Below are 55483 nucleotides of genomic sequence, written 5' to 3' on the forward strand. Positions count from 1 at the left end.
AGCGGCTTCGCTCGTGCTCCGACCCGCTCACCGGGACGACAGCCATAGTTAGCGATGCCCGAGAGGGGGCGCAAGGATGTGACGTACTACCCCACTACGGAGAAATGTCCGAAATGACCGAGTGGGGGGCTCCCTGCGGGCCACCACGCGACCCCCTCCCCTACTAGCACCCCTAGTATGTGACCTGGCTCCTATGGGCCGCCTCACAGACCCGGCCCCCACCGCGTTACCCACGTCACGCCTCCAGCCCGGCCCGAAGGCCAAGATGATGCCCTCGGAAGGTGACTCTCCTGCTTGCGGGTTCCAGAGCGACACTCCGGTGATCTGCTGGCCGTCCTCAGTCCGGTACGCGTAGGCGCGGCGCAGACCCTGCGGGTAGGGAGAGCGGCGCCAGGGCCTCTCCACCTCCTCCCAGGCGCCTGGCTGAAGGCGGCGCGTCGCTACCCGGACAAGGCCTCCAATACAGGTCCGGTTTGCCAGCCACTCTCAGGCCACCGCAGGTCTGAAGCATCGCTTCCGCCTGCGTGGGCGATCGCGGCGCGCAGGCGGAAGATCCCTGGCGCGGTTCCTGGTCCGCGCGGGCCTGGGGTCGTCAGTTCTGTGAGCGATCACGAAATGAGTGGTCGCTCACAGGCTTCCGGTCGTGGGGTGCCAGACGGACCATGGAAGGGAGCCCGGACTGCGGTCGGGTGCGCCGTCCGTCTCCTGTCGGGGGTGATGGCGATGAAGGGTTTGATCCGGATCGGGAGTGTGCGGGGAGTGGCGGTGCGGGCGCACTGGAGCGTGCCGTTGATCATGCTGCTCTTCGCGTACGGTCTGGCCGGCCGGACCCTGCCTGCGTACGCGCCGGGCTGGGCGCCGGTGGTGTACGCGGTCGCCGGAGTGGTCGGTGCTCTGCTGTTGCTGGCGAGTCTGGTCGTGCATGAGGCGGCGCATGCGCTGACGGCCCGCCGAGCCGGGATACCGGTGCGGGACGTGACGCTGTGGGCGCTCGGTGGAATGACCCGGATGGACCGGCCGACGACGGCGCGGGCGGCGTTCGCAGTCGCCGTCAGCGGTCCGTTGGCCAGCCTGATGCTCGGCGGGGCCACCATCGCAGGCGCGGTGGGGGTACATGCGGTGCTGGGCTGGCGGTTGCCGGTTGCCATGCTGGGCTGGCTGGGTGGCATGAACGTGCTGCTGGGCGTCTTCAACCTGTTGCCGGCCACCCCGCTGGACGGGGGCCGGGTGCTCCAGGCCGTGTTGTGGTGGCGTACGCGGGACCGGGAGCGGGCCCAGCTGGCGGCGGGGCGCAGCGGACAGGTCATCGGCGTAATACTGGCCGTGCTGGGCTGGTTGGCGTTCGCGCGGGGGGCGGCGGGCGGACTGTGGCTGATGGTCATCGGCGTGTTCGTGGCGTTCACCGCCGCGGCCGAACGGCGGTGGGCCCAGTTGTCCATGGCCGTGCGCGGCCTGCGGGTGACTCAGGCGATGACCAGCCCGGTGGTCACCGGTCCCGAGTGGCTGACCGTGGACCGCTTCCTTGCCGATGTGGCGGCTCAGACGCGACATTCGGTGTTGGCGCTGGTGGACTTCGAGGGCCGCCCCAGCGGGGTCGTGCAGCTACGCAAGCTGGCTGCGGTGCCGTCCGGGCGGCAGCAGGCGTTGCGGGTAGGGGACCTGGCGACCCCGCTGTCCAAGTGCACGCTCGCCGCATCGGACGAGTTGCTGACCGCCGTGCTGGAGCGCCTCGGCTCCGGCGCCGGACTGCCCATCCTCGTCATGGACGGCGGCCGCCTCGGCGGTATCGTCACCGCGCACGACATTCGACGGCTCTACCAGCGGAATCCGGCGGGGCAGGGCGGAGCGGCACCTCCCGGCGGCGGTGGCGGCAGCCGCCCTGGCATCGATCCGTAGCCGTCACGCCCCCGGAGAAGCCGGTCGCGGCGCGATGCGGTCGTGTCATTGCGTCCCTGTTGTGGACCGATGCGCCCACGGGCGTGATCTGCTGGGTCCACGCCCGACGGGACCCGATGGCGCCGCACACCGTGCTCAACCACGCCCCCGCCGCCCTCGCCCACTGCCCGCAGCTCGAGGCATTCGTCGGCGCTCCGCCAGGTCCCCTGGGTCCGGGCTGCCTGCTTCGCACCCACCGCGACGCCTGACGGCGGCCAGTAGAACGAACTGATGACTGACTGCTGACAGGGGCCCTGCTAGTACGTGGCACAAGGGCGGTGAGGGGGCAGGACAACAGTGGGTGCGGCGACGTTCAGGCAGTCGGTATGCCGGTCAGGTCTCGATCACGGCATCGCAGTCGGGGCAGACCACCGATGCGTATTCCGCGGGGTACCAGGGCGCTCCAGGGTGCTCGGAGGGCTTCCGGCTCGTCTCCATCGCGAAGGTGTCCCTGCCGCACAGGGTCCTCGGTCCCGTCGGGATGGGTGCCCCTGGGGTGGCGGGCGCTGCGTGCACCTTGCGGATGTGCCGGTCCTCACCGCTCGGTGTATCCGGGGAGGAGTGCGTGGCCACCGGCTGGTCGAGCTCGTAGACGACGACGATCTCGCTCATACCTACACGGTAGGCGGTCGCGAGGCCGAACCGCGAGCAGCCTCGGGCCGGGTGACTGCGATCGACAGGCTCGGGGCTCGTGCTTGGGCCGCCCTCGGCGGCTGTCCGGGTCCGTCGGCCGGTTCGAGCCTGGCGACCTCGAACTCCCCCCGGATCTCGTCGGCCGGCCACAACGCGCCCAGGAACGCGGCGCAGGGCCTGATTCCCCAGGCTTCAGTCCGGCACCTACTGCAATCGTCATTGACGTGTCGTCTTGATCTTGCAGTTGGGGTCGTCGCCGCGGGCGCTTGAAGGGTTGTCAGGAGGGCCGGTGGGGAGCCGTGGAAAGTGTGGCGGGTCAGCGGCAGGGCCGCCGTCTCGGCGTCACCGACACCGACGCCGACGCCGGTGGGGTAGGTGTTGGTGTCGAGGTACGCGCCGACCTCGCCCAGGTGGCACGCTTCCTCGGACGCGACCGGGCCAGCCGGTTCAGCAAGTCATTCGCCACGGTCCTCGCCGGCGAGGACATCAAGGTCGTGAAGATCCCTCCGCGGTGCCCTCAAGCGTATGCGTATGCGGACAGGTTCGTGCGCACCGTCCGCTCCGAGGTCACCGACCGGATGCTCCTCTTCAGCCAGCGCCGCCTACACACCGTGCTGAACGAGTACGCCCAGCACTACAACGGACGAAGACCGCACCGCGGACGCCAACTCAACCGCCCGGGCCCGACCACCCCATCGCCGGCCTCTCTCACGAGCGGATCAAGCGCCGGACGATCCTCGGAGGCCTCATCAACGAGTACGAAGGAGCGGCGGAGAGATGCAGGTCATCGCCAGCGGTCGAGTTCTGGAACCCACAGGGCTCGTAGCACCGTCCGTCGCAGGGGACGTTGGCGCGGGGCCGGCGAGGCGTCATCCATTCGGCCCCGTACTGATTGCCGTAGGACGGAGTTCGCGGTGGGCTGTCAATGCGCCTGGCGATAGTCGCGGGCGCCAAGAGGGCGGAGCGCCCGCTGCCGAAAGGGCAGGGCCAGCCCTCGTCGACCCACACGAGATTTGGAGATCCCCATGCCCTACCGCAAGGGACAGCACGTGGAGTACAGGGACCATCAGGACGAGCTTCAGCGGGGCGAGATCCGCAGCGCCGAGGGCAGCGGGTCACAGGCGCGCTATGCCGTCCAGAACGAGGCGACCCTGCGCGAAGACAAGGTCAGCGAGAACCAGATCGAGCGGGAGCTGTAGAAACACACCGCCGACGCAGCCCGCCGTTGCACCGAACCAAAGCGCAACGGCGGGCTCCTGGATTCCTGCGACAGCGGCGGTAGCCGGCATTCCGGGCGGCAGACATGGACGGGGCCAGGTAATCGATGTCACTGAATTCCGCCGCCAGTGTTGTCAGCTGTGGTGAACCCGAAACGCGCCCCAGCTCCATCGTGTTGCCGGTCGCGGTCGCCACACCGGCTCATCTCAGACAGCTACCTGCCTCGGGTGCAAGCTGGGGTCGCGCAGATCTTCCGTTGCCCGCGCGGTGAGGGCCGGCGACGGGGACACGGTCTGCAGGGGAACCGTCGACCCTTCCGGATGGTCCAGTGCGCTCGTCCCGCTATGCGTGGCACACCCCGCCGCCAGTGCGAGCGCGGCAAGTGTGGATCCGATGACGGTCCGGGTACGACGGGCGTGTGCGGAAAAGCTGAACCCCCATGCACTGCACATGTGGAAGACGGGCGGCTGTGAGCTGCCATCATGCATCCGAAAACCAGGCGAAATCGGTCACGACCCGAAGGAGCAGGGTGGGCATCACCATGATGAGCGAGCCCGTTCCGCAGCACCCCGGGCCACCGGGCCCCGAGGACCTGGTCCACGAACGCGAGGGCCTCCTCGTGCGGCGTCGTCATGCCCATCGCGTTCTCCGTCATCATGACCGGTCGGCAACGGCTGTCAGCAGCAAGGTGTGGGTCTTCGTGGTCAGTCCGCCGCGGGACCAGCTGGGGGCATGGTTGTCCGGTTCACCGGACGGGGCCATCTTTTGCGGGCTCCGGCCGCGTGCCGGTCGGCGCGCACGATCGTGGAGTCGTACCAGGACTGCCCAGTCGAGGTCCTCGTTCGGTGTCGGCCTGAGCGACCAACACAGTGAGGACCCGCGCTCCCACGTGCCGTCAACGTTCACATCCGCAGCCGGTTGCAGACGCCTCGCCAGTTGTCGTACGGCTCCGGCAGGTGGACCCATTGCGTCCCGGTCCGGAACTTGACGCGATCGCGTCGATCGCCTCTCGGTGATCTCGGTATCGGCCACCCAGTTCGGCCCCCGGTCCGGGAGTATCGGCGCGATCCGCGCCCACTGCGCGTCAGTCAACAACATAACCCGGACCAACAATCGGGTGATCTGAACGCAAACGTCTAGGCGGGGTCGCCGATGGCCTCACGCAGGCGGGCGTTGGCCATGCGCATGTGCTCCGCCATCGCGCGGTCCGCCGCCTCGGGGTCGCGGTCCCGGATCGCCTGGAGAACGCCGTCGTGCTCGCACAGGGTGCCGCTGACCGTGCCCTCAATGTCGCTGACCCGCTGCATCCATACCTCGAGCAGGGCGCGGATGCTGTGCAGGATGTCGCTCAGGACCGTGTTGCGCGCGATGGTCGCGCACTCGAGGTGGAAGGCGATGTCGGCGTCGATGAACGCCTTGACGTCGCCGCCCGCCTCCTGCATGTGCCGTAGGTGCTCCTCCAGGCGGGCCACGTCCTCGTCGGTGGCGCGCTCCGCGGCGAGCCGTGCCGAGACGCCCTCCATGTAGGTGCGGACCTCGACCAGGTCCTGCGTGCGGCGCTGGCCCAGCATCAGGCCCCAGTTGATCGCGCGCGGGAGGAATTCCGAGGTGCCCTCGCGTACGTACGATCCCGAACCGGGCCGGATCTCGATGATGCCGAGCACGTCGAGCGCGGACAGTGCGCCCCGGACGCTGGAACGCGCCACCCCGAGGGCCTCGGCGAGCTGACGCTCGGCGGGCAGCCGCGTCCCGGGCTTGATGTTGCCCGCGGAGAGGTGGTCGAGCAGGCGCTTGGCGACCTCGCTCACCGAAGACTCGCGCACGACGGGGCGCAGGAGTTGGGCGAGGTCGGGCGGGGAGCCGGCGGTGTTGGAGGGCTGACTGGTCACGGTCACCAGTAGACCAGATGGATCGGTCACGCCTGTCCGTCGGTGGCACGCGCCACCCCTTCCCGCCTGCTTTGTCAAGGGTGCAAGGGCGGGGAGGAAGTGCGATGCTCGCCACATTGGTAAATTGGTGACCAATTTCAGCATGGGGCATACCGTGAATCGCAGATCGGCCCGACGGGGGTGGACAGCGAGCTGCTGCACCCCTCGCGCCGAGAGTGACCCAAGTCCGGACAGAGCTGTCCGGCGAGCCGAGGAGTCGCCATGCTTGCCAGCACCGCGCCGCCCGTTACGGAGACGAGATCAGTCGTCGAAGCGTCGGCGATCAGGAAGATCTCGATCCGTCTCGTCCCCTTCGTGGCCCTGATGTTCTTCGTGAACTATCTGGACCGGACGGCGGTGTCGTTCGCCGAACCCAATGGCATGGGCCAGGACCTGGCCCTGACCGCCGCCCAGTTCGGCTTCGCTTCAGGGATCTTCTTCCTCGGCTACATCGTGCTCGAGGTCCCCAGCAATATGGCCCTGCACCGCTTCGGTGCCCGCCGCTGGCTGGCCCGGATCATGGTCAGCTGGGGCATCGTCTCGCTGCTCTTCACCTGGGTGGACAGCAGCGGCCAGCTCTACACGCTGCGCTTCCTGCTGGGTGTCGCGGAGGCCGGGTTCTTCCCCGGCGCGATCCTCTTCCTGAGCCAGTGGGTGCCCAGCCGCCACCGCACCAAGATCTTGGGTCTCTTCTATCTCGCCCAGCCGCTGACCACGGTGTTCGGCGCCCCGCTCGCGGGCTGGCTGATCGGCCACCACGGCCTCTTCGGCCTCGAGGGCTGGCGCGTGATGTTCCTGTTCGTGTCGATCCCGGCGATCCTGCTGGGCGTCGTCGCCTGGTTCTATCTGATCGACCGCCCGGCCGACGCGAAATGGCTGACGACCGACGAGCGGGACTGGCTGACCAAGGAGCTGGCCGCCGAGAACGCTGAGAAGTCCGGCCATGAGGGCCAGCATGCCAAGGGCGACCTGAAGGCTGCCTTCACCAACGGCCGCGTCTGGATCCTCGCCGTCGTCTACTTCGGTTTCGTCTACGGCCTGTACGCGCTCGCGTTCTTCCTGCCGACGATCATCAACGGCTTCCAGGAGCAGTACGACACCACGTTCAGCGTGATGGACAAGGCCTGGATCACCGCGATCCCGTATCTGCCGGCCGCCATCGTCCTCTTCTTCTGGACCCGGCACGCCACGCGCCACGGCACCCGGACCTGGCACGTCGCGGGGCCCGCGGTGGTCGGCGGCCTCTCGATCCCTCTGGCCCTCTACATGGGCTCACCCGCGGCCACCGTCGCCGTCATCACGGTCACCGCCTGCGCCATCTTCGCGGCACTCCCGGTGTTCTGGGCGGTGCCCTCGCGCTTCCTGACCGGGGCGGCCGCCGCGGCGGGTATCGCACTGATCAACACGGCGGGCAACGTCGCCGGGTTCGCGTCCAGCTACATCACCGGCTGGCTCAAGGACTGGACCGGCAGCTACTACCTGCCGCTCTACCTCGTCGGCATCTTCATGCTGCTGTCCGCCGCCCTGATGATCTGGCTCGCCTCCCGCACCTCCTCGTCCCCGTCCGCTCCTTCAGCACCCGCGGAGAGCCAGCGATGACCCGCCTGTACAACGATCCCGCCGCCTTCGCCGACGAAGCGCTCGAAGGGTTCGCCGCCGCCCATCACCGCTGGGTGCGGCCGGTGCACGGAGGCGTGGTGCGGGCCACCGCGAAGACTGCGGGGCAGGTGGCCGTCGTCATCGGCGGCGGCTCGGGCCACTACCCGGCCTTCTCCGGCCTGGTCGGCCAGGGCCTCGCGCACGGTGCGGCCGTCGGCAATGTCTTCGCCTCGCCGTCCGCCCAGCAGATACACACCGTTGCCCGGACAGCGCACGCCGGCGGCGGAGTCCTTCTCCTGTACGGAAACTACGCGGGCGACGTTCTTCACTTCGGGCAGGCCGCGGAGCGACTGAACGCCGAGGGCATAGCCACTCGTACCTTCGCCGTCACCGACGACCTGTCCAGCGCCGCGCCCGACGAGGCCCACCGGCGCCGCGGCATCGCGGGTGACCTGCCCGTCTTCAAGGCCGCGGCGGCCGCTGCCGAACAGGGCCTGCCGCTCGACGAGGTGGCCCGCGTCGCCGCGTACGCCAACGCCCGCACCCGCTCCTTCGGCATCGCCTTCTCCGGCTGCACGCTGCCCGGCGCCGACCACCCGCTGTTCACGGTCCCCGAGGACCGGATGGCCGTCGGCCTCGGTATCCACGGCGAACCCGGCATCGGCGAAGCGGCCGTGCCCACCGCCGACGAGGCCGCCGAACTCCTCGTCTCCACCCTCCTGAAGGAACTCCCGGACGGTGTCACCGGGCCGCACGGGCAGCGCGCCGCCGTCATCCTCAACGGGCTCGGCTCGGTCAAGTACGAGGAACTCTTCGTCGTCTACCGGCGCGTGGCCCAGCTCCTCGCAGACACGGGCGTGCACATCGTCGACCCCGAGGTCGGCGAACTCGTCACCAGCTTCGACATGGCGGGCATCTCCCTCACCCTGACCTGGCTCGACGACACCCTCGAAGCACTGTGGACCGCGCCCGCCGACGCCCCCGCCTACCGCAAGGGAAGCGTGCCCGAGGCGGCCGCCGCCCAAGAGGAGGCTCCGTCCGAGACCGGGGGCGGCCCGGAGCCGTACGTGGCGAGCGACGAGTCGCGGAGTGCCGCCGCCACCGCGCTCGAAGCGCTCGGCCGCATCAAGGAGACCGTCGACGCGCACGCCGACGAGCTGGGCCGCATCGACGCCGTCGCGGGTGACGGCGACCACGGCATCGGCATGCAGCGGGGATCCGCCGCGGCCTTCGAAGCCGCCCTGCGTGCCCAGGAGTTGGGTGCGGGCGCCCAGTCGCTGTTGACCGCCGCCGGTGACGCCTGGGCCGACCGCGCGGGCGGCACCTCCGGAGCTCTGTGGGGCATCATCCTGCGCGCGATCGCCGACGCGCTCGGCGATACCGAACGGCCGTCGCCGGCGGCCGTCGCCCACGGAGTCCGGCAGGCGTCCGACGGCGTCCGTAGGGCCGGCGGCGCCGAGGTCGGCGACAAAACCATGGTCGACGTCCTCGTCCCGTTCGCCGAGACACTCGGTCAACAGGTAGATGCAACCGTCGAGTTGACCGCCGCCTGGGCCACGGCCGCGGACATCGCCGAGCAGGCCGCCCGCGACACTGCCCGGCTCGTCCCGCGCATGGGCCGCGCCCGGCCGCACGCCGAGAAGTCCCTCGGCACCCCCGACGCGGGTGCCCACTCCCTCGCGCTCATCGTCCGCGCCGTCCACGGCGCGCTGACCACCTGCCAGTAACTCCCTTTAAGGAAAAGCAACATGAGCGAGAAGCTGCGGATCGTCGTCGGCTGCGACGACGCCGGATACCAGTACAAGGAGGCCCTCAAGACTGACTTCCAGGCGAGCGATCTGGTCGCCTCCGTCACCGACGTGGGTGTGGACGCCGACGGGCACACCGCCTACCCGGAGATCGCCATCGCCGCCGCCGAGATGGTGGCGCGCGGTGACGCCGACCGGGCGCTGCTCGTGTGCGGTACCGGGCTGGGTGTGGCCATCGCGGCGAACAAGGTCAAGGGGATCCGGGCGGTCACCGCCCACGACTCCTTCTCCGTCGAGCGCGCGATCCTCTCGAACAACGCACAGGTGCTGACCTTCGGGCAGCGAGTAGTCGGTCTGGAGCTGGCCCGCAGGCTGGCGACCGAGTGGCTGACCTACCGCTTCGACGACTCCTCGCCGTCCGCCGCGAAGGTGCAGCTGATGAGCGACTACGAGGCCGCGTAATGAATTCCCCCGTCCTGCTCGGGGTGAGCCTGAAGATGTACCTCGGCCACCACGAGACCCTCAACTGGTCCCGTAAAATAGTCCAGTTGGCCGACCGGCACCCCGCCGTCACCAGCGGCGCCGCCCGCCTGTTCGTGCTCCCCGCCTTCCCGGCGATCGTGCCCGTGGCCGGGATCCTCGCGCGCAGCGGCGTCGACATCGGCGCGCAGGACATCGCCACGGAGGACGTCGGCGCCTACACCGGCGAGGTCTCCGGGCCGTACCTGAAGGAGATCGGCTGCCGCTATGCCGAGGTCGGCCACGCCGAACGCCGCCGCCTCTACGGAGAGGGAGACACCGTCGTCGCCGCGAAGACCGCGGCCGCCCTGCGCAACGGACTCACCCCGGTCCTGTGCGTCGGCGAACTCGACCCGGTCGATCCGGAAGAGGCCGCTCGCCGTACCGTCGCTGAGGCCGCGCGATTGCTGTACGGCATGGGGGGCAAGGTGGTCCTCGCCTACGAACCCCAGTGGGCCATCGGCGCGCCGGAGCCCGCCTCGCCCGAGCACATCAACACCGTATGCACGGCACTGGGAGAATGGCTGAAAGCCCGTCCCCAGCAGGCCGGTTCGACCGTCATCTACGGTGGCAGCGCGGGACCCGGACTCCTCACCCGCCTCGGCGACTCCGCCGGGGGTCTCTTCCTCGGCCGCTTCGCGCACGACCCCGCAGCCGTCGGACGCATCCTCGACGAAGTCGAGGCGATGAACTCCACATCGGCGGTGGCCTGATGGCGTACGGCATCAGTACCTACGCGTACTTCTGGCGGATCTCCCGGCGTGCCCCGAAGCCGCTGTCCCTCCTCGACATGCTGGCCGACACCAAGGAGCTGGGCGGCGAGGTCTTCCAGATCTGCGATTACCCACCCATCGAGACGTACGACGCCGTCCGCCTCGCCGAGGTCCGAGACGCGGCACGTGACCTGGGCCTGCGCCTGGAACTCGGCACCAGGGGTGTGCGTCCCGACCACCTCGCCAAGTACGTGGACATGGCGGCGCATCTCGACGTCACGCTGGTCCGGTCGATGATGAACACCGTCGACCACCAGCCGACCGTCGACGAGGCCATCTCCCTGCTCCGGCAGGCATTGCCCGCCTACGCGGACGCCGGAGTGACTCTCGGCCTGGAAACGTACGAGCAGGTCTCCACCGACGACCTCCTCGCCGTCGTCCAGGGCGTCGACAACGAGCGCCTCGGTGTCGTTCTCGATCCCGGCAACAGCGTCGCCCGCCTGGAGCGCCCGACCGACGTCGTCGAGGCGACCGCCCCGCACGTGGTGAACATCCACGTCAAGGACTTCGCCTTCAACCGTCGCGACGGCTGGGTCGGCTTCACCTACGCCGGATGCCCGCTGGGCACCGGCCTCCTCGACTACGACGCCATGATCGCCGCAGTCCGGCCGCATGAGCGCGGCATCAACCAGATCGTGGAGCACTGGCTCCCGTGGCACGACGAGGGCTTCGCCGCCACCGCCGAACTGGAACGCCGGTGGACGCAACACAGCATCACCACTCTTCTGAACAACACCCTCCTGAGGAGCAAATGACCATGGCCACTGACAACAAGACCGTCGCCGTCATCGGAGCCGGCGGCAAGATGGGCCAGCGCGTCTCCAACAACCTGGTGGAGAGCGACTTCCGGGTGCTCTTCAGCGAGGCTTCCGAGAAGGGGCAGGAGCTGATCCGCTCCCTCGGCCGCGACCTCACCGACTCCGATGCAGCCGCCAAGGAAGCCGACGTCGTCATCCTGGCTGTGCCGGACGTCGTCCTCGGCACCGTCTCCGAGCAGCTGGTGCCCCTGATGAAGCCGGGCACCGTCGTCCTCACCCTCGACCCGGCCGCCGCATACGCGGGCCTGCTGTTCGCCCGTGACGACGTGCACTACGCCTGCGCGCACCCCTGCCACCCGTCCGTCTTCCTGGAGCGCACCACCAAGGAGGAGTGGGCAGACACCTTCGGCGGGATCGCGGCGCCGCAGGAGGTCGTGGCCGCGTACGAGGGTGGCGACGCCGAGAAGCAGGCGCTCGCCGACGCCGTCATCCGCGTCATGTACGCCCCCGTCGTCGACGTCCACTGGGTGACGATCAAGCAGCTTGCCGTCCTGGAGCCGACCCTCGTCGAGACCATCGCCTGCATGGTCGGCGCGCTGCTCACCGAGGCGCTGCACGAGACGGTGCACACCGTCGGCGTCCCTGAGAAGGCTGCCCGCGCGATGCTGCTCGGGCACACCCAGGTCGCCCTTGCGAACACGCTCAAGGGCTCGAACCCGTTCTCCGACGCCTGCCTCATCGCCATGGACTACGGCCGCGAGTCGATCGTCCGTGACGACTGGAAGAAGGTCTTCGACGACGCGGAGCTCGACAAGGTCATCACCCGCATGCTCAAGATCAAGGAGATCAAGCGCTGACGGCAGAGGGAACTGCCCCTTCTGCACTGCGCCGGCTCTGGCTGGTTCGTCGCCCCGGCCGGGCAAAAGGTTCGCCCGGCCCGACCGAAGAAAAGGCGTTGGACAGAACTCCTCGGCGTCGATGCGGTGGGAGCGTTCAACCCGCCTGGTCAAGCGCGGAGTTCGGGGCTTGACGTAGGTGTGGGCGATGCCCTTGTCGAGGACGTGCCAGTGGCATGCGGGCTGGAACTCGGCGCCGTTGTCGGTCTGGACGACCTCGACCTGGAACGGCAGGCGCTGGATGACGTAGTCGAGGAACTCGGTCGCGGGCGGCCCCCCGGACTCGGTTGACCATGGCGGGCGGTGTCGGCTCTCGGAGCCAGGAACTTCCCCGCCGAGCATCACTCCGCAACGTCGACAACCCCCAGGTCCGGAGGTGTGCACACCGTCCCGTACAGTCGGGGTGCTGCGACTCCTCGGAAGGAAGGCACCTTGAGCGACGACGCGCCGAGCGGCGTCCTGGCCAAGGCCCTCACCGTGCTGCAGGCCTTCACCGTCGAGGACACCACCCTGGGCTTCGCCGAGCTGCAGCGGCGTACCGACTTCGCCAAAAGCACGCTGCACCGGGTCCTCGGTGATCTGGTGGCCGCCCGACTCCTCGACCGCGTCCAGGGGCGCTACCGGCTGTCCGGGCTCGTCTTCGAGCTGGGCATGCGCGCATCCGTCGAGCGCGGGCTGCTCGAAGTGGCCACGCCCTTCCTGGAGGACCTCTTCGTGCGCACCCACGAACTCGTCCATCTGGGCACACGCGAGGGCACCGAGGTCGTCTACGTCGCCAAAATGGGCGGCCACCAGCAGGCCGACTCGCCCTCACGGCTCGGCGGGCGCATGCCGCTGCACGCGACGGCGATCGGCAAGGTGCTGCTGGCGCACGCTCCGGCCGAGGTGCGCGAGGCCGCGCTGCGCGGGCCGCTTGAGCGCAAGGCGCCGCGGACCATCACCAACGCTGACGTCCTGACACGGCAGTTGTCCGAGACGATCACCAAGGGCGTGGCCTTCGAGTACGAGGAGTCGGCGGTCGGCATCGTCTGTGTCGCGGCCGGGATCTTCGGCCCGTCGGACGAGATCATGGCGGCGGTCAGCGTCACGGGTCCGGTGCACCGGTTTCAGCCCGCCCGGCACGCCACCAGCGTGCGCGCGGCTGCGGCGGGCATCTCGGCGACGCTCGGCCGCCGCGCGGAGCTGCGCAGCCATTGAACCGGGCCTAGTTCCGTGAGGCGGAACCAAATGCTGGGCGTGCGACGACCGGCCTGTCCATGCTGAGGGCATGAACGAGATCTCCCCCGGCGACACGTCCCCCGGCAGCGACGCCGTGGCGCGGGCGGCGCGGCGGCTGCTGCGCGCCGCCGCCGACCACGTGCCCTGCCCCCCGGTGCGCGACCTGATCGGCAGCGACGACATCAAGGCGGCCTACGCCGTCCAGGCACTGCTCACCGCACACCGTCTCGAAGCGGGCGGCCGCGTCACCGGCCGCAAGATCGGCCTCACCTCCCCCGCCGTACAGAAGCAACTGGGCGTGGACCAGCCGGACTTCGGGGTGCTGTTCGCGGACATGAGCGTCGCGGACGGGGGGTCCGTGCCGGTCGGCGAGCTGCTCCAGCCCAAGGTCGAGGCGGAGATCGCGTTCGTCCTGGGCGCGGACCTCGCCGAGGGGCCGCTCGACGACGCGCAGGTCCGAGCCGCCGTGGCGCACGCGGTCCCCGCACTGGAGATCGTGGACAGCCGGATCGCCGACTGGGACATCACATTCGGTGACACCGTCGCCGACAACGGCTCCTCCGCGCTCTATGTACTCGGCGCCCCGGCCAGGCCGCTCACCGAATTCGAGCCGGTCGAGGCCGCCATGACCCTGACGCGGCACGACGAGACCGTCTCCAGCGGCGACGGCGCGGCCTGCCTGGGCGACCCGCTCTCCGCACTGGCCTGGCTCGCCCGCACCGCGCGCGAGGTCGGCGACCCGCTGCGCGCGGGCCAGGTCGTGCTGTCCGGCGCGCTCGGCCCGATGGTGCCCGCCGCGGCCGGCGACGCGTTCACCGCCGACATCACCGGACTCGGCTCCGTCTCCGTCCGCTTCCACGCCTCCAGTCATGAAGGAGCCTCCGCATGAGGACCAAGGTCGCCGTCATCGGCTCGGGCAATATCGGCACCGACCTGATGATCAAGGTGCTCCGCCTGTCGGACACCCTCGAAATGGGCGCGATGGTCGGCATCGACCCCGCCTCCGACGGGCTCGCCCGCGCGCAGCGGCTCGGGGTGCCCGTCACCGCCGAGGGCGTCCAGGGGCTGATCGCGATGGACGGCTTCGAGGACATCCGCATCGTCTTCGACGCGACATCCGCGAAGGCGCACGTCGCCAACGCCGCGGCGCTCGCCCCGTACGGCAAGCAGCTCGTCGACCTCACCCCCGCCGCCCTCGGCCCGATGGTGATCCCGGCGGTCAATCTCGTCGACCATGTCGGCGCGGACGACGTGAACATGGTGACGTGCGGCGGCCAGGCCACCATCCCGATCGTCGCGGCGATCTCCTCGGTGGCGCCGGTCCCGTACGCGGAGATCGTCGCCTCGATCGCGTCGAAGAGCGCCGGTCCCGGCACCCGCGCGAACATCGACGAGTTCACCGAGACGACCAGCCACGCCATCGAAACGGTGGGAGGCGCGGAGCGCGGCAAGGCCGTCATCGTCCTGAACCCGGCGGAGCCGCCGCTCATCATGCGGGACACCGTACTCGCGCTGGTGAACGCGCCCGACGAGGCCACGCACGACGCGATCCGCGCGGCCGTCGCCCGACGCGTCGACGAGGTGTCGGCGTACGTGCCGGGCTACCGCCTCAAGCAGCAGGTGCAGATCACGCCGATCCCCGCCGACCAGCCGGTGCACACCCTCACCATGGCCCCGGCCACCCACCAGGTGTCCGTATTCCTCGAGGTCGAGGGGGCCGCCCACTACCTTCCGGCGTACGCCGGGAACCTCGACATCATGACCAGCGCGGCCCTGCGGATGGCCGAGGCCATGGCCGCCCGCGCCACCGAACTCCAGGGAGCCGACGCATGAGTGACACCAAGCTGTTCATCCAGGACGTCACCCTGCGCGATGGAATGCACGCCATCCGGCACCGCATCGAGCCGGAGCAGGTCGGCCGGATCGTGGCCGCTCTCGACGCGGCCGGCGTCGGCGGGATCGAGGTGTCCCACGGCGACGGGCTCGCCGGCGGCTCCCTCAACTACGGCCCCGGCAGCCACACCGACTGGGAGTGGATCGAGACGGCGGCCGCCCACATCACCAACGCCCGCCTCACCACCCTCCTGCTGCCCGGCATCGGCACCATCAAGGAACTCAAGCAGGCATACGCGCTCGGGGTGCGCTCGGTGCGGGTCGCCACGCACTGCACCGAGGCCGACGTGTCGGCCCAACACATCGCCACCGCCCGCGAGTTGGGCATGGACGTGTCGGGCTTCCTGATGATGAGTCACATGGCCGACGCCAAGACACTGGCCGCGCAGGCCAAGCTCATGGAGTCCTACGGCGCTCACTGCGTCTACGTCACCGACTCCGGCGGCCGCCTGATGATGGACGGCGTCCGCAAGCGCATGCGCGCCTACCGGGACGTACTCGACCCCGCCACCGAACTCGGCATCCATGCCCACGAGAACCTCTCCCTCGCCGTCGCCAACTCCATGGTCGCGGTGGAGGAGGGCGTGACCCGCGTGGACGCCTCCCTCGCCGGCCAGGGCGCGGGCGCCGGCAACTGCCCCATCGAACCCTTCGTCGCCGTCGCCGACCTCAACGGCTGGGACCACGGCTGCGACCTCTTCGCCCTCCAGGACGCGGCCGAGGACCTGGTGCGCCCGCTGCAGGACCGCCCGGTCCGCGTGGACCGTGAGACCCTCACCCTCGGCTACGCCGGGGTCTACGGCTCGTTCCTGCGGCACGCCGAGGCGGCGGCCGAACGCTACGGCGTCGACGTCCGCACGATCCTCGTCGAGGTCGGCAATCGCGGACTGGTCGGCGGCCAAGAGGACATGATCGTCGACGTGGCGCTGGGGCTGGCACAGGCGAGCTGACACGCCGTACGACGCAGGGCCGGGAGCTCCCTCCCGGCCCTGCGTCGTGCCTGCACGGACACACCGGCCCTGGTCACAGGGCACGGACCCGCTCCGCTGTTCAGCCGAGCACGGGCGTGGCGTGAGTGTGGAAGCTGGGTGGAACGTCCAGGCCCCATGCCGTGGAACGGCCGCCCGCCTCGGTGGTCCAGTGGACCGGCTCCCAGTCGGGGGCGTAGATGTGGATGCCACCCGAGAACACCTCGATCCGGTTGCCGCCCGGCTCGATGACGTAGAGGAAGAACCCCTGGGTGCGCGAGTGTTTGGCCGGGCCGAACTCGATCGGCTGGCCGAGCTGACTGAAGGTGTCAGCGGCCCGCAGCACGTCCTCGCGGTTCTCCACTGCGTACGCCAGGTGGTGCAGCCGGCCCGAGGTCGCTCCGGTCTCGCGGGTGATCGCGAGGTCGTGGGCCTTGGTCATCAGGCTCATCCATGCGCCCACCTCGCCCTGCCCCGGTGGGACCAGGTACTCGCGCAGCTTGAACCCGAGTGCGCGTGCCATGACCTCGCGCGTGCCCGGCACGTCCGGGGCCAGGATGTTGATGTGATCGATGCGCTGAGCGCCGACGCCCCGGTGGATCTCCGCCTGCGGCTGGTTGGGGAGGTACGGCTTGCGGTCGTCCGACGGCCGGTACTTCTCACTCTCGTAATAGATCTCCATCAACTGGCCGCTCGGCGCGCGGAAACGGAAAGCCTTGCCGTGTCCGACGTCGCCGTCGATCCACTCGCCCTCGACCCCCGCCGCACGCAACGCAGCGACGCGGCGGTCGAGGGCCTGCGGACCGACGGCACGCCAGCCGACGTGCCCGAGGCCGGCCTGGGGGGCGGGGGTGAGTTTGAGGGTGGTCAGTTCGGTGTCGCCCCAGCCGCGCAGGTAGGCGCTGCCGCCTTCCTCGGCCACCAGGTCGAGGCCGTAGACGTCCACGAAGAAGCGCAGGCTGTCCTCGTACACCGGGGTGAGCAGTTCGGCGTGACCGAGTTGGGCAAGGTCGTACACGGGTTCTTCCGGCAGGGCAGCGCTCATCGGGCCTTCGCCTCCAGCTCGTCGATGGCTTCCAGGAGAGCGGGTCCGCGGTTGGCCGCGGACATGCCCGTGAACAGGTAGGCGAGGTCGATGACCGACTGGAGTTGCTCGTCGGTGGCGCCGGCGCGGCGGGCGGCCAGGCCGTGCAGTGCGGCGGCATCGCTGAGCTTGCTGTGCAGAATCCCCGTCAGGACGAGCTGGACCGTGCGCTGGTCGAGACAGTCGGGGTACATGACGAGGTTGCGCAGCCGCTCCTGGGCTAGCAGAACGTCCTCGCGGACGGGCCCCTCGGCCTGCGCACGGGCGAACCTGGCCTTGACCCGCGGCGGTACGAAGCCGACCAGTTCGTCGTAGGACGCGAGAAATTCCTCTGGTGTGCTCGGCCGGTCAGACATGGTGTGCTGTCCCTCTTCTCTTTCTCTCTGCGGTGCGTGTTCTCTGTACGGTGCGTGGGAGCGCGGCTCGGTGCGGTCAGATTCCGGTCAGGGACACCGAGCCGAGATGGCGGAAGGAGGCGGTCACCGTGGACCCCGCGGTGAGGAACACCGCGTCCGTCAGCCCGCCGGTGAGCACCAGGCTGCCCTTCTCGATGCGGTGGCCGCGCTCGCCCAGCGCGTTCGCGGCGAGGGCGAGTGCCTCTCCGGGATGCCCCTGGACATCGGATCCGGTGGCCTTCGCCACGGTCTCCTCGCCGACCGTGAGCGTGCACGGCTCGGCGGCGAGGTCGAGGGCATCCGGCGGGACGACCACGTCGCCCAGCACGTAGGCCGCGGCGGACGCATTGTCGGCGACGACGTCCGGCAGGGCGAAGCTGAAGTCGCTGAAGCGGGAGTCGATCACCTCGAGGCCGGCCCGGACGGACTTGACCGCGCTCATCGCCGTCTCGCGTGTGACGCCGGGCCCTGCCAGGTCTTCTCCCATCTCGAAGACGATCTCCGGCTCGACCCTCGGGTGAATGAGGGCAGCGACGTCCAGCGGCGCTCCGGGCGCGATGTGCATTCCGCTGGTCACCCATGCGGTGAGGGGAGCCGCAATGCCCATGCGGCGTTGCTTCGCCTCGGAGGTGAGGCCCAGCTTCACGCCGACGACGAGCTCCGCCCGCTCCTCGACCCGGCGTTGGACCAGGCGGTCCTGCGCGGTGTAGGCGTGCGCGAGGTCGAGGCCCGGCCATTCGGCCGTGATACGGCCTCCGGCGCGGCGCTCGGCGGCGCGGCGGGTGAGTTCGTCCGCGACTCGGTCGATGTCCCACATGGTGGTGCCTTTCTTCGGAAGATCTTCGCAAGCGGGGATCCACGGTCCTGAACCCCGTCTCCTGGGGTCCATCGAGCTGTTCGGGTCAGCGGGACACGTGGTCAAACGGTGGAGCTCAGCGTCCGGCTCGCCGTGAGCGCGGCAGTGCGTACGGCCGATGCCATCCGGTGCGGGTGGAGCCGTCCGCTCCACCCTGAGACCGAGAGCGCGGCAACGGGCCGGTGGTCCTCGTCGAGGACCGGACCGGCGACGCACGCGATTCCGGGTCCGGACTCCTCCTGCTCGAAGGCGATCCCGTCCCGCCGTATCCGCTCCAACTCCCGGGCCAGCGACCGGGGCGAGGTGAGGGTGCGCGTACCGACGCGGCGCAGCCCCGACGCCACGACCTCGTCGAACGCACGACGCGGCGCGAATGCCAGCATCGCCTTGCCGACTGCCGTCACGTGGGCCGGCATGCGGCCTCCGGTCCGGGACGGCATGTGCGGCACCCGGTCACCGCGCAGGATCTCGACGTAGACGACGTCGCTGCCGTCAAGGACCGCCAGATGGACACTCAGACGGGTCGCCGCCCGCAGATCGGACATCAGCGGAAGGGCAACGTCCCGGAGCGCGCGGCGCGGCGGTACCCGCTGACCCAGCTCGAAGATCCGGCAGCCGAGGCGCAGCGCCGGACCGTCCCGGTCGAGCAGCCCGTGCCCGACCATGTCCGCGACCAGGCGTGAGGTGGTCGACTTCGGCAGGCCGGACCGGCGGGAGAGCTCCGAGACGCTGAGGTGGTCGGTGCGCCCCCCGAAGCAGTCGAGGACCGCCGAGACCCGGGCCACGGCATTGTCGGGTACCACGGAGCCGGCCGTACGCCGGTCGGCTCCGGGAAAGACCGCTGCTGACATGGAGAACCTCGTATTCGTCGGACGCGGACCGCGATGTCCGGCCATGACGCTAGCCACACCGTGCGGCACGTCCCAGGGCACGGCGGAATCTTCGCGCTCGCTGCGACGACCTGGCCTCGGGTGTCCCGGTGACTGCAACGTCCTCGCGGAACGGGCGAGTCGACGACCGAGCCGCTCCGCGCCCACCAGCGATGTCCCGTTCCGTGAACATGGCAGGCTGAGCTCCATGAGCGATGCCGACACCCGATCTCCCACCGTCACCGGGCCACTGGACCGCGCCCTTGCGGTGCTCCAGCACATGGCCGGTGCACACGACGCGACAGCGGCCGAGATCGCGGAGGCCGCCGGGACCAGTCGCAGCACCGCCTACCGCCTGGCCGAAAGGCTCACCTCCTGGGGCTTCCTCGCACTCGCGGACGAGTCGGGCCGCTGGGTGCTCGGACCGGAGGCGCTCCGGCTCGGTCTTGCCGTGCTCAGCCGGTCGCACGTGGCTCAAACGGCACCCGAACTGGTCCGGCACCTCATGGAACTCACCCGCGAGACCAGCGGCGTGGCCATCCCGTTGCACGACACGATGGTCTTCGTGCACCGCGAGCTCGGGCCGATGCCCAGTCCCGCCACCACCCAGGTGGGCACCGTCCGGCCCCTCCACAGCACCGCTGTCGGCAAGGCGTGGCTGTCCGGGCTGCCGGGCCCTCAGGCCGCCGAGGTCCTCGAGCGCTTGCGGCTGCGCGCTTACACGCCGAGCACGATCACCACGGTGCCGGCGCTCGAACGCGAGCTCGCGCTGACCCGCCACCGGGGCTGGGCGGTGGACGACGGCGAGCTGAGCCAGTCGATCGGGTCCTGCGCCGCCGTCGTGTTCGGTCCCGACAAGAGACCGGTCGCGGCGGTGTCGGTCTGGGGGCCACATGCGAGGATCACCCAGCGCATGGGGCGGATAGGCCCCGTCGTGGCCAGCACCGCCGACGCGCTCACGCGGCGGCTCAGCCGGCCGCCGGAACCGGAGCACCACCCGCTCGACGCGGAAGCTGAAGCCGAGGCCACAGCTGACGCCGACGCACGGGACCGGCGTCCTGCCCGGTGACTACCCGACCGCTCCTGTCAGCGCGCCGTACGCCGCCGCGGCCGCCTCCTCGGCCGGGGCGTTCTGCAGCCACGCGTCGCAGCTCTCCACGGCCCACGGCCCGTCGTAGCCGCGCCCGCGGATGGCTTGGGCGAGGGCGTGTGGCCGCAGTGCGCCCTCGCCCGGCAGGTGCCGCTCCTCGCGGGCATGGCGCATGTGGTCGCGGGCCACGATCCGGCCGTCGTTGAGCTGCACCGCGGCGATGCGGTCGCCCAGCAGATCGAGTGCCTCGTCATGACCGCCGTCGCCGTTGCGGAAGTGCCAGGTGTCGACCATGAAGCCCACCCACGGCGAAGGGCAGCCGTGCACCACTTCGCGCCAGCGCCGCGGATCGCCAAGCCCTGACCAGGCGAACCCCTCCACCACGACGCGGGTGCCGAACTCGCCGAACCTGTCCCCGAGTTCGGCCAGGGAACGAGATGCCCGGCCGGCGTCGACAGGGCCCGGATCCAGCGTTCCGGCCGTCACATGATGAGGTGAGAACGCCTCGGCCAACGCGAGCAGGCGGCGCACCGACGCCTGGTCCGTCCCGGCGGTCCCGGCCGTCCACCCGGTCAGGAACTCGATCTCCATCAGCCGGACCCCGGAGCTTTCGAGCGCCTCCTGTACGCGGCTCAGGCCGGCCGCGTCGCCGTCGTCGAAGACCGGGTCGGCCGCATGCAGGCCCACTCCGTCGAACCCGGCCGCCCCCGCCGCGGCGCAGCGAGCCGCGAAGTCATGGCGGGGACGCTGTCCGAACCCCGCCCCGGTCAGCGTCACATGGCTCGCGATCACCACCGCCCTGCCCTGCGTCGGTGACACCGAGCTGTTGTTCCCGGCCATGCGGCCCCCTCTCGCTTTGCCCGGCCCATCCTCGTCGCCGCTGCGGGGACGGCCAACCACGATGACCCGCTCACCGGATCGATCCCGGCAGGACCACAGCCCTGATCCGGTGACCGGGTCACATCCTTTGGTCCGGCCGTGATGGGCATCACAAGATTCCGGGGTCTTGCCCGATGCAGTGCCTGACCTGATCCGAGTCCGCTCGGATCCGAGCCGCAAGGAGATCCACATGTCCAGAGCCCCGGACCGGTCCGCGCCCGACGAGCGCACCCCTCGCCGCGCCGCGCTGGCGGCGTTCCTCGGCAGCATGGTCGAGTACTACGACTTCTTCATCTACGGCTCCGCATCAGCACTGATCTTCAGCCACGTGTTCTTCCCCGGCATAGACCCTGCCACTGCCACCCTCGCGTCACTGTCGACGTTTGCCGTCGCCTACGTCGCCCGCCCGGTCGGCGCCTTCATCGTCGGCCACTTCGGCGACCGCATCGGCCGCAAACGCGTCCTGGTCTTCTGCCTCGTGCTGATGGGCGTGTCCACCTTCGCCATCGGCTGCCTGCCCAGCTACGACACCGCGGGCGTCGCCGCCCCCGTACTCCTCGTCGTCTGCAGGATCGCCCAAGGTCTGTCCGCCGCGGGGGAGCAGAGCGGCGCCAGTTCGATGACCCTCGAACACTCCCCGGAGGGACACCGGGCCTTCTGGACCAGCTTCACCCTCTCCGGCACCCAGGCCGGCCTGGTCGTGGCCACGCTGGCCTTCCTGCCCGTCGCCGCGCTCGACAAGCAGGCGATGTACACGTGGGGCTGGCGGGTGCCGTTCTGGGCCAGCGCGATCGTGGTGACTGTCGCGTTCTGGGTACGCAGCCGCCTGACGGAGCCGCCGGAGTTCGCGAAGCTGCAGCGCGACGAGGACGTGGTCAAGGTCCCTCTGGTCCCGTTCGTGCGTTACTACTGGCGTGCGTTCCTGCGCATCGTCGTGTGCCACTTGTACGCCGTCGTCTCGACGGCCGTCACTGTCTTCGGCCTGTCCTACGCGACCGAGACCTGGTCGGTACCGGAGTCCCGGATGCTGATCGTGATCGCGGTCGCGAACGTGGTGGCAGTGGTGGCCATCCCGCTGTGGGCCCGGCTCGCCGACCGCGTCGGCCGTCGCCCGGTGTTCGCCCTGGGCGCCGTCGGATGCGCCATCTCCGTCTCCGGCTTCTTCGCCGCCATCGTGACGCAGAACATCTGGCTCATCGGCGCGGCCACCGTCCTCATGTCCGGTGTCGTCTACTCCGCCCCCAACGGCATCGCCCCGTCGTTGTACGCGGAGATGTTCGACGCCCGCGTCCGCTACACCGGCATGGCCGTGTCGACCCAGTTCGCCAACCTGGCCCTTGGGTTCACGCCCACCATCGCCGCTGCCCTGATGGGTACCGGAACCACCGGCTGGGTGCCGGTCGCCGCCCTCATCGCCTGCCTGTGCCTGCTCTCGGCGGTGTCCGCCTTCACGGGTCGCGAAACCGCGCACACTCCGTTGGCGCAGCTCGGCAACCCCGAGCGCGCACAGACCCCCGACCGCCAGGCCGCGCCGCTCCCGGGCTGAGCCGCGTGCCGGCACGCGCCACCACCGACCCTGCGACAGGAGACATCGAAATGACAGACCCTCATCGGCGGATTGTGGTCCTCAACGGCCCCAACCTGAACCTCCTCGGCACCCGCGAACCTGACCTGTACGGCGCAGAGTCCCTCGCCGACGTGGAGAAACTGGTACGAGCGCGGGCCGACGAGGTCGGCTACCAAGTCGACTTCTTCCAGAGCAACCACGAGGGTGCCCTGATCGACCGGCTCCATGACGAACGCGGTCGGAACGACGGGGTCGTCATCAACCCCGGCGGCCTCACCCATGTGTCCGTCGCCCTGCGCGACGCCTTCCTCGCAACGCGGACTCCGCTCGCCGAGGTCCATGTCAGCAATGTGCACACACGGGAGCCCTTCCGGCACCACTCCTACTTCTCCGACATCGCGGTGGCCGTCTTCGTCGGCGCCGGAATACACGGATACGTGCACGGTTTCGACGCCTTGCGCAGGGTGGTGGAGAGCGCATGAGCACAGGCGACCGTTCCATCCCGTCCATCCCGATCCGCGTCGCCCTCCTCGGCCGCGGGATCAGCCACTCGCTCTCTCCCCGCCTGCATGAGTCCGAGGCGTACGCCCAGGGCCTGACGCTGCGTTACGACCTGATGGACACCCACGACGACGAACGCCCGCTGCAGCGCCGACTCGACGAACTGCGCGAACGCCACTACGCGGGGGCGAACATCACCCACCCGCACAAACAAGAGGTCCTCGGCCTCCTCGACGAGGTGACCCCGGCGGCTCAGCGGTTGGGCGCCGTGAACACCGTGCTCTTCACCGACCAGGGAGTCGTCGGACACAACACCGATGCCCCCGGTTACGCCGCCGCCTTCCGCCGCCACCTCGCCGGAGTTCCGCTCCGCTCGGTTGTACAGACAGGCGCCGGCGGAGCGGGAGCAGCGGTCGCGCACGCGCAGCTGGGAGCGGGGGTGGAGTGCCTCGGCGTGTACGACGTCGACCGGGCCCGTGCCAAGGCTCTGGTCGCGGACCTGTGCGACGCCCACGGAGCCGGACGTGCTCGCCTCCTCACCGACGTGGACACCGCGGTCGCCGAGGCCGACGGCCTGGTCAACGCCAGCCCGGTCGGTATGGCCCACCTCCCGGGCACTCCGGTGAGCGTCGAACGGCTCCGGCCACCGCTGTGGGTCAGCGATGTCGTCTACATGCCCGTGGACACCGAGCTGCTCGTGGCGTCCAGGGCATGCGGGTTGCGCACGTTCTCCGGCATCCACATGTGCGTACACCAGGCGGCACTCGCCTTCGAACTGTTCACCGGCCTCCCGGCGGACGTCGACCGCATGGCAGGCCAGGCCGTCGAAGCCGGCCGCCAACTGGCCGTTCCGAAGCCCTCCTACTGACTTTTCCGTTGAGTTGTCAGGAACACCATGCCGTCCGTCGTCCCCGGTCATGGGGACGCCACTCCCAGCCCCGCTCCCACCGGGAGCGAGTGTGACCTGCGCGAAGAGCGCAAGCCCATACCCACAAGACCCCCGAACGACGGGGAGCCAGTGGTTACAAAACGGACGCGAAGGTGAACACGTGGGCACGGAATCGAATATGTGGGCAGCGTCCCGAGTGGGAGCAATTCGTTGAGGGGACTGGGAGGGAGCATGCTCCCTCCCGTCGCTCCCAGGGAGCGGGTCCGGAATCAGACCATGGCCGATCGGGACTGTCTCGCTCCTGGAGCAGGGATTCGACGAGGTGAAGGGGATCGAGGGTCTGGATGGTGGATGGGATCGAGATGAAGATCGTCGACACCGTCGTCGCCGTCCATTCCGATGGCGCGCTGATGACGGTGCGTCCTTGACGACGCGAGCGATGCGGTCGAGATCACCGGCGATCTGCTTCACGGCGGCCAGGGCGTTCAGGACGCAGATACGGGCGGCTTCCTTGGGGCGAGTCCTGCCTCGACACCACGCGGCCAAGCTGGTGCGCCGCTTCGACGCCGGCAGCTATGTCGTGCCGGCGGACGCCAATCCGCGCGTGATCGAATCCCCTGCGGTCATGACGGCTCTCTCGTCGAAGTGGAGCGGGTCGCCGCGCTCGTACGCGAACTCGTCAGTTACCGACGGCCGTTCAGGTCCGTCGATGTGATCCCCTCTGACGGCGGCCGTCCATCGGCGCGGCAGCCCGTACCAAGTGGCGACCTGATGCTTCCAAGCCGGCATGAGGAGTTTGGCGACGCATGACCGGCGATTAGGGGACAACGCTCAGGTCTGCACCAGCAATATCCCCGCAACAATAGGGCCGGGTTCTAAAATATTCATCCTGACCCCATTGCCCAGACCTCACTCGCCCCTTTACTCTCACAGCCATGGCAGCAGTGATTCTCGCTGCTCGTCGGCACGTCGACTTCGGACGGCTGGCGAGTACGCTCTGTAAGGCCGCCGCGGCGTGACCGCCGGGCTCGGGCGCCGCTCGTCCGGTCCCTGAACAGCCGGTCAACGCCTCATCATTCAACGGGACATCAGGCTCCGACCAGCCGCGGCCGATCGCGCCTCGACTGGGCCACAGTTTCCCGCCTCCCGTTCCTCATTCGCAGATCCCCGTATACCCCAAACGAGGACTCCGGGAATTCTGCGCGCCTTTTCCATTCACTTGGTGAGTGGAATTCACCCTGCCCAAAACAGAAAAGGGAAAACCAAATGAGTGAGCACGAGCAGTCGAAGGTAAGCAGACGCGACTTCCTCGCGAGCTCGGCCGCGGTTGCCGCGGCGGTCGCCGTCCCCGCGGCCGCCCAGCTGGCCACCGGCACTCCGGCCGCGGCGGCCACCCGCCCGAACATCCTGCTGATCGTCACGGACGACCAGCCCAAGCACACCGACTGGGCGACCTCGAAGACCATCAACTGGCTCGTCGGCCAGGGCGTGAAGTTCACCGACGGCCACGTCGCCACGCCGCTGTGCGCCCCCTCCCGCTCCTCCGTCTTCTCCGGCCGCTACGCCCACAACCACGGCGTGCTCGACAACGGCCACCGTACAAGCTCGAGCAGAACACCACGGTGCAGCGCTACCTGAAGCAGGCCGGCTACCGCACCGGCCTGTTCGGCAAGTACCTCAACGCCTGGAACGTCAGCGACAACCCGCCGCACTTCGAGGAGTGGGTGCTGGAGGACCCGGTCGTCTACAACGACGGCACGTACAACGACAACGGGACCGTCCACACGATCGCCGGCTACAGCACCACGATCATCAAGAACAAGACCCTGGCCTTCCTGGACAAGGCCGCGACCGACACCCGGCCCTGGTTCGCGGTCGTCACCCCCAAGGCCTCGCACGAGCCCAACACCCCGGAGACGCAGTACGCCAACACCGTGGTGCCGGACTGGAACGGCCGCCCGTCCGTCTTCGAGACCGACAGGAGCGACAAGCCCGACTACATCCAGAACGCCAGCCAGACCCTCGCCGACGGCCAGGCGCTGCGGCAGCGGCAGCTGCGCACCCTGCTGTCTGTCGACGACGCGGTGCAGGCGTTCAAGGACAAGCTGGTGTCCCTGGGCCAGCTCGACAACACCCTCGTCATCTACCTCGGCGACAACGGCTACACCTGGGCCGACCACGGATGGTCCAAGAAGTCGGTGCCCTACTCCCCGTCCCACCAGGTGCCGTTCTACCTGTCCTGGCCGGCCGGCGGCCTGGGCGCCGGGACCACGGACAACCGCATCGTCGCCAACATCGACATCGCGCCCACCATCCTCGACGCGGCCGGGATCACCGCGAACACCCCGCAGGACGGCAAGTCGCTGCTCGGCACCTACAGCCGTGACCACCTGCTGGTCGAGTGGTGGGAGCAGGGCGTTCACCAGACGGGGAGCCCGCACACCTGGTCCTCGTACGTCGCCAAGGACAAGCAGTACACGGAGTACTACAAGCTCCACACCGACACCAACGGCAATGTGGCCGGCACCGGTGAGGTGGCGTTCCGCGAGTACTACGACCTCACGAACGACCCCTACCAACTCACCAACAAGCTCTACGGGGCAACCTCCGCGGACGAGCAGGCTCTGGGCATCCCGGCCCTGAGGGACCAGCTCGCCGCCGACCGCGTGAGCTAGCCGTACTGGCCGCGCCGGCCGGTCCGCACCATCCGGCCGGGTGCCCGTCTCTCCCGGGCACCCGGCCGACCTCATCATCGAACCTCGGAGATGTCATGTCCTCCTCCTGCTGCACACCCGGCCGGGCCACCCTCACGATCGCGCCGGCCGCGTCCACCGCACCGCACCGCTCCGAGACGGCGCTCCGGATCGCCAAGCAGCTGATCGGCCTCCCCGGCGGTCGGTTCCTCATGGGCGGTGACGACCCCGACGGCATCGCGGCCGACCACGAGGGACCGGTCCGCGAGGTCGAGGTCGCCCCCTTCCGTATCGCCCCCACGACCGTGACCAACGCCCAGTTCGCGAGCTTCGTCAAGGCGACCGGCTACGCCACTGAGGCCGAAAGCTTCAACTCCTCCTTCGTCTTCCGTGGCCTCCTCCCCGAGGAACTCGCGGACACGGCGGAGCCCGTTGCCGAAGTGCCGTGGTGGCGGGCGGTGGCCGGCGCGACCTGGCGGCATCCCGAAGGCCCGGGGTCATCCATCGAACCGCGCCAGAATCACCCCGTCGTCCACATCTCCTGGAACGACGCCCAGGCCTTCTGCGAGTGGTCCGGCACACGCCTGCCCACCGAGGCAGAGTGGGAGTACGCGGCCCGCGGCGGACTCGAACGGCGCCGTTTCCCGTGGGGTGACGAACTGGCCCCGCGCGGGAGGACGATGCTCAACATCTGGCAGGGCGACTTCCCCGCCCGTTACACGGGTCCCGGCGGGCCCGGCACCGTACCCGCGAAGTCCTACCGCCCCAACGGCTACGGCCTCTACAACACCGTGGGAAACGTCTGGGAGTGGACGGCCGACTGGTTCGTCCCGGACATCTCCCGCGTCATGCGCGGCGGCTCCTACCTGTGCCACGACTCGTACTGCAACCGCTACCGCGTCGCGGCCCGCAGCCGTAACACCCCCGACAGCTCGACGGCCAACATCGGCTTCCGCGTGGCGGCCGACAGCCGGTAGCAAGGTCCTCCCTGGGGGATGTGCCCGGCAATGCCGGCTCTGGACATGGGCCGTGATGCCTGGTTTCCTGCGGTATGTCTGCGTGGTTGCCGTTCCCCTGATCGTGGCCGTGCTGTGGGGAGTCTTCGCCACCCCGGACGATGCATCCCGGTCCGGGGGGACGGTGATTGCGACACCTGGTCCGATGCGGTTGCCTCTCTCGCTCTCCATCATGAGCGGCGGCCGCCCGGTCTGCGACTCACACCGGCACGGCACGGGGGCTGTGGGAGGGCGTGCTTAGGCGGCCGGCGATCAGTGCGGCGGCACCGGGGGCGATCTGGACCGGCAGGGCGGCGCCACCTGCCAGGCGCCTCGTGCTCGGGGGCACGGTCTCGTCGCTGTCCGACGTGCGCGGCATCTGGACTCCGCTGAGCACGACCTCGATGCGCGCGTCCTTCAAGATGGCGTCGAACAGCTCAGGGAACTTGCCGTCCCTGTCCCGGATCAAGAACCTTGCTCGGCAGCCCGCGTCCTCCAGGTCCATGACGAGATGCTTCGCGGCCTGCACCACCCAGGCTCCCGACGGGTGCGGGGTCACGCCCAGGATCCGGATCCGGCGGTTGGCATGCCCGATCACTGCGAACACGTACAGCCGCGCTCCAGTCAGGGTGACCGTCTCGAAGAAATCGCACCCCAACAACGCTTCGGCCTGGGAACGCAAGAAGTCGGCCCACGTGCTGGAACCCCGTTCGGGCGCCGGGTCGATCCCGGCATCCCGCAGGATCTCCCATACCGTGGAAGCGGCCACCTTGATCCCCAGCACGAGCAGTTCGCCGTGCACCTTCCTGTAGCCCCACGCGGGATTCTCCCGCGCCAGGCGCAGAACCAAAACGCGGATGGAGTGCACGGTGCGTGGCCGGCCCGTACGCTCCGGCCGAGAACGGGCCGCGTGGTGGCACGAAACCAGGTCTCGGTGCCATCGCAGCACCGTGTCGGGGCGCACGAGCAACCGCAGTCGACGCAGTACCTCACGCGGGACCTGGTGCAGCAACGCCGCCAGGAACGCCCGGTCGCCCGGCCGAACCTCGGCCTGCCCCCGCCCAGTTGCCGCTCCAGAACCATGATCTGACGACGCAGCGCCAGGAGTTCCACGTCCTTGTCGCGATCGCTCATCGATCGCAAGCGCAGCATGGCGAACACGTTCGTCACCCCCAGGTAGGCCAGTCGAAGCAGCACGATCGATCATTTCTGCGCAGCACCCAGCACTCGCACCAGAGCCCCGACCCGAGCTCCCGGGGGCGGGGCCAGCGAAACCCGGCTCCCCAGGCGCCGCGGATGAACGCGATCGCCGAGCGGTTCGTACGCACCGTCCGCGCCGAGTGCACCGACGGGGTGCTCATCGGCGGCGAGCGCCACCTGCGCACGGTCCTTGACCACACGTCGCTCACTACAACGGCGGGCGCAGCCATCAAGGCGCCGGACTGAGCCTGCGCGCCCCCGACGACGGCCCAAACGTGATCACGTTCCCGGTCCGGGCGGGGCAGACCCGCCGGATACCCGCTCTCGGTGGGCTGATCAACGAGTATCAAGCCGCAATGTGAACCACCAGGTGAGACCTGGTGATTGAGTTTCGGAAGTAGTACAGGCATCCAACACGAGTACGACCATGCCGCCTGACCTCGGTGGATAAGGTTTCCGGCAAGCGCAGAGCTGCCGAGACCTCCAAGTTGCCGCACACCCGACACACAGTGGCGCCCTCCTCAGCCGGAGGATGGATGCGGCCAGTGCGCGAGGCTGCCGGGCAAGGGAGCAGACGCCGTCGCTTCCGCTGTCGAGGGGAGGATCTCGTAGCTCTCACGCATGCCACTCAGGTCGAAGATCTTCAGTACCCGGCTGGAGGCGGACACAATACGCAGTGCGCCCTCGTGTTCACGGAGGCGTTTGGTGATCGCCACAATCATGCCCAGCCCCATCGAATCCATGAAGGCGACAAAGCCCAGGTCCAGGACGAAATAGCGGTGTCCCTCGTTGAGGAGCTTGATCACTCCTTCGCGGATCACAGGGGCGGTGTGGGCGTCGACCTCACCGTCGACCTCGATGACGGTCCAGCCGTTGACGACGTCGTAGCTCACCATCATGTTCTCGTGCCGGATGATGTTCGTTCGCATTGCCATCCCTCCTCGCATCTCCAGGCGGTGTGGGATGCCCAGAACCGTGCGGTAGAGACGGCCGGCCCGCGCCCGATCAAGGCATACGCAAAGGCCAGTCCGCGTGAACGGTGGTGACCCCCACCACTGGCGTCTCACGTACTGGTCACCGGCTCCTGGTCAGCCACTCGGCGAGAGCAGCCCCCGACTGTGGTCCACATCCATAGCGGCGCCCAAGACGATCTGTTCGGCCGCAATGGTGCCCTTCCAGACCGGTCGGCCGCCCCGACCTCGCGGGTTAACCAGCTCCGCCCCCGTTGCGAAGCGGTTGGTCCCGACCTGTGACGCTCGAACACCTCATCCTGCGCCTGGCCCGGGAGAACAGCAACTGGGCCACCTCCGGCTACAGCGCGGACTCATCCGGCTCGGCTACCCGATCGTGTGGCGCTCGAAAGTCATCGCTGCAGCTCAGGCGGCATGTCGGTACTTGTTGATTGCTCCGAGCGCCGCGTGGAGCCGATCCACGCCGACTGCTCAAGCAGATGCGCAGCGACGTGAACGAGCCGCCCACGGCAGACCAGGTCACCACCATCGTCCTTTCCGCGCCTCACCAGGCCCAGGACCACGCGATCGACGAGGTCGCCGCCCGGCCGGCGCGGGGTGAAGGGTGCACGCGGCGGCTGGACGCCCTGGTCTTCACTGACGTCGAGGGTGAGCTGCCGAATGGCCTCCTCGTACAGCATGAGATGCGGCGCAGGTCATGAGCTCGAAGAGCGCGACACAGGGTCGGCGCCGTGTACCTGCGCCGAGTATGGGGGCTCTCCACTGCGACGCCACCGGTGTGGTTACCGAACCGCACGGGCAAGGTGTTGCGGCCCTGGGGGTGTTGTCGCCTCCGCTCAGATTGCAATGCGTGGGTCGGCGATCGTCTGGAGGATGTCGGCGAGCGTGTTGGCGATGATGTAGACCGAGGCGAGGATGAACGTCACGCCGGCCACGGCGGGGAAGTCGGAGACGGGGATGGACGCTCCCAGGTAGCTACCGAGGCCGGGCCAGCTGAAGACGTTCTCCACCACCAGCACGCCGGCGAACATGAAGCCGATCTGCAGACCGCTCATGGACAGCGCGGCGTTCACCGAGTTCCGCACGACGTGCCGGAAGACGATCGACCGCTCGGGCAGGCCCTTGGAGCGTGCGGTGCGGACGAACTCGGCTTCCAGCGTCTCCAGCAGGCTGGACCGGAACACCCGGCCGATGGCCAGTGCCGGGCCGACTGCGAGCACGAGCGCCGGCAGCACCAGGTGTCGCAGAGCGTCGCCGCTCAGGCCGAGGTCACCGGTGAGAATTCCGTCCAGTACCAACAGTCCTGTCGGCCCGTCTGGTGGCGTGTCGCCGCTGGTCCGCCCGCTCGGCGGGAACCAGTGCAAGTGCTGGTAGAACACGATCAGGCCGACGATGCCGAGCAGGAACGTCGGCGAGGTCGAGCCGAGGAACAGCAGCCCGCGGAACACGCTCGCTCCCTTCCAGTGCAGCACGCTGGAGACCGCGAACAGCAGCGCCAGCAGCAGCGCCGCCAGCAGCGCGAAGAACACCAGCTCCACGGTGGCCGGCAGGTAGGTGCCGATGTCGGCGGTCACCGGGTTCTTGGTGCGGAACGAGGTGCCCAGGTCGCCGGTGACCAGCCCGCCCAGATAGTCGGCGTAGCGCTCGACGGGTGGTCGGTCAAGGCCCAGCCGGGCCCGCTCGGCGGCCACCGCCTGCGGCGACGCCGTCGGCCCGAGCGTCGCAGCCACCGCGTCGGCGTGCGAGATCTCCTGAAGGACGAACAATACGATCGAGAGCGCGAACAGCAGGGCGAGCAGCGAGGCCGCGCGTGAGGCGAGGAAACGCACGTTCATGGTCGGAAAACCCTTCGTCAGCGGCCGCGACGGGCCAGCACGTTGCGCACCGCGTCGCCCCCGAGGTTCGCCACCAGGCTCAGGAACATCACGGCCAGCCCCGGGATCACCGGGATCCACCAGTGCGCCAGCAGCTCGGACATGCTGCGCGCGGTGTCCGCGCCCAGCTCCGGCGCCGGCGCGGACTGCCCGAGGCCCAGGAACGACAGGCTGGCCAGAACCAGCACCACATTCCCGATATCCAGGCTCGCCGTGATCACCGCGGCGGGTACCACGCCCGGCAGCAGGTGTCGCAGGATGATGCGCGTCCGGCCCACCCCCGCCATCCGCGCCGCTTCCACGTGCGGCCGTGCGGCAAGCGCTCGCACCTCGCCGCGGATGATGCGGGCGTAGAACGGCCACCACACGATCGAGATCGCCACGAAGGTGTTCCACAAACCCGAGCCGAGCGCCGCCGCGACCGCGATCGCCACCAGCGGGGCCGGCAGGGCCAGGAAGAAGTCCGTCACCCGCATCAGCACGGTGTCCACCCAGCCGCCGAAGGCACCGGCCACCAGGCCGGTCACCGCGCCGACCAGCAGGCCCACCGCGACCACCACGATCGCCATCAGCCAGCTGGTGCGCAGCCCCAACAGGGTGCGCGACAGCAAGTCCCGTCCGATCGCGTCAGTGCCCAGTAGGTGCCCGGCAGAGCCGAGCTGCGCATACATCTGCCCTGTGGGAGCCACCGGGTCGAACGGGGCCAGCATCGGCGCCAGCAGCGCCACCAGCGTGACCACGCCCAGGAGGCCCAGCATGGCCCAGTCCAGGTAGCGGTAGCCGGCGGCCAGTTGGGGGCGGTGCAGCCGCCCCCGGATGGCGGGTGCGGCCGTCAGCGTGCCTGCCGCGTCGGTTGCGGACATCAGATCTCTCCTCGGTGGACGCAGGCGACGCTGCGCCGCTGGGACGGCCGCTGCGACCGGGCGGTGCCCGGCGGGCGCATCCCGATAGGCATGAGTTGGATGCCGGTCGCGGTGTCGGAGCACTCCCTGCGGGCGACTGGGCAGCGCGGGTGGTAGGCGCATCCGCCGGGTGGGTCGAACGGGCTGGCCGGCTCGCCTGCAATCTCCGGCAGTGTCATGCCCAACCCCGGCACGGCCTGGATCAGTGCGCGCGTGTAGGGGTGCTTGGGGTCGGTGATGACCTCCTCTGCCGATCCGGCTTCGACGATCTGCCCCAGGTACATCACCGCGATGCGGTCCCCGATGATCCGGGCCACGGACAGGTCGTGGGTGACGAAGACGACAGCCATGCCCAGTTCGCGGCGCAGCTTGCCGATCAGGTTCAGCACGCTCGCGGCGAGCGAGACGTCCAGGGCACTGGTCGGCTCGTCGCACAGCAGCACCTTCGGCGGGATGATGGTGGCGCGTGCCAGCGCCACCCGCTGCCGCTGCCCGCCGGAGAGCTGGGTCGGACGGGAGTGCATGGTCTCGGCAGGCAGGCCGACGGCTTGCAGCGCCTCGGCTACGCGCTTGTCCTTCTCGGCCTGGTTCCAACGTTGCCCGGCGAACCGTTCGGCCAGCAGTTCCCGGACGGACAGCCAGGGGGTGAGGGAAGCTCCGGCGTCCTGGAACACCATCTGCACGTCGCCCCGGTCGGGGCCCTCCAGGCTGCCGCCGGTGGCCTTCTGCAGCTCGGCGATGATTCGCAGCAGGGTGGACTTGCCAGAGCCGCTCTCCCCGACGAGCGCTATGGACTCGCCCGCCTCGAGATCGAGGGTCACGCCGCGCAGCGCGGAGAGCAGGGCCTTGCGGCCGCGCCGGTCTCGGACGGGGAATTCGCAGCGCACCTCGGTGGCGTTGAGCGCCACCTCGCCCGAACCGCCGGTCCCGGCCTCTGGGACGGCGGTGGTCTTCTGTGCACCCTCTGGCGGGCGGTTTTCGTCCATCCGCTCGCTCGCCTCGGCGGCTCGGAAGCATGCGGAGGCGTGGAGGTCGGCCCCTGGGGCATCGAGCTGCGGGATCTCCCGTTCACACCGCTCCACCGCCAGCGGGCAGCGCGGCCGGTAGGCGCAGCCGCCGTCGCCTGCAGACCGTCCGACCGGCTCGAGAGCGAGGGTGCGCAAGGGGGCGTGCCGGTCGGTGCCGAAGTCGATGCGGGAGCTGAGCAGGCCCATGGTGTAGGGATGGCGGGGCTCGCGCAGCACCCGTTCGGCCGGGCCGACTTCGGCGACCCGCCCGGCGTACATCACCGCGATGCGGTCGGCTATCTGCCCAGCCACACCCAGGTCATGAGTGATCATCAGGATGCTGCAGCCGATCTTGTCGGCCAACTCCCGTAGCAGCCGGAGGACTTGGGACTGAACGGTGACATCCAGCGCTGTGGTCGGCTCGTCGGCGACGATCAGTTTGGGCCCGCCGGCCACGGCCATGGCGATCATGACGCGTTGGCGTAGCCCACCGGACAGCTCGTGCGGGTAGGCCCGCATCCGGCGCTCCGGCTCTGGGATACCGACCGCGCGCAGCAACCGGACAGCCTCCTCGGCAGACCCGGCGGCCTCCGTGACCTGGTCTCCGATCCGCATGGTGGGATTGAGGGACGTCATAGGGTCCTGGAAAACCACGCCCAGGTCGTCGCGGCGGGCCCGGCGCCGGTCCGCCTCGGATCCTGAGACCATGTCGGTGCCGGCGACGGTGACGGTGCCCGTGACGTGCGGCGCGGAGGCGTGCGGCAGCAGGCCGAGCAGTGACAGGCTCAGCATGCTCTTGCCGGAACCGGACTCGCCGACAAGGCCGAGGATCTCGCCGGGCCGGATGTCGAGGTCGACGCCGCGTATGACGTCGCTGCGGGCGCCGTGGCGCGCCAGGCTGACCTGGAGACTGCGAATAGACGCCACGGGCGCCGCCGCGCGGTCCAGTGGGTTGTGCTGATCGATGGTGGGAGACATCTGTCCGACCTCGCTATCGAAGTGCGGCGGGTGAGGGGGATCGGGCGTCGGCGGACGTCGCGGCCGCTGGACCGCGGGATGACCACTTTCGGCTTTCTGATCCGGGGCGGTACGGGCGACGCGGGCCTCCCGGGAGCGCGCGGTAAGTGCCAGGAACGCGGCCACCAGCAGGCAGGCTGCGGCGCACCCACACCACAGGACGGTGCTACCGAAGTACTGCAGGACGGTGCCACCGACTTGAGGCCCAGCCATGGTGGCTGCGGAAAAGGCGAGCGCGTAGGTCCCCAGGTAGCGGCCGCGGGTGTGCCGGGTCGACATGTCGGCCGCGATGGACTGCGCGGAGGGATGGGCGCCCATCTCGCCGAGGGTCCAGATGGCGACGGCGGCGGCGTAGAACATCCAGGAGTCCGCGATGGCCTGGAGGCCGACGCCGAGCGCGGTGACGCACAGCGCTGCGCCCAGCACCTTCTCACGGCGCCAACGGTTCAGCATGCGCGCAGACGGGATCTGCAGCGCGCACAGCAGCACGCCGTTCAGGGTGAGCAGGAAGCCGTACTCCTGGGTGCTGAACCCGTCGTCCACCAGGGTCACCGGGAGTGAGACCGTGGACTGCACATACACCGTGGAGTACACGAACATGGCGGCCGTGAAGGTGAGGAAGACCCGGTCACGGAGCACGTCCGCGAGGCGGGCGACAGGAGCCGGCGGGCCGACGGCTGAGCCGTGAGCGGCGGCGGCCGGGCGGGCGGCCCGCCGCTCACGGGCGGGGTATGTCTCGGGCACGCGGGCCACCACGATCGCCGCCGCCATCAACCCCACGCAGGCCTGCCCGTAGAAGAGGAACTCGAAGGCTCGGTCGGCGATCAGCCCGGCGATCACCGGGCCGACGGCGTAACCGAGGTTGACCGCCCAGTACTTGTAGGCGAAGGCGGCCCGCTGGTGCTCCGGCCCGGCCAGATCCGTCACCAGCGCCGTCACGGCCGGCTGCGTGGCGCCGTTGACCAGGCCGAACGCGAACAGCAGGAACGCAATCACGGCCGGGTCGTGGAACGACGGGATCACCGCCATAGCGGCCGCCGACAGCAGCAGGCTGGCGACCAGGGTTCGCTTGCGACCCATGGCGTCCGTGAGCACACCGCCGACGAGCGTCGAGACCACCACGCCGCCGCCGTAGCCGGAGACCACCAGCCCGGCCTCGGAAGCGGACAACCCAGCGTCCCGGGTGAGAAACATCGTCATGAACGGGATGACGAACCGTCCCGTCCAGGTGACCAGCACCGCGAACCACAGCCACCAGAAGGCGGCGGGCAGGTCGCGGGCACGGGTCGGACGGACTGTCGGCCGGCGGCGCGACAACGGCCGGCTACTGCTTCTCACGAGCCTGGCCGCGCTGGATCTTCAGGGTGTTGAAGTCCAGCGTGTACGGCTCGGCGATGCTGTGGGACTGCTTGACGTTACCAAGCCAGGGCTGCGTCACCACGAAGTCGTTGGCGTAGGCCCAGGTAGGGGTGCAGGCAGCCGCTGTGATGGCCTTTCCTGCGGCGGCATAGGTCTTCATGTCGCCGGTCTGAAGCGCCTTGGCAAGCAGCGCGGTGGTCTTCGTGTCTGAGCACTGGAGGTGGTTGAGGCCGCCGTCCTTGTCCCAGAACACATGTCCGTACATGTAGGGGTTATTGGCGTCCGGCCAGGTGCTGGAGGCGATGTAGAGGTCCGGAGCGTTCTTGGGGTCCTTGGCGAACTTTCCGAAGACCTGGGACGTCTGGTAGGCGGTGATGGTGGCGCCGATGCCCATGCTCTGCAGCTGCGCGGCAACGAGGTTGGCTATCTGCGCGTCGTCGGCGCTGGCGGAGCTGTGGCCGATGACGACTTTCTTGGCGGCGGCCGGCAGGCTCGCGGCGTACTTCGTGAGCGCCGAGGGGTCGTGCTTCATGGCCTTGGTGTCGGCGCCGCCGGTGACCGCGCCGCGCGAGTACGCGCCGGTGGCAAGCTCGGCCTTGTATGTCACCACCTGCTTGATGACGCTGCGCCAGTCCACGGCGTCGAACATGGCATGGCGCGCCTTGGCAGTGGCCATGAATGGCCGGTTGGGGTTCATGTACAGCACACCGACCTGGAAGGACGGCAGGCTGTAGGAGTTGAAATTGCGGTCCTTGACGTAGCGGGCCTGGGAGGCGGACGGGACGGCGCCGATGATGGCGCTGAGCCGGCCGTTGTTGAGGGCCAGCTGCATGGCGGAGGTGTCGGAGTACACCGGCATGTCGATGGTGGTGAAGGTGGCCTTGCCGCCCCAGTACCCCTCGTACGCCTTCATCTGGTACTGGTCGCCGACGCGAGCCTGGGTGAGGCGGTAGGGCCCGGTGCCGGCGGAATGGGTGCGCAGGTAGGTCTGGCCGTGGTCCTTGCCGGCGTGCTCCTTCAGAGCGGTCGGGCTGAGCATCCGGGGCCCATAGGGCGAGGCCAGGCTGTCCAGGAAGGCGGAGTTCGGCTTCTTGAGGGTCACCACGGCGGTGAACTCGTCGGGGTTCTTGACGGACTTCACGTCGGCGACGGTGTAGGCGGGGCCGGCGCCGACGGCGGTGCGGCGGTCGAAGGACGTCTTGACTGCAGCGGCTGTGAACCTGGTGCCGTCGTGGAAGGTGACGCCCTTGCGGAGGGCGAAGGTGTAGATGCGGTTGTCGTCCGAGACCTTCCAGGAGGTCGCCAGGCTGGGCACGATTTTCGACTTGGCGGTCCCCGGCTCGTACTTCACCAGGCCCTCGTACATGTTGGTGGTGAGCGCGAGGCCATTGCCCGCGTAGTAGACGTCGGGATCCGGGGGCTGGCCGATGTCGTTGAGCAGGCCCACGCGCAGGACGCCGTTCTTCGGCGCCGCGGAGGGACGGGCGCCGTCGTCCGATCCGCCGCAGGCGCTGACGGCGAGGGCGAGGACGGCGGCCATGGCGGCCGCTCGCGCGGGGCGGGTGGCTCGTGGCGGAAGTGATCTGGTCATGGGCTGTCGCTCCAGGGCGAGTGAGGGGGCATCGGTCCGCGGGCGCCGGAGGGTCAGCCGGTGGCGCCGTGCCTGGTACCGGCCCGGCCGAGGGCATGGGGGTGCAGGTAGTCCCGCTCAGTGAGGCCCTTGCGGCGCATGGCGATGCCGGTCAGGGCCTCGCGGACCGCGCGGTTGGCGAGCAGCGCGGTGATCTCGCCGCGGTCGTCGTAGGGCGGGCTCACCTCGACGACGTCCATCCCGACGATGCCCACCTCCGCGCACAGCCGGCGCACCGCGGTGAGCACGTTGGTGCTGGTCAGTCCGCCGGGCTCAGGGGTGCCAGTGCCGGGCGCGAACGCCGGGTCGGCGACGTCGATGTCGAGCGAGATGTACAGATGGTCAGCTTGGTCCAGGGCCTCGTCCACCGCGCGCTCCAGCACCGTGTCGAAGCCGTCGCGGTTGATCTCGGCCATGAAGTGCGTACGCATCCGCTGCCCGTCCATCCAGTCCAGGACCTCCTGGTCGGGCCAGTAGCCGCGAAGACCGACCTGGACGAAGTTCTTGCCGGGGATGGCTCCGCTCTCGATGAGCTTGCGTATCGGAGTGCCGTGGCTGGCGAGGGTGCCGGGCGCGTCGGTGCCGGTGTCGGCGTGCGCGTCGAAGTGGACGATGCCGACTTTGCCGTAGCCGTAATGGTCGGCGACCGCGGTGGCGGAAGGCCACGTAGTCGCGTGGTCACCGCCCAGGATGATCGGAATCGCACCTGAGTCGACGATGGTGCCGACAAACTTCCGGATGCCCTCGAAGGTTGTCCAGGTGTTGCCTGTCTTGACCGGGGCGTCGCCGTAGTCACAGCAGTTGAGGGTCTCGAACGCGTCGACATGTACGTCGAGGGAGTAGTGCGGCCGACCGTACCCGCCCTTGTAGTCGCAAGCCCGGATGGCCAGCGGGCCGTGGTTGGTGCCGCTGCGGCCGCCGGCGGTGGCGTCCCACGGAACACCGCAGACCGCCACATCGATCTTGCCGGCTTTGAGGTCTTCAGGGGTGAGACAGACGGGGAGCTTGGCGAAGGTCTGGATGCCCGAGAATCCGCCCTCGTTCTTGCGGTTGACGAAGATCGGGCCAGGCTTGCGGCCGACATTGAAGTCGTCGACGGCGCCGTGGCCCTCGAGTCCCTGCCCGAGCCGCGGTGGCTGCTCCCAGAAGCCCTCAGGGAAGTCGTGGTGATGGTGGTGGCCGTTGTGGGTGTGGTCGTGCTCGGGTGTGGAGCCGTTGTCAGGCATGAACTCTCTCATCACGGATTCAGTTGGCATCGGTGAACGGCCCGGGCGTAGCTGGAAGTTATGAACTGCCGGATCGATCCGTCAACGGCGTAGCCCCCTGCCGGGCCCGGTGTTTACAGAGCCGACCACCAAGCGCAGTTCCACGACTCCGCCGGACTCGCCGCAGAAGCCTGCACGTAACAGGCGCTCGGTGCCCCAAGGTCCCTGGGGTGAAAAGAGGTTCACGGAATTCCGAGGCTCTGCGGCGGGATTCGTAGGATGTGCCGCATGAAGCGCCAGGCTGTCACCCTCAAGGACGTCGCCCGAGTCGCGAACGTCTCCCGGAGCACCGCGTCCGACGCACTCTCCGGCACGGGCCGAATGACCGACGCGACACGCCAGGCCGTCCTCGACGCGGCACGCAGGCTGAGCTACCGGCCCAACCTGGTCGCCCGCGGGCTGCGCACCGGGGCCGTCCGCTCGGTAGGCCTGCACGCGGGCGACCGCTTCGCGTCCGACTATTTCCGCGAGTTCGTCACCGGCGCTCTAGAGGGCACCCAGGCCCACGACTACGACCTCACGCTGCTCTCCAGCAACCCGCAGGTGCCACGCAACCTCATACCCCGCGTGGACGGCGTGATCATCGCCGACCCCATCGCCGACGACCTACGTGCTCGGCAGCTGCTGGAGGCCGGCCTGCCCATCGTCGCCGGCGAGCACTACCCCCCAGGCGTGCCCGGCTCGCCGATCGTAGTGGCCGACCACGAACGGGCGCTCCGCGAGATCCTCGACCACGCACTGGACCAGGGAATCACGCACCCTGCCTTCATCGGCCCAGACTCCAACAGCGGCTGGGGCGTGCTGCTCCGCACGGCCTTCCTCGCCTGGTGCCAGGAGCGAGGCCTGCCCGGCACCACCCGGCAGAGCCGATTCGGCAACACCGACACCGACGAGCACGAGGCCCAGGTCCGGCAACTGCTGGCAGCCGAGCCCGCCACCGACCTCCTCATTGCGTCGTCCGAGCCCATAGTCCGGGGCGCGCTCGCCGCCCTGCGGCACCTAGGACGCACCCCTGGCAGGGACATCATGCTGGCCTGCTGTGGCGACAGCCCTACCCTGGCGATTACCTCGCCCGCCATCACGGCAATCGACATACACCCGCGCGCCCTGGGGCGAGAGTGCGCCCGACTCCTCATCCACATGATCGAACACCAAGGACAGGCCCCACGCCACCGAACCGTCGTACCAGCCGAGACCCACTGGCGCGACTCCACCACCCGCCACCCAACACCTGGTAGAACACCACGCTGAGACCGCCGGAGCCCTACCCGCTGTGTGGGACCCCGACGTCGAAGGTGCATGCGTATCACGGACGGACGGTGCAACCCGATCGGCGTCGGCCTCTGCTCCGGCGCGGCCGAGGTCGTTCCTGACCCTGTGAGCCCCTTGCCTTGACGCGTCAGAGGACAGCCGGCTCCCAGGCCCGGTCGACCACCCGCACAAGGCCCATGTCAGTCAGCTTGACCTGCGGTGAGACCGGTAGCGTCATGGTTGAGATGGACATGAACGCGTTGCGGTGCTGCCACCCCCAGCGGTGCAGGGCGTCGCGGACAGCGGCCGCCTGACGGGCCACCTCCTCCGCCGGACGGTCGGACAGGACGCCGGCCACCGGCAGCGACAGGTGTACCGGTTGCCTCCCCTCGACGATGACGGAGATCCCGCCGTGCGAGGCGATGACACGGTTGGCGGCCTCACGCAGCGCCGCGGCCGTCGTGGCGATCACGGTGAGGTTGTGGCTGTCGTGCGCGTACGTCGTGGCGGCGGCTCCCTCGGACAGATCGAAGCCGACCACCGGTGCCGTCGTGCGTCGCCCGCTGCGACGGTGGCGCTCGAAAACGGTCAGGACCGCCGTACGGCCCTCCCATTGGACAACGCCGTCCCGCACGGGGAGGACGACCTCGGCAGGCTCGGTGAAGGTGTCCACCGGGTTGACCCGCAGGGCGCGGAAGGTGTGTTCGCCGTCCGGCAGGTCCACCGTCCAGCTGATGTCGTCCGCGTCCAGCGGGCCGAGGTGGACGGACTGGGCGAAGGGGTTGGTGGTCGGGGTCTCGGGGGCGCTGTCCTCGACCGGGCGTCCGCCGCAGACGACCATGACCGGCGTGAAGTCGGACAGGTCGCGCAGCAGAACCAGGTCCGCGCGCCGCCCGGGAGCGACAACTCCGCGGTCGTCCAGGCCGAGGCGGCGGGCTGGGTGCAGAGTCAGCGCCCGCAGCGCCGTCAACGGGTCCATGCCGGCATCGACCGCTACCCGCCCGATGTGGTCCAGATGCCCGCGCTCGACGATGGCGTCCGCCGCGAGGTCGTCGGTGACCAGGCAGAAGTCGGGCTGCACGGGAAGACTGGCAAGTGTGCTCACCAACTCTGGAGTGAGGCACTTCTCCTGGAGCATCAGCAGCATCCCGAGCCGGGCCTTCTCGACGGCGACCGCGGGCGAGTTCTTGGTGTGGTCGGAGTCGATGCCCGCCCACAGGTACTCGCCGAGGTCGTCACCGGAGAGGTTCGGGCAGTGCCCGTCGAGGCGTACGCCCTTGGCGCGGGCGGCGTTGACGATGCTGCGCATCCGGTGGTTGCCGTCGACGACGGCCCGGTAGTCCATCACCTCGCCGAGCGTGGTGACGCCGTCCCAGTCGAGCATCTCGGCGATGTCGTCGGCGTCGAGCGCCGCCCCCGCCGTCTCGAAACCCTTTAGAGCCGGTACGCACGAGGGCACGGCCCACTGCATGGACTGCTGGGCGCCGCGGCCCTCTTCGATCATCCACGCCATGGCGTCACGGCCTGCGACGTTGACGATTTCGTGTGGGTCGGCAAGCACCGTCGTAGTGCCGCGCCGCAGCGTGATCCGGGCGAACTCGCGCGGAGCGAGCAGCGAGCTCTCGATGTGCATGTGTGCGTCGATGTAGCCGGGTGCCACCAACAGGCCGTCGGCGTCGACGACTTGACCGGCATCGATCGGTGTGCCGGGCCGGAGCAGCGCACGGATCACATCACCGGTGACGGCGACATCGGCGGAGGTCTGCTCCCCGGTGTGGACGGATACCACGCGGGCTCCGCGGATCAGCAGGTCGCAGTGGTTGGGCGCAGGCATCGGCGATCTCTCGTTCGGTCGTCCGCCTCGGCGGCGAGCGCGGGGCATCGGCTTCGGCGCGGATGTCGGGCCTCGGCCGGTCCGTTGCGGTGCGGTGCGGTGCGGTGTGGTGTGGTGGCGACCGCCGCGGCTCGGCAGAGTGGTACGTGGTCAGTGGCTGATGTGGTCGGGGGTGTCGCCTCCGTAGCGGCGCAGCAGGCGGGTCGTCAGGAACGCGCGGAAGGCCACGGTGTCGACGCCGGTGGCGATCTTCGCGTTGTGCGGCAGCCCCATGCGGCCGTGCACATCGGCGATGAGTTTGCCGCGGGAAAACTCGCCGCCGCACTCCACGGTCACCCAGGCATCCGTCCACTCGATCAGGTCGGGCCGCACGGCCGCCGCCACCGCGAGTGCGTCGTGCACCGCGCAGGCTGCGACGCCGTGGCGCTGCTCGTAGCGGGCGGCGAGATGGCCGAGCATCCGGCCCGCCGCGTCGGTGACCGGCGCGCCGCCGGCCAGCAGCTGGGCGATGTCGTCCCGGGTGGTCAGCGCCTTGCGGGTCGCGTCGAGACCGACGATCCGCAGCGGCACGCCGGCCTCGGTCACGAATCGGGCGGCCTCGGGGTCTGCGAAGAAGTTGAACTCGGCCGATGGCGTGACATTGCCCGGCGCGAAGGCCGCCCCGCCCATCAGGACGATCTCCTTGATCGAGACGGCGGCCTCCGGACGGGTGTGAAGGAGGGACGCGATGTTGGTGAGCGGCGCGGTCGCGATGACCGTGGTGCCCGCGGGCCCCCGCTCACGCAGCTGTTCGGCCAGCCACTCGACGGCGTGGGTCGCGTGTGGCGTGCGCGCGGACCGCGCGAGTTCCACTCCTCCGAGCCCGCCCGCACCGTGGACGGGCTCGTCCGGGACACGCACGGCGCGGGCGATCGGCCCGGCGTGTCCGCGCAGCACGGGTACCCGCGCGTCCACGCCGATCAGGTCGCACAGGGCCAGCGCGTTGGCCACGACCTGCCCGATCCCGACGTTTCCGGCGACGGTGGTGATGCCGGTGACGTCGAGTTCGGGGGACGCGAAGGCCAGCATCAGTGCGACGGCGTCATCGATGCCGGGGTCGCAGTCGATAACGACCGGTTCGGGGTGTGTCACCCGGAGACCTCTCGCTCGAAGCGGTCGACCCAGTCGTCGTTGTTCTTCGCGGCCAGTTTGAGGTCGGGGATGGTGAAGCCGTGCGCTGCGGGGTCGGTCGCCGCGTCGCCCACGACCTTGGTGATGTCCGCGGGGATCCTGGCGTCCTTGTTGACCGGCTTGTCGTGGAAGGTGGTGGCGGCCTTCTCCTGAGCCTTCGTCGACAGCAGGTAGTTGATGAACTTCTGCGCGCCCGCCTTGTTGTGCGCGCCCTTCACCAACTGTGCGGTGTTGGAGACCATGTAGCGACCCTTGTCGAGCGGTGCCCAGGCGATCGGCTTGCCGGCCTTGACCGGGTCGATGGCGAACAGGTCGAGTGCCGGGGCCATCTCCACCTCGCCGCGCTCGAGGAGGCTGACGACCTCGGTGCTGCGGCTGAAGTACTTCAGCACGTTGGGGGTGTTGCCGGACAGCTTCTTGAACGCGGTGTCGGTGTCCCGGGGGCCCGAGCCGAAGGTCGCCGCGGTGCCGTAGAGGAAGGGGACGCCGGCGCTGGTCGAGATGTCGGGGAGAGCGATCCTGCCCTTGTGCTCAGCCTTCCAGAGGTCCTTGATGCCCGGCGCCGGTGAGACCTTGTCGCTGCGGTAGAGCATGCCGAGCAGCTGGTACGTGTACGCCGGGGCGTAGCCGTCCTTGTCCCTTGCGAAGGCATGGATCTTCTTGAGGTTGGGGACCGCCGCAGGGTCGATCTTGTCGAACAGGCCCTGTTCCCGGCCCTGCCGCGCGAAGAGGTCGGAGATCATGGCGACGTCCACGTCCGGGTCGGAGCGCTGCATCCTGAGCTTGGTGAGCCGCTCGGCATTGTCGCCGTTCTCGATCTGGACGTCGATGCCGGTCTCCTTCTCGAACGGCTCGACGATGTTGTTCTCGAACTGGTCGACGCCGAAGCCGAAGGTGGAAACGGTCAGCTTCTTGGGGTCCTGCTGCCCGGAGGCCGATCCGGCGCAGCCTGCGAGCGGGAGGATCAGCACGGTCGCGGCGGTGGTGGTGGCGAGTCGTCTCATGGGGCGGGGAGCTCCTGCTTCGTCCGGGGGAGATCGGTCCGGGGGAGATCGATCGTGTGAGCGGCGGGGAGGTAGAGGCGGATCCGCTGGCCGGTGCGCAACGCGAAATCGCTGGTGGTGGCCAGGACGGTGCGGCCCTTGGACGTGGCGGTGACGACGCAGTCGGTGCCGCGGAACCGCACGGCGGTGAGGTCGGCGTCGACCGTGGTGCCGCCGGCGGGCACTGGGGATTCGGGGGTGAGGACGTCAACGTGTTCGGGCCGGATGGTGACCGTTCGGCCGTCCGGCAGCTCGACGAAGTTCTCGTAGCCGAGGAATTCGGCGACGAAACGGTCGGCGGGGGCGCGGAATACCTCGCGCGGGGCGCCCTGCTGGGCGACGGTGCCCTGGTTGAGGATGACCATGTTGTCGGAGAGTTCCAGTGCCTCCTCCTGGTCGTGCGTGACAAGGATCGCGGTGAGCCCTGTCTCCTTCTGGATGCGGGCGAGTTCCTGGCGCATCTGGATCCGCAGGCGCGCGTCCAGGTTGGACAGGGGCTCGTCGAGGAGGAGCACCGAGGGGCGTACGGCGATGGCTCGGGCGAGCGCGATGCGCTGCTGCTGACCGCCGGACAGCTGCTTGGGCTTGCGGCCGGAGAGGTGGGAGAGACCTACGAGCTCCAGGGCCTCGCCGACGCAGGCGCGCAGCTCGCGGTCCGGAACACCGCGCATTTTCAGCCCGAAGGCGACGTTCTTCTCCACGCTCATGTGGGGGAAGAGCGCATAGGACTGGAAGACCATGCCGATGTTGCGGCGCTCCGCGGGAAGCCGGGTGGCGTCCTCACCCTCGAGCAGGATGCGGCCCGAGGTGGGCTCGAGGAACCCGGCGATCATTCGCAGGGTGGTGGTCTTGCCGCAGCCGCTGGGCCCGAGAAGTGCGGTGAACTCTCCGCGGCGTACGGTCAGATCGAGGTCCCGTACGGCTGCCGTGCCCGCGAACTCCCGGGATACGGCGTCGAGTTGAACCACTGGAGTCATGGCCGACTTCCTGTCCTTGCGTATGGTGCTCACCGACTGAAGACCTTGTTGAATCCGACGAGACGCTCCGTCAGCAGGGCCGCGCCGACCGTGGCCGCGAGCAGCAGTGTGCTCACCGCGGCCACCACGGGGTCGTAGGAGTACTGCACGTAATTGAGCATCTCGACGGGCAGCGTGGAGGTCCCCGGCCCCTTGAGGAGCAGGGACAGCGGGACGTTGTTGAACGAGGTCAGGAAGGACAGCACGGCCGCCGACACGATGCCTGGCGTCATCACCGGCAGTGTGATCGCGAAGAACGTGCGGAGCGGTCCGGCGCCCAGGCCCCGGGCGGCCTCTTCGAGGGCTGGGTCCGACAGGGCGAGCGAGGCACCTGTGACGCGCACCGCGTAGGGCAGCAGCAGGACGGTGTGGCCGATCAGGAGCGCTCCGAGCGCCGTGATCCGCATGGTCACCATGAGTTGCTGGAAGAGGGCGAAGCCAAGAACCAGCTCGGGCACGATCGCGGGGGAAAGGAAGAGGGTCTCGACGGCCTTGCGGCCTCGGAACTTGTGGCGCTGCACGGCCAGAGCCACCGGGATGCCGAGCGCGAGTGCGAGCAGTGTCGCGCCTGCGGCCACCATGGCGCTGGTCGCCAGGCCCTGCTGGAACGAGGTGTTGGAGAGGGCCTGGCCGAACCAGCGCAGGGAGAATCCGGGCGGGGGGAACTCGACGGTGTCGCCGGAGGAGAAGGCGATGGCGACGACGAGCAGAATGGGCCCGAGCAGGAACGCCATCGCAAGGGCGGACAGCAGAGACAGAACAGGGCGTCGGCGTATCACGACGTGGCCACCTTCGCCGATATTTTGCCCGAGGCCCAGCCGACAACGAGCACCAGTACGGTCATGATCAGTGCGACGGCGCTGGCCCCGCCCCAGTCCAGCTTCACATTCGCGTAGTTGTAGAGCAGTGTCGCCAGGGTGCGGTTGCGGGAGCCGCCGAGCAGCAACGGTGTGGTGAAGGCGGTGACAGCTCCGGCGAACACCAGAGTCGCCCCCACCAGGACGCCGGGCAGCGCGAGCGGCAGCACGACCTGCCGGAAGGCCCGGCCGGCGCTCGCACCCAGGCCACGCGCGGCGTCCTCAAGTCCCGGGTCGATGTGCGAGAGCGAGCTGTACGAGGTGAGGATCACCAGCGGCATGAACAGTTGAGTGAGCCCGGCGACCAGGGCAAACTCCGTGTAGAGCAGCTGCGGTGGACGGTCAGTGAGGCCGGTCGCCGTGACAACGTCACTGATGAGGCCGTTGCGGCCGAGGATGACCAGCCAGGAGAACGTCCGCACCACCGTGCTGAGCAGCAGCGGGAAGACCGCGAGGGCGAGCAGCAGGCCCTGACGGCTCTTGGGGGCCCGGGAGATGAGATAGGCGGTCGGAAAACCGAAGACCAGACAGACAACGGTGACGGTGACGGCCACCCGCACGGTGCGGGCGAGTACCTCCAGCACGTAGCTGTCGGTGAGCATGGTGCCCAAGCTGCCCAGTACGTCCGGGTTCTCTGCGGCGGGCGGCGCGAAGAGCGTCGTCACGAAGGGGAACGCGAAGCCGAACGCCAGCAGGCCCAGGCCGGGCGCGAGCAGCAGCCCCAAGGTGGCCTTCCGGGACACGACCACGCCTCCTCTCGTCTCATGGAGTCCTACAACCGGTTGCTGCAACCGGTTGCAACAACCGGCCGATGTGGACGATACTTTCGTACGAAGCGAGGCGTCAACGCACTCGTGTAAAGATCCGGTTACACACACTGGGGGGCGAGATGGTGACGCTTGCGGACGTCGCACGGGCGGCGGGAGTGTCCAAGGCGACCGCGTCGCGGGCGTTGAGCCGGCCCGACATGGTGGCCGCCGGCACGCGCGAACGGGTCACGACAGCAGCCGAAACCATGGGCTTCGAGTTCAACGCGAGCGCCCGGGCCTTGACCACCGGGCGCACCGGACTGATCGGCGTCCTCGTACCCAGCCTCGCCAACCCCTACTTCGCCCCGATCGTCACGGGCGTGCAGCGCGCACTGTCCGAGCAGGGCGACAACATCCTGCTCGCCGTGTCCGAGGGCTCCCAGAGCAGAGAGCGCGAACTGGCGGGCAAACTGGCCTCCCGCGTCGACGGGCTCGTCTTCATCGCGCCGCTCAGTCCGGACCCGGCGATCCGCGCGTTCACTTCGAGGCTTCCGGTCGCCACTGTCGACCGGACAGTGCCCTCGGTACCCGGCGTGCTGATCGACACCCCCGGCGGCGTCGCCGACATCGTGACGCACCTGGCCGGCCTCGGCCACCGGTCCGTCGCGTACGTGGGCGGGCCGGAGGACTCATGGATGGCCGAACGCCGGTGCGCCGCCGTCGAGGAAGCCGCCCGGCGCACCGGAGTCGGCATCAGAGTTCTGGGCCCCGTCCCGCCCCGCATCGATGCGGGCCTGGCCGTCGCCGAGCGCATCGCCGCCGCCCGCGATGTCACCGCCGTGGTGGCGTACAGCAGTTACCTGCTCCTCGGCCTCCATCTGGGCCTGCGCGACGCGGGCGTACGCGTCCCCGAGGACATCAGCCTGGCCGCATCGGACGACCTGACCGCGATCAGCACGGACCGTCCCGACACCACGACGCTCAGGGTGCCCCTCGAAGAGGCCGGCATCGCAGCCGTCCGCCTCCTCCACGACGTAAAGCCTTCCAAGCGGGCCCGACGGCTGCGTATCGCCACCGAGTTGATGGTCGGCCAATCGACGGCGCCGGCGGCCGCTATGCCGTCCGCCGTGGTGCGGGCGGGCGAGTGAGGCGAAGCCTGCGTTCGACTTCACGTGCGTTGTCTTCCACCGCCTGGACTCTTGGACGATCGGGCTGACCAACGGCGGCCGAGCCGGCTTCCGAGCGGCGGCATTCGCCAGCGGCAGGCTCGACTATTGCTGGGCCGATCTGAACAAAGGAGAGATGCGGTCTGCACGGTGGGGTTGGAGGAGGGTCACAGGGCTTCCTCGAGGTCGGCGGCGGTGAGCGTGAAGCCGAAGCACTGGCGGACGTTGTAGACGGTGGCGTCCATGCAGTACGCGGGTGAGGTGGTGGCCACCGCGTCCTCCAGCATCAGCACGTCGTAGCCGAGGTTCGCTGCGTCCATGAGGGTGGCGAGGACGCACTGGTCGGCGTTGACTCCGGCGAAGAGGAGTGTGTCGGCGCGGAGATTGCGCAGGACGCTGTCGAGTTCGGTGTCCTGGAAGCCGCTCATGCGGTACTTGGCGATGTGCAGGTCGCCGGGTGGTGCAAAGAGGGGTGCGGTGATGTCGGCGGACGCGCTGTCGCGCTCCAGGACCCTGGCCCCAGTGGGCAGTTGGGATCCTAGGCCGCTTCCGGTTCCATCCTGGTCGTAGACGTGGAGGACACCGGGCGGGAGGTTCGCGCGGTCGGGGCGGTTGCCCCAGTTGAGCCAGATGACGGGGACGTCGGCCGTCCGGAGGGCGGGGAGGAGCCGCTGGAGTATGGGGATGGGGGCGCGGGCCAGGGACACGTCCACGCCGATCGAGGCCAGCCAGCCGTCGGGCGAGCAGAAGTCGTTCTGCATGTCGATGACGACGATCGCCGTTGAGGTCAGGTCGAACGTCAGGATTTGGGGCTGGGCCTCCACGGTCACGGGGCGGGCCGGGCGTTGCGGGCGGCGGAGGTCGACGTGTGTGACGTCCGCGCGCCAGGAGTTGCGGGAGTTGGGGCCGATCTCATGCATGGGTCAGCTCCAGGAGGGCGTGGTCCGTGCCCGGTGCGCCGATCGCGCAGAGGCCGACCGGGAGGTCGCGGACCCGCAGCCGGGGCATGGTGACGGCGGGCAGCCCGGCGAGCGAGGCAAGGCAGGTGAGGCGGAGGGTTGCGGCTCGTACGGTCTCGACCTCGGCCGGTGTCGCATCGGGGCGGGGAGCCGGGCTGCTCGTGGCGGGGAGAAGGAGCGCAGTACCGGGCGGGAGGGCTTCGCCGATGACCGAACGAGCGGATAGGAGCCCGGAGGTGGCATCACGCACTTCACCCTCCGTGACCAGGCTCCCCCCGGCGAAGCGGGCCTCGATGTCGGCCTCCAGCGCGCCTGGGTGCTTCTCGATCCACTCCCCGTGCGCCGCCCATGCCTCGGCCGCCTGGACGGTACGGAAGGCGAGCAGCCACTCCTCCAGGTGTGGGGCCATGCCTGTGTCGGTCCGTACGAGCTCCAGGCCGATACGGAGGGAAAGCGCCCGGCATGCGGCCTCGAAGGACGCCTGGACCTCGGGTTCGGCGAGCGCGGTGAGGGCGTCGTCGACCAGAAGCGTGGTCATCGGGGCTTCGTCGTCCCGGGGCAGGAGCACCTTCGCCGCTGTACGCAGCAGGGAGGGGTCCCGGGCGAGCAGTCCCGCCGTGTCGAAGGACGGGGCCAGCGGGAGCAGGCCGCCGGTGGGGACGGCTCCGTGGGTGGGGCGCCAGCCGTAGAGGCCGCAGTAGGAGGCGGGGACCCGGATCGAGCCCGCGGTGTCCGTGGCCAGCCCCAGATCCACCCAGCCGCGGGCGACCGCTGCTGCCGGGCCGCTGCTGGAGCCGCCGGTGATCCGACCGGGGGCGGCGGGGTTGACGGGGGTGCCGTAGTGGATGTTGGTCCCGGCGAGACTGAAGGCGAGTTCGTCGGTTTGGGCAATCCCGGCGAGCTGGGCGCCCGCGCCGATCAATACCCCTACTGCGTCGGCATGTCGGTGCTCCATCGGCGCATCGGCCAGCCACTGCGGGTTGCCCCCGCCGATCCGCTGTCCGGCAACAGCGAAGAGGTCCTTGACGGCAGTACGTACACCGGCGAGCGGTCCCTCCTGCGCCCCGGCGACCAGCGGCTCGCCCACGACCCGCCACACCGCGGGGTCCAAAGCCTCGTCCGCCACCGGATCCGGCACCGCGCTGACGTGAGCGGCCGCGATCCGCCAGCCCTCCCCCGTCAGCCGCCACACCTGTGTCTGCATCCCGCGCGACCCTCCGGCCCGCAGCGTTTCGGCGGTCAGTACGGCGACGTCCTCGGCGATGCGCACCTCATGGACGCGCTCGACCGTTCGGGCCGGGGCTCCTCCGCTGCGGCCGCGACGGAAGTCCGAGATGGCCGCATGCCCGGTCAGCACCATGGACCCCTCGGCGCGCACCGTGTCCGGGGAGTCCAGAAACCAGTGGTCGAGGCCCGCCACGTCATTGGCGCCGAGGGCCTGTTCGTACGACCAGAAGGCGTCGAGGAGTTCACTCATCGGGCGGCTCCGAGGACGGCCAGGTCCGCGTCGTCGAGCACCGCGTAGGGGCCGCGCTGGATCAGGTCGGCGAAGCCCTCGTCGGGGGACATGATCGTGAGGGTGTAGAGCCGCTCGGTGGCCGAGGTGTTGGTGATCCGATGCTTGGAGCCGACGGGCAGGACGAGGACATCACCCGGTGCGAGGTCGCGTTCGTGCTCATCGCTGACCGCGCGGCCCTCGCCCGCGAGCACCACGAAGGTCTCCACGGACTCGGAATGCCAGTTGAGCGGCTGGGCGCCGCCCGGCTCCCACACCTCGAAGACGACGGTGGTCGGTGAGCCGTCAGCCGGTCCGGTGAGGACGGCGAGCTTGACCGTGTCGCCTGCGGTGATGTGGTGAGCGTTGATCTCGCTGAGCGGCTTGTGGAGCGGGGGGATGGCCATGGCAGGTGTCCTCGACGTCAGGCGTTCAGGAAGAGGCGGTCAGGCGGAAGGCAGGAAGCGGGCGCATTCGCGCAATGCGGCCGCGTTGTCGGCGATCGCGGTGTCCACGAGTTTGCGGCCGAGTTCGGGGGTGGCTCCGGTGGGGTCGCCGATGACGCCGTTGCCCGTACCGAAGTCGTCGCTCGTCCAGCCGAAGGAGACGGACTTGCCGAAGCCGATGTGCTCGTAGGCGGTCAGATGCTCGGGAACACTCCGCTCGGCCAGCGACATGTCCACAGTCTCCGGATGGAGGTGGAGCATCGCCGCGGTCTCGTGCAGCCCGCCGTGCACCCCCAGACCCCGCTCGCCGGACGGGGACGCGCCGCCCTGGTCCGCGGGGAGCGCGGCGTGCAGCAGGAAGGTGAACAGACCGTATTTGGTGCGGAGTTCACGAAGAGCGACTCCCAGCAGCGCGCTGTTGCCGCCGTGCGCGTTGAGGAACGCGAGCCGCCGGACGGGCCCCGTGGCGAGAGAGCGTCCCAGGTCGTCCAGTACCGCGAAGAGCGTCGAGGCGCTGAGCCACAGCGTCCCGGGCGACCAGGCGTGTTCGTCGGACTTGGCGTACGCGAGGCCCGGCAGCAGCGTGATGTCGCAGCTGTCGGATGCGGCCAGGGCCGCGCCGTCCGCTATCGCCTCCGCCATGAAGTAGTCCGTGGCGACGGGAAGATGGGGCCCGTGCTGCTCGATCGCGCCTACGGGAAGGACGGCCACGGTGTCGGAGGACAGGTCGGTGACCGACGGTCCGCTGAGGTCGGTGAAGCGGGTGAAGGTCATGGTCAGCGCGCTCCCAGGAGGTGGCCGGGGTTGAGGAGCCCCAGCGGGTCGGCGGTACGGGCGGTGGCACGGACGAGGTCGAGGCGCCGGTCGACGTACCAGTTGTGGACGTCATGGACGCCGACGCCCAGCGCCTCCAGGGCGGCGATCCCCTCGTACACGGTGGCTTCGTCCTGGTAGTGCGCCATCAGCATGCCGACGGTCCCCGAGCGCATCCCCTCCAGGTGCAGCACCGTCCCGGGGAAGACGGCCTTGACCGCCGCCGGGTCGCCGAGCAGTACGTCCCCGCCGACCTCCAGGTGGAAGTAGCCGTCCTCGGCCTTCATCAGGTGGTACGTGGGGTGGTTGAAGGAGAGCGAGGAGATGAGGGCGGGACCGTGCGGCGCGGGACGCACCTCCGTCACCCGGCCGCCTTGCTTCTCGATGATCGCCCGAGCATCGTCCTCGGCCCGCTCCTCGATGATCGCGCGGACGCTCAGCGCGGCTGGGTCGAGGGCCGGGTCGGCCTCGAAGGTCTCGACGAGGCCGGGCTCGTCGAGGGAGACCAGGCGCGGGGCGGGCTCCAGACGCACGAGGTCGGAGAGTGCGGCGGTGGCGGAGGTCCAGGTGTCGAAGGAGGCGAAGAGGCCGGTCCAGTCGTGGGCCGGCTGGAGGGCGACGGTCGCGGTCGTGGTGATGCCGGTGGTGCCGTAGGCGTGGATGTACGGGAGTGCTTCCTCGCCGCGTACGGTGAAGGGCTCGGCCTCCGCTGTGCACGGGACGACGGTCAACTCTCGTACAAAACCGTGCCCGTTGGTGCCGTTGGCGAGCGATCCCGTGCCGCCGTTCCCACCGGAGAGGAAGCCGCCGAGCGATGTCCCGAAGGTGGAGGGGAACATCCACAGCTCCTGGCCCAGCGTGCGCGCATGCGCCTCCAGGTCGGACATCTTCGCGCCCGCCTCGGCCCTGATCCACCCGTTGCCCGCGCCCAGGATGCGTCCGCATCCGGTGAGGTCGAGAACGGCGCCGCCGTGCAGCGGGATCGCCTGGCCGTAGTTGCCGGTGCCCTTGCCGCGCGGGGTGAGCGGGATGCGCAGGCGATGGGCGAGGGCGACGAGGGACTGGATCTGCTCGTACGAGGACGGGCGCAACACCACCTCGGCGCGACCGGCGGGGAGCTTGGCGGCGAGGATCGGCGACATGTGCGCCCAGTCACGGGACGCCTTGTCGAGGGCGGAGTCCTCGCGTACGACGGCCTCCTCGCCCAGTAGTGCGACGGCCTCCGCGCAGAATTCCTCGATGCCGGGGGTGCGGTGCGTGGCACCTGGTCCGGCACCCAACATCGCGTCGTCCGTGACCAGTTCGGTCATCCGGCGCAGTTCGGCAGCGGAGAGGGTCGTGCCCTTGGGGTCGACGGCCATCACTTCATTCCGATCTTGGTGTCGATGAATTCGTTGGTCGCCAGGTCGTCGGCGCTCAGCCCGGCCGGGATCTTGACGCCGCCCTTGGTGAGGATCGGCCCGAAGGTCTTCAGGGAGTCGGCGACCCGCTTCTTGTCGAAGCTCGCGATCGATCCGTCGACCTCGTTGCCGAGGATGCCGAGCTTGACCATCTCCTTGGCGGCGTACTGGCCGGTGCCCTTGGAATAGACCCAGCTCGTGCCGTACTGCTTGACGATGTCGTCGATGAGTGTCACCGCGGTGTCCGGTGCGGCGGCGAAGTCGGCGGCCGACTGCTGGATGACGGGGACCAGCTTCTTCAGGCAGGGGCTGAGTTTCTTCAGCGCGCCGGTGCGGACGGAGAGCGCCTGCGGGTAGACGGTGTAGCCGGCATCGGACAGCAGCTGGAACCTGACCGGCTTCTTCCAGGCGGCGATCTCATGCTCGTAGAGGTAAGGTTCCGCGGTCGCGAAGCCCTGCTGCGCGATGGAGGGGTCGGCGACGAAACGGGACGGCGCACTGTCGTAACTCCCGTCCAGCTGGCTCTTCTTGATGAGCCCCTTCGCCACCAGCATCGGGGCGAAGACCTCGCCGTCGCGGTACACGACCTTGGCGCCGCTCCTGCCGATGTCGGCGACGGTCTTCCAGCCCGGGTGGGTCTTGGGGTCCCACATCAGGACCTGCGGACTCTTCTTCATCAGCGCGGCGACCGCGGTGACGGGCTGCTTGCCGGCCGCCTGGATGGCGCTGTCGGTGGTGACCATGCCGAGGGTGATGGACTGGTCGATGTACATCTCCGAGGCGGGGCTCTGGAACCCGACGGCCGAACCGCCCGCCCGTACCTGGATCTTGACGCCGGTGTCCTTGCCGCCGATGACGAGGGGGCCGGTGACCCGCTTCTTGTCGGTGTCGACGGTGTAGCCGGGGCCGACGAGGTTGTAGACCGGGCCGTGTTCGGCCTCGGGCTCCCAGTCGGCCTGGACGACGACGGTGGCGGGACAGACCGTGTCGAGGCGCTGGGCGGCGGGGGCGGGCTTGAGGTCGGCGGACGAACCGGCGGCGGTGGTTGCGCCGGCGCCGCAGCCGGTGGCGGCGAGAAGAAGCGAGGCGCTCAGTCCCGCAACAAGGCTTCTTCTGACGGCAATTGGCATGGCTGTCTCCCGGAAGGGGCTCTGACGAGGAAGCGGAGAGGGGGTGGGGCCGGCTCAGCTGCGGCCGGACGCGTGCCAGGAACCGATGGCGAGGCGGGACAGGAGTGTGAAGAGCGCGAAGACGGCGACCCCGAAGAGGGAGGCGAGGATGATCGCGGCGAAGAGGTCCTCGGACTGGAGGCGTGAGCGGTAGACATCGAGGAGGGTGCCGATGCCGGGCGCGCCCTGCTTGAAGAACATGTCACCGACGATCGCGCCGATGACGGAGAGCCCGGAGGAGGTACGCAGCCCGGTGAAGATGGCGGGGAGCGCTGCGGGCAGTTCGAGCTTGCGCAGGCGGTCGCGGCGGCTCGCCTTCTGGAGGGTGAAGAGGTCGTGGTGTGCGCGGTCCACGGACTGCAGTCCGAAGAGGGTGTTCGCGATCAACGGGAAGAGGGCGATGAGGACGCAGACGATGACCCGGCTGGTGAAGCCGAAGCCGAACCAGAGGCCGATGAGGGGGACGATGGCGAGGATCGGGACGGTCTGCAGGATGACGGCGTACGGATAGAGGGAGCGCTCCAGCCAGCGGGCGCGGCTCATCACGACGGCCCCGGTGATGCCGAGGGCGGCGGCGATGGCGAGCCCGGCGAGAGCGACCTGCGCGGTGAGGGCGAGGGCCTGAAGCATGGACTGCAGGTGGGTCCAGTCGAGGACGGCGACCTGGAGGACCTGGTGCGGGGGCGGTACGAGGAAGCGGCGGGCGGGGGGGAGGAGCAGGTAACTCACCGCGTACCAGAGGCCGATGGCGACGACGAGCGAGCCGATGGGGGCGAGCAGGGCGACGGGGCTGCGGCGGGTGCGGACGGGCGCCTCGGCGGCCGGGAAAGTCTCGGCTGTGGCACCGGCGGCAGCATCGGACTGGCGCCCGGAGGCCTTCCCCTCGTGGGCCGGAGCGGCAGCGCTCGAACCGGTGACGACCGGCTCGGAGGCGGCAGACGGTTCACCGCTCGAGCCGACTGTGACCGAAGCGGCAGGGGTCGCGT

The 55483-nt window shown here is 69.5% G+C and carries 50 protein-coding genes and 4 pseudogenes (1 of these 54 cut by a window edge); 24 read left to right on the forward strand and 30 right to left on the reverse strand.

What is annotated here, in order from left to right; translation table 11 throughout:
* Positions 1-723: 723 nt before the first annotated feature.
* Positions 724-1896, forward strand: a complete 1173-nt coding sequence (locus ACWIGU_RS00005; RefSeq protein WP_454395766.1) for a site-2 protease family protein — start codon at positions 724-726, stop codon at positions 1894-1896.
* A 372-nt stretch (positions 1897-2268) separates the two neighbouring features.
* On the opposite strand, the gene ACWIGU_RS00010 is transcribed toward ACWIGU_RS00005, so the two are convergent.
* Positions 2269-2547 carry a hypothetical protein gene (locus ACWIGU_RS00010; protein WP_454395768.1) on the reverse strand — a complete coding sequence of 93 codons (279 nt, stop codon included), beginning with the start codon at positions 2545-2547 and terminating at the stop codon, positions 2269-2271.
* A gap of 515 nt (positions 2548-3062) precedes the next feature.
* Here ACWIGU_RS00010 and ACWIGU_RS00015 point away from each other — a divergent pair.
* Positions 3063-3509, forward strand: coding sequence for an integrase core domain-containing protein (locus ACWIGU_RS00015; RefSeq protein ID WP_454397204.1), 447 nt, complete (start codon positions 3063-3065; stop codon positions 3507-3509).
* A gap of 84 nt (positions 3510-3593) precedes the next feature.
* The gene (locus tag ACWIGU_RS00020) at positions 3594-3767 is read left to right on the forward strand and encodes a hypothetical protein (protein ID WP_454395770.1); all 174 of its coding nucleotides are present in this window, start codon (positions 3594-3596) and stop codon (positions 3765-3767) included.
* 1155 nt (positions 3768-4922) lie between these two features.
* Here ACWIGU_RS00020 and ACWIGU_RS00025 read toward each other — a convergent pair.
* Positions 4923-5681 carry a FadR/GntR family transcriptional regulator gene (locus tag ACWIGU_RS00025; protein ID WP_454395772.1) on the reverse strand — a complete coding sequence of 253 codons (759 nt, stop codon included), beginning with the start codon at positions 5679-5681 and terminating at the stop codon, positions 4923-4925.
* A gap of 255 nt (positions 5682-5936) precedes the next feature.
* On the opposite strand from ACWIGU_RS00025, the gene ACWIGU_RS00030 reads away from it, so the two are divergent.
* Genes ACWIGU_RS00030 through ACWIGU_RS00055 form a run of 6 tightly spaced genes read left to right on the forward strand, consistent with a single transcriptional unit; the run spans position 5937 to position 11968 of the window.
* On the forward strand, positions 5937-7313 hold the full coding sequence (locus ACWIGU_RS00030) for an MFS transporter (RefSeq protein WP_454395774.1): 1377 nt from the start codon (positions 5937-5939) through the stop codon (positions 7311-7313).
* Complete coding sequence (locus tag ACWIGU_RS00035) at positions 7310-9040, forward strand: dihydroxyacetone kinase family protein (protein ID WP_454395776.1); 1731 nt, start codon at positions 7310-7312, stop codon at positions 9038-9040. Before ACWIGU_RS00030 ends, ACWIGU_RS00035 begins: the two co-directional genes overlap by 4 nt.
* A 21-nt stretch (positions 9041-9061) precedes the next feature.
* Positions 9062-9523 carry a ribose-5-phosphate isomerase gene (locus ACWIGU_RS00040; RefSeq protein ID WP_454395778.1) on the forward strand — a complete coding sequence of 154 codons (462 nt, stop codon included), beginning with the start codon at positions 9062-9064 and terminating at the stop codon, positions 9521-9523.
* On the forward strand, positions 9523-10293 hold the full coding sequence (locus ACWIGU_RS00045) for a triose-phosphate isomerase (RefSeq protein WP_454395780.1): 771 nt from the start codon (positions 9523-9525) through the stop codon (positions 10291-10293). The genes ACWIGU_RS00040 and ACWIGU_RS00045 overlap by 1 nt, the downstream gene beginning before the upstream one ends.
* Positions 10293-11108 (forward strand): sugar phosphate isomerase/epimerase family protein, encoded by an 816-nt coding sequence (locus ACWIGU_RS00050; RefSeq protein ID WP_454395782.1) that lies wholly within the window; start codon positions 10293-10295, stop codon positions 11106-11108. Before ACWIGU_RS00045 ends, ACWIGU_RS00050 begins: the two co-directional genes overlap by 1 nt.
* 2 nt (positions 11109-11110) lie before the next feature.
* Entirely contained in the window at positions 11111-11968 is an 858-nt protein-coding gene (locus tag ACWIGU_RS00055; RefSeq protein WP_454395784.1) for a phosphogluconate dehydrogenase C-terminal domain-containing protein, read from the forward strand.
* A gap of 105 nt (positions 11969-12073) precedes the next feature.
* Here ACWIGU_RS00055 and ACWIGU_RS00060 read toward each other — a convergent pair.
* Positions 12074-12274: pseudogene (locus ACWIGU_RS00060) on the reverse strand (IS481 family transposase); the annotation flags it as partial.
* 165 nt (positions 12275-12439) lie between these two features.
* Here ACWIGU_RS00060 and ACWIGU_RS00065 point away from each other — a divergent pair.
* From ACWIGU_RS00065 to dmpG, 4 genes are all read left to right on the forward strand, one after another.
* Positions 12440-13204, forward strand: a complete 765-nt coding sequence (locus ACWIGU_RS00065) for an IclR family transcriptional regulator (protein ID WP_454395786.1) — start codon at positions 12440-12442, stop codon at positions 13202-13204.
* Between the two features lie 70 nt (positions 13205-13274).
* Positions 13275-14114: a 2-keto-4-pentenoate hydratase gene (locus ACWIGU_RS00070; protein ID WP_454395788.1), complete on the forward strand. Its 840-nt coding sequence runs from the start codon at positions 13275-13277 to the stop codon at positions 14112-14114.
* Entirely contained in the window at positions 14111-15058 is a 948-nt protein-coding gene (locus tag ACWIGU_RS00075; protein WP_454395790.1) for an acetaldehyde dehydrogenase (acetylating), read from the forward strand. The genes ACWIGU_RS00070 and ACWIGU_RS00075 overlap by 4 nt, the downstream gene beginning before the upstream one ends.
* The gene (gene dmpG, locus ACWIGU_RS00080) at positions 15055-16068 is read left to right on the forward strand and encodes a 4-hydroxy-2-oxovalerate aldolase (protein WP_454395792.1); all 1014 of its coding nucleotides are present in this window, start codon (positions 15055-15057) and stop codon (positions 16066-16068) included. Before ACWIGU_RS00075 ends, dmpG begins: the two co-directional genes overlap by 4 nt.
* 100 nt (positions 16069-16168) lie before the next feature.
* On the opposite strand, the gene ACWIGU_RS00085 is transcribed toward dmpG, so the two are convergent.
* The 4 genes from ACWIGU_RS00085 to ACWIGU_RS00100 form a co-directional block, all read right to left on the reverse strand.
* Positions 16169-17131, reverse strand: a complete 963-nt coding sequence (locus ACWIGU_RS00085) for a VOC family protein (RefSeq protein WP_454395794.1) — start codon at positions 17129-17131, stop codon at positions 16169-16171.
* Complete coding sequence (locus tag ACWIGU_RS00090) at positions 17128-17526, reverse strand: carboxymuconolactone decarboxylase family protein (RefSeq protein ID WP_454395796.1); 399 nt, start codon at positions 17524-17526, stop codon at positions 17128-17130. The genes ACWIGU_RS00085 and ACWIGU_RS00090 overlap by 4 nt, the downstream gene beginning before the upstream one ends.
* Positions 17527-17602: 76 nt before the next feature.
* On the reverse strand, positions 17603-18382 hold the full coding sequence (locus tag ACWIGU_RS00095; RefSeq protein ID WP_454395798.1) for a 2-keto-4-pentenoate hydratase: 780 nt from the start codon (positions 18380-18382) through the stop codon (positions 17603-17605).
* A 101-nt stretch (positions 18383-18483) separates the two neighbouring features.
* Entirely contained in the window at positions 18484-19272 is a 789-nt protein-coding gene (locus ACWIGU_RS00100; RefSeq protein ID WP_454395799.1) for an IclR family transcriptional regulator, read from the reverse strand.
* Between the two features lie 226 nt (positions 19273-19498).
* Between ACWIGU_RS00100 and ACWIGU_RS00105 the strand changes: the two genes are divergently transcribed.
* Positions 19499-20359, forward strand: a complete 861-nt coding sequence (locus tag ACWIGU_RS00105; protein WP_454395801.1) for an IclR family transcriptional regulator — start codon at positions 19499-19501, stop codon at positions 20357-20359.
* Here the strand turns inward: ACWIGU_RS00105 and ACWIGU_RS00110 are convergent, their stop codons facing one another.
* Positions 20360-21220, reverse strand: a complete 861-nt coding sequence (locus tag ACWIGU_RS00110) for a sugar phosphate isomerase/epimerase family protein (RefSeq protein ID WP_454395803.1) — start codon at positions 21218-21220, stop codon at positions 20360-20362.
* A gap of 229 nt (positions 21221-21449) precedes the next feature.
* On the opposite strand from ACWIGU_RS00110, the gene ACWIGU_RS00115 reads away from it, so the two are divergent.
* Genes ACWIGU_RS00115 through ACWIGU_RS00125 form a run of 3 tightly spaced genes read left to right on the forward strand, consistent with a single transcriptional unit; the run spans position 21450 to position 24195 of the window.
* The gene (locus ACWIGU_RS00115; protein WP_454395805.1) at positions 21450-22805 is read left to right on the forward strand and encodes an MFS transporter; all 1356 of its coding nucleotides are present in this window, start codon (positions 21450-21452) and stop codon (positions 22803-22805) included.
* A 50-nt stretch (positions 22806-22855) separates the two neighbouring features.
* Complete coding sequence (gene aroQ / locus ACWIGU_RS00120; protein ID WP_454395807.1) at positions 22856-23308, forward strand: type II 3-dehydroquinate dehydratase; 453 nt, start codon at positions 22856-22858, stop codon at positions 23306-23308.
* Entirely contained in the window at positions 23305-24195 is an 891-nt protein-coding gene (locus ACWIGU_RS00125) for a shikimate dehydrogenase (protein WP_454395809.1), read from the forward strand. The genes aroQ and ACWIGU_RS00125 overlap by 4 nt, the downstream gene beginning before the upstream one ends.
* Before the next feature lie 444 nt (positions 24196-24639).
* Here ACWIGU_RS00125 and ACWIGU_RS00130 read toward each other — a convergent pair.
* Positions 24640-24729: pseudogene (locus tag ACWIGU_RS00130) on the reverse strand (RidA family protein); the annotation flags it as partial.
* Positions 24730-25482: 753 nt separating this feature from the next.
* On the opposite strand from ACWIGU_RS00130, the gene ACWIGU_RS00135 reads away from it, so the two are divergent.
* The 4 genes and pseudogenes from ACWIGU_RS00135 to ACWIGU_RS00150 form a co-directional block, all read left to right on the forward strand.
* Positions 25483-25854: a sulfatase-like hydrolase/transferase gene (locus ACWIGU_RS00135; RefSeq protein WP_454395811.1), complete on the forward strand. Its 372-nt coding sequence runs from the start codon at positions 25483-25485 to the stop codon at positions 25852-25854.
* On the forward strand, positions 25839-26891 hold the full coding sequence (locus tag ACWIGU_RS00140; protein ID WP_454395813.1) for a sulfatase-like hydrolase/transferase: 1053 nt from the start codon (positions 25839-25841) through the stop codon (positions 26889-26891). The genes ACWIGU_RS00135 and ACWIGU_RS00140 overlap by 16 nt, the downstream gene beginning before the upstream one ends.
* A 95-nt stretch (positions 26892-26986) precedes the next feature.
* Positions 26987-27886, forward strand: coding sequence for a formylglycine-generating enzyme family protein (locus ACWIGU_RS00145; protein ID WP_454395815.1), 900 nt, complete (start codon positions 26987-26989; stop codon positions 27884-27886).
* Positions 27887-27935: 49 nt separating this feature from the next.
* Positions 27936-28166: pseudogene (locus ACWIGU_RS00150) on the forward strand (DUF2568 domain-containing protein); the annotation flags it as partial.
* 66 nt (positions 28167-28232) lie between these two features.
* On the opposite strand, the pseudogene ACWIGU_RS00155 reads toward ACWIGU_RS00150, so the two are convergent.
* Positions 28233-29101 (reverse strand): annotated as a pseudogene (locus tag ACWIGU_RS00155) (integrase); the annotation flags it as partial.
* A 99-nt stretch (positions 29102-29200) separates the two neighbouring features.
* Between ACWIGU_RS00155 and ACWIGU_RS00160 the strand changes: the two are divergent.
* On the forward strand, positions 29201-29350 hold the full coding sequence (locus tag ACWIGU_RS00160) for a hypothetical protein (RefSeq protein ID WP_454395817.1): 150 nt from the start codon (positions 29201-29203) through the stop codon (positions 29348-29350).
* Between the two features lie 275 nt (positions 29351-29625).
* On the opposite strand, the gene ACWIGU_RS00165 is transcribed toward ACWIGU_RS00160, so the two are convergent.
* The 7 genes from ACWIGU_RS00165 to speB all read right to left on the reverse strand — a co-directional run bounded on the left by ACWIGU_RS00165 (position 29626) and on the right by speB (position 39090).
* Positions 29626-30033 carry an STAS domain-containing protein gene (locus ACWIGU_RS00165; protein WP_454395819.1) on the reverse strand — a complete coding sequence of 136 codons (408 nt, stop codon included), beginning with the start codon at positions 30031-30033 and terminating at the stop codon, positions 29626-29628.
* A 434-nt stretch (positions 30034-30467) separates the two neighbouring features.
* Complete coding sequence (locus tag ACWIGU_RS00170; RefSeq protein ID WP_454395821.1) at positions 30468-30755, reverse strand: hypothetical protein; 288 nt, start codon at positions 30753-30755, stop codon at positions 30468-30470.
* 156 nt (positions 30756-30911) lie between these two features.
* Positions 30912-31910 (reverse strand): ABC transporter permease, encoded by a 999-nt coding sequence (locus ACWIGU_RS00175; protein WP_454395823.1) that lies wholly within the window; start codon positions 31908-31910, stop codon positions 30912-30914.
* A gap of 17 nt (positions 31911-31927) precedes the next feature.
* The gene (locus ACWIGU_RS00180) at positions 31928-32812 is read right to left on the reverse strand and encodes an ABC transporter permease (RefSeq protein ID WP_454395825.1); all 885 of its coding nucleotides are present in this window, start codon (positions 32810-32812) and stop codon (positions 31928-31930) included.
* The gene (locus tag ACWIGU_RS00185; RefSeq protein ID WP_454395827.1) at positions 32812-36192 is read right to left on the reverse strand and encodes a dipeptide ABC transporter ATP-binding protein; all 3381 of its coding nucleotides are present in this window, start codon (positions 36190-36192) and stop codon (positions 32812-32814) included. Before ACWIGU_RS00185 ends, ACWIGU_RS00180 begins: the two co-directional genes overlap by 1 nt.
* A gap of 7 nt (positions 36193-36199) precedes the next feature.
* Positions 36200-37825, reverse strand: a complete 1626-nt coding sequence (locus tag ACWIGU_RS00190) for an ABC transporter substrate-binding protein (protein WP_454395829.1) — start codon at positions 37823-37825, stop codon at positions 36200-36202.
* A gap of 53 nt (positions 37826-37878) precedes the next feature.
* Positions 37879-39090 (reverse strand): agmatinase, encoded by a 1212-nt coding sequence (gene speB, locus ACWIGU_RS00195; RefSeq protein WP_454395831.1) that lies wholly within the window; start codon positions 39088-39090, stop codon positions 37879-37881.
* A gap of 267 nt (positions 39091-39357) precedes the next feature.
* Here speB and ACWIGU_RS00200 point away from each other — a divergent pair, with 267 nt between their 5' ends.
* Positions 39358-40380, forward strand: a complete 1023-nt coding sequence (locus tag ACWIGU_RS00200) for a LacI family DNA-binding transcriptional regulator (RefSeq protein ID WP_454395833.1) — start codon at positions 39358-39360, stop codon at positions 40378-40380.
* Between the two features lie 148 nt (positions 40381-40528).
* On the opposite strand, the gene ACWIGU_RS00205 is transcribed toward ACWIGU_RS00200, so the two are convergent.
* From ACWIGU_RS00205 to ACWIGU_RS00230, 6 genes are all read right to left on the reverse strand, one after another.
* Entirely contained in the window at positions 40529-42214 is a 1686-nt protein-coding gene (locus tag ACWIGU_RS00205) for an adenine deaminase (protein ID WP_454395835.1), read from the reverse strand.
* A 150-nt stretch (positions 42215-42364) separates the two neighbouring features.
* Complete coding sequence (locus tag ACWIGU_RS00210) at positions 42365-43345, reverse strand: nucleoside hydrolase (RefSeq protein WP_454395837.1); 981 nt, start codon at positions 43343-43345, stop codon at positions 42365-42367.
* Positions 43342-44388, reverse strand: a complete 1047-nt coding sequence (locus ACWIGU_RS00215; RefSeq protein ID WP_454395839.1) for an ABC transporter substrate-binding protein — start codon at positions 44386-44388, stop codon at positions 43342-43344. Before ACWIGU_RS00215 ends, ACWIGU_RS00210 begins: the two co-directional genes overlap by 4 nt.
* Positions 44385-45404, reverse strand: a complete 1020-nt coding sequence (locus tag ACWIGU_RS00220) for an ABC transporter ATP-binding protein (protein WP_454395841.1) — start codon at positions 45402-45404, stop codon at positions 44385-44387. Before ACWIGU_RS00220 ends, ACWIGU_RS00215 begins: the two co-directional genes overlap by 4 nt.
* 29 nt (positions 45405-45433) lie before the next feature.
* Entirely contained in the window at positions 45434-46222 is a 789-nt protein-coding gene (locus ACWIGU_RS00225) for an ABC transporter permease (RefSeq protein ID WP_454395843.1), read from the reverse strand.
* A complete protein-coding gene (locus tag ACWIGU_RS00230) occupies positions 46219-47043 on the reverse strand; it encodes an ABC transporter permease (RefSeq protein ID WP_454395845.1) in 825 nt (274 codons plus the stop codon). The genes ACWIGU_RS00225 and ACWIGU_RS00230 overlap by 4 nt, the downstream gene beginning before the upstream one ends.
* Before the next feature lie 146 nt (positions 47044-47189).
* Between ACWIGU_RS00230 and ACWIGU_RS00235 the strand changes: the two genes are divergently transcribed.
* The gene (locus ACWIGU_RS00235) at positions 47190-48197 is read left to right on the forward strand and encodes a LacI family DNA-binding transcriptional regulator (protein ID WP_454395847.1); all 1008 of its coding nucleotides are present in this window, start codon (positions 47190-47192) and stop codon (positions 48195-48197) included.
* Between the two features lie 185 nt (positions 48198-48382).
* Here the strand turns inward: ACWIGU_RS00235 and ACWIGU_RS00240 are convergent, their stop codons facing one another.
* The 7 genes in view from ACWIGU_RS00240 to ACWIGU_RS00270 are tightly spaced (at most 54 nt apart) and all read right to left on the reverse strand, a layout consistent with a single transcriptional unit that may run on beyond the window.
* Positions 48383-49135: a cysteine hydrolase family protein gene (locus ACWIGU_RS00240; RefSeq protein ID WP_454395849.1), complete on the reverse strand. Its 753-nt coding sequence runs from the start codon at positions 49133-49135 to the stop codon at positions 48383-48385.
* Entirely contained in the window at positions 49128-50651 is a 1524-nt protein-coding gene (locus tag ACWIGU_RS00245) for an amidase (protein WP_454395851.1), read from the reverse strand. Before ACWIGU_RS00245 ends, ACWIGU_RS00240 begins: the two co-directional genes overlap by 8 nt.
* The gene (locus ACWIGU_RS00250; protein WP_454395853.1) at positions 50648-51076 is read right to left on the reverse strand and encodes a cupin domain-containing protein; all 429 of its coding nucleotides are present in this window, start codon (positions 51074-51076) and stop codon (positions 50648-50650) included. The genes ACWIGU_RS00245 and ACWIGU_RS00250 overlap by 4 nt, the downstream gene beginning before the upstream one ends.
* 39 nt (positions 51077-51115) lie before the next feature.
* Positions 51116-51889, reverse strand: a complete 774-nt coding sequence (locus ACWIGU_RS00255) for a creatininase family protein (RefSeq protein ID WP_454395855.1) — start codon at positions 51887-51889, stop codon at positions 51116-51118.
* 2 nt (positions 51890-51891) lie between these two features.
* Complete coding sequence (locus ACWIGU_RS00260; RefSeq protein ID WP_454395857.1) at positions 51892-53289, reverse strand: FAD-binding oxidoreductase; 1398 nt, start codon at positions 53287-53289, stop codon at positions 51892-51894.
* Positions 53289-54458, reverse strand: a complete 1170-nt coding sequence (locus tag ACWIGU_RS00265) for a hypothetical protein (RefSeq protein WP_454395859.1) — start codon at positions 54456-54458, stop codon at positions 53289-53291. The genes ACWIGU_RS00260 and ACWIGU_RS00265 overlap by 1 nt, the downstream gene beginning before the upstream one ends.
* 54 nt (positions 54459-54512) lie before the next feature.
* Positions 54513-55483 carry the 3' portion of an ABC transporter permease subunit gene (locus tag ACWIGU_RS00270; RefSeq protein WP_454397206.1) on the reverse strand. It continues 34 nt past the right edge of the window, so the window shows 971 of its 1005 coding nt (coding positions 35-1005); its start codon lies beyond the right edge, outside the window; its stop codon occupies positions 54513-54515.

The sequence above is a fragment of the Streptomyces sp. NPDC055400 genome (genome assembly GCF_053644375.1).

What these genes read in the sequence shown, in the direction of transcription:
- ACWIGU_RS00005 (WP_454395766.1), top strand. Translation starts at nt 724, where the DNA reads ATGAAGGGTTTGATCCGGATCGGGAGTGTGCGGGGAGTGGCGGTGCGG.
- ACWIGU_RS00010 (WP_454395768.1), bottom strand. Translation starts at nt 2,547, where the DNA reads ATGAGCGAGATCGTCGTCGTCTACGAGCTCGACCAGCCGGTGGCCACG.
- ACWIGU_RS00020 (WP_454395770.1), top strand. Translation starts at nt 3,594, where the DNA reads ATGCCCTACCGCAAGGGACAGCACGTGGAGTACAGGGACCATCAGGAC.
- ACWIGU_RS00030 (WP_454395774.1), top strand. Translation starts at nt 5,937, where the DNA reads ATGCTTGCCAGCACCGCGCCGCCCGTTACGGAGACGAGATCAGTCGTC.
- ACWIGU_RS00035 (WP_454395776.1), top strand. Translation starts at nt 7,310, where the DNA reads ATGACCCGCCTGTACAACGATCCCGCCGCCTTCGCCGACGAAGCGCTC.
- ACWIGU_RS00040 (WP_454395778.1), top strand. Translation starts at nt 9,062, where the DNA reads ATGAGCGAGAAGCTGCGGATCGTCGTCGGCTGCGACGACGCCGGATAC.
- ACWIGU_RS00045 (WP_454395780.1), top strand. Translation starts at nt 9,523, where the DNA reads ATGAATTCCCCCGTCCTGCTCGGGGTGAGCCTGAAGATGTACCTCGGC.
- ACWIGU_RS00050 (WP_454395782.1), top strand. Translation starts at nt 10,293, where the DNA reads ATGGCGTACGGCATCAGTACCTACGCGTACTTCTGGCGGATCTCCCGG.
- ACWIGU_RS00055 (WP_454395784.1), top strand. Translation starts at nt 11,111, where the DNA reads ATGGCCACTGACAACAAGACCGTCGCCGTCATCGGAGCCGGCGGCAAG.
- ACWIGU_RS00070 (WP_454395788.1), top strand. Translation starts at nt 13,275, where the DNA reads ATGAACGAGATCTCCCCCGGCGACACGTCCCCCGGCAGCGACGCCGTG.
- ACWIGU_RS00075 (WP_454395790.1), top strand. Translation starts at nt 14,111, where the DNA reads ATGAGGACCAAGGTCGCCGTCATCGGCTCGGGCAATATCGGCACCGAC.
- dmpG (WP_454395792.1), top strand. Translation starts at nt 15,055, where the DNA reads ATGAGTGACACCAAGCTGTTCATCCAGGACGTCACCCTGCGCGATGGA.
- ACWIGU_RS00085 (WP_454395794.1), bottom strand. Translation starts at nt 17,131, where the DNA reads ATGAGCGCTGCCCTGCCGGAAGAACCCGTGTACGACCTTGCCCAACTC.
- ACWIGU_RS00090 (WP_454395796.1), bottom strand. Translation starts at nt 17,526, where the DNA reads ATGTCTGACCGGCCGAGCACACCAGAGGAATTTCTCGCGTCCTACGAC.
- ACWIGU_RS00095 (WP_454395798.1), bottom strand. Translation starts at nt 18,382, where the DNA reads ATGTGGGACATCGACCGAGTCGCGGACGAACTCACCCGCCGCGCCGCC.
- ACWIGU_RS00100 (WP_454395799.1), bottom strand. Translation starts at nt 19,272, where the DNA reads ATGTCAGCAGCGGTCTTTCCCGGAGCCGACCGGCGTACGGCCGGCTCC.
- ACWIGU_RS00105 (WP_454395801.1), top strand. Translation starts at nt 19,499, where the DNA reads ATGAGCGATGCCGACACCCGATCTCCCACCGTCACCGGGCCACTGGAC.
- ACWIGU_RS00110 (WP_454395803.1), bottom strand. Translation starts at nt 21,220, where the DNA reads ATGGCCGGGAACAACAGCTCGGTGTCACCGACGCAGGGCAGGGCGGTG.
- ACWIGU_RS00115 (WP_454395805.1), top strand. Translation starts at nt 21,450, where the DNA reads ATGTCCAGAGCCCCGGACCGGTCCGCGCCCGACGAGCGCACCCCTCGC.
- aroQ (WP_454395807.1), top strand. Translation starts at nt 22,856, where the DNA reads ATGACAGACCCTCATCGGCGGATTGTGGTCCTCAACGGCCCCAACCTG.
- ACWIGU_RS00125 (WP_454395809.1), top strand. Translation starts at nt 23,305, where the DNA reads ATGAGCACAGGCGACCGTTCCATCCCGTCCATCCCGATCCGCGTCGCC.
- ACWIGU_RS00135 (WP_454395811.1), top strand. Translation starts at nt 25,483, where the DNA reads ATGAGTGAGCACGAGCAGTCGAAGGTAAGCAGACGCGACTTCCTCGCG.
- ACWIGU_RS00145 (WP_454395815.1), top strand. Translation starts at nt 26,987, where the DNA reads ATGTCCTCCTCCTGCTGCACACCCGGCCGGGCCACCCTCACGATCGCG.
- ACWIGU_RS00160 (WP_454395817.1), top strand. Translation starts at nt 29,201, where the DNA reads ATGAACGCGATCGCCGAGCGGTTCGTACGCACCGTCCGCGCCGAGTGC.
- ACWIGU_RS00165 (WP_454395819.1), bottom strand. Translation starts at nt 30,033, where the DNA reads ATGCGAACGAACATCATCCGGCACGAGAACATGATGGTGAGCTACGAC.
- ACWIGU_RS00170 (WP_454395821.1), bottom strand. Translation starts at nt 30,755, where the DNA reads ATGCTGTACGAGGAGGCCATTCGGCAGCTCACCCTCGACGTCAGTGAA.
- ACWIGU_RS00175 (WP_454395823.1), bottom strand. Translation starts at nt 31,910, where the DNA reads ATGAACGTGCGTTTCCTCGCCTCACGCGCGGCCTCGCTGCTCGCCCTG.
- ACWIGU_RS00180 (WP_454395825.1), bottom strand. Translation starts at nt 32,812, where the DNA reads ATGTCCGCAACCGACGCGGCAGGCACGCTGACGGCCGCACCCGCCATC.
- ACWIGU_RS00190 (WP_454395829.1), bottom strand. Translation starts at nt 37,825, where the DNA reads ATGACCAGATCACTTCCGCCACGAGCCACCCGCCCCGCGCGAGCGGCC.
- speB (WP_454395831.1), bottom strand. Translation starts at nt 39,090, where the DNA reads ATGCCTGACAACGGCTCCACACCCGAGCACGACCACACCCACAACGGC.
- ACWIGU_RS00200 (WP_454395833.1), top strand. Translation starts at nt 39,358, where the DNA reads ATGAAGCGCCAGGCTGTCACCCTCAAGGACGTCGCCCGAGTCGCGAAC.
- ACWIGU_RS00205 (WP_454395835.1), bottom strand. Translation starts at nt 42,214, where the DNA reads ATGCCTGCGCCCAACCACTGCGACCTGCTGATCCGCGGAGCCCGCGTG.
- ACWIGU_RS00215 (WP_454395839.1), bottom strand. Translation starts at nt 44,388, where the DNA reads ATGAGACGACTCGCCACCACCACCGCCGCGACCGTGCTGATCCTCCCG.
- ACWIGU_RS00220 (WP_454395841.1), bottom strand. Translation starts at nt 45,404, where the DNA reads ATGACTCCAGTGGTTCAACTCGACGCCGTATCCCGGGAGTTCGCGGGC.
- ACWIGU_RS00235 (WP_454395847.1), top strand. Translation starts at nt 47,190, where the DNA reads ATGGTGACGCTTGCGGACGTCGCACGGGCGGCGGGAGTGTCCAAGGCG.
- ACWIGU_RS00240 (WP_454395849.1), bottom strand. Translation starts at nt 49,135, where the DNA reads ATGCATGAGATCGGCCCCAACTCCCGCAACTCCTGGCGCGCGGACGTC.
- ACWIGU_RS00245 (WP_454395851.1), bottom strand. Translation starts at nt 50,651, where the DNA reads ATGAGTGAACTCCTCGACGCCTTCTGGTCGTACGAACAGGCCCTCGGC.
- ACWIGU_RS00250 (WP_454395853.1), bottom strand. Translation starts at nt 51,076, where the DNA reads ATGGCCATCCCCCCGCTCCACAAGCCGCTCAGCGAGATCAACGCTCAC.
- ACWIGU_RS00255 (WP_454395855.1), bottom strand. Translation starts at nt 51,889, where the DNA reads ATGACCTTCACCCGCTTCACCGACCTCAGCGGACCGTCGGTCACCGAC.
- ACWIGU_RS00260 (WP_454395857.1), bottom strand. Translation starts at nt 53,289, where the DNA reads ATGGCCGTCGACCCCAAGGGCACGACCCTCTCCGCTGCCGAACTGCGC.
- ACWIGU_RS00265 (WP_454395859.1), bottom strand. Translation starts at nt 54,458, where the DNA reads ATGCCAATTGCCGTCAGAAGAAGCCTTGTTGCGGGACTGAGCGCCTCG.